The organism is Methylobacterium sp. 2A, from assembly GCF_009806555.1.
In the GTDB taxonomy this organism is placed as follows: Bacteria; Pseudomonadota; Alphaproteobacteria; order Rhizobiales; family Beijerinckiaceae; genus Methylobacterium.
Map to the genome: position 1 here is coordinate 54950 of NZ_VUOK01000009.1, position 53886 is coordinate 108835.

General features: G+C 71.6%; 56 protein-coding genes, 3 pseudogenes and 2 riboswitches (2 of these 61 only partly in view). Of the genes and pseudogenes, 32 read left to right on the top strand and 27 right to left on the bottom strand.

Annotated features, from left to right (window positions below):
• A protein-coding gene (locus tag FVE89_RS04650; RefSeq protein ID WP_160532967.1) for a hypothetical protein crosses the window boundary here: on the top strand, positions 1-19 show its 3' end. Its footprint begins 875 nt before the window's first position; only the last 19 of its 894 coding nucleotides appear in the window; the start codon falls outside the window, past its left edge; its stop codon occupies positions 17-19.
• Positions 20-300: 281 nt separating this feature from the next.
• On the opposite strand, the pseudogene FVE89_RS30915 reads toward FVE89_RS04650, so the two are convergent.
• The 8 genes and pseudogenes from FVE89_RS30915 to uvrA all read right to left on the bottom strand — a co-directional run.
• A pseudogene (locus FVE89_RS30915) lies at positions 301-651 on the bottom strand (IS630 family transposase); the annotation flags it as partial.
• Between the two features lie 146 nt (positions 652-797).
• Complete coding sequence (locus FVE89_RS04660; RefSeq protein ID WP_160532968.1) at positions 798-1997, bottom strand: Zn-dependent hydrolase; 1200 nt, start codon at positions 1995-1997, stop codon at positions 798-800.
• Between the two features lie 183 nt (positions 1998-2180).
• Entirely contained in the window at positions 2181-3602 is a 1422-nt protein-coding gene (trmFO, locus tag FVE89_RS04665) for a methylenetetrahydrofolate--tRNA-(uracil(54)-C(5))-methyltransferase (FADH(2)-oxidizing) TrmFO (RefSeq protein ID WP_160532969.1), read from the bottom strand.
• Positions 3603-3688: 86 nt separating this feature from the next.
• Positions 3689-3835, bottom strand: coding sequence for a DUF1127 domain-containing protein (locus tag FVE89_RS04670; RefSeq protein ID WP_091717789.1), 147 nt, complete (start codon positions 3833-3835; stop codon positions 3689-3691).
• Between the two features lie 269 nt (positions 3836-4104).
• Positions 4105-4371 (bottom strand): hypothetical protein, encoded by a 267-nt coding sequence (locus tag FVE89_RS04675; protein ID WP_160532970.1) that lies wholly within the window; start codon positions 4369-4371, stop codon positions 4105-4107.
• Between the two features lie 155 nt (positions 4372-4526).
• Positions 4527-5501, bottom strand: a complete 975-nt coding sequence (locus FVE89_RS04680) for a S1C family serine protease (protein ID WP_160532971.1) — start codon at positions 5499-5501, stop codon at positions 4527-4529.
• Between the two features lie 222 nt (positions 5502-5723).
• Complete coding sequence (locus FVE89_RS04685) at positions 5724-6704, bottom strand: transporter (protein WP_160532972.1); 981 nt, start codon at positions 6702-6704, stop codon at positions 5724-5726.
• A gap of 513 nt (positions 6705-7217) precedes the next feature.
• The gene (gene uvrA, locus FVE89_RS04690) at positions 7218-10361 is read right to left on the bottom strand and encodes an excinuclease ABC subunit UvrA (protein ID WP_160532973.1); all 3144 of its coding nucleotides are present in this window, start codon (positions 10359-10361) and stop codon (positions 7218-7220) included.
• Positions 10362-10693: 332 nt separating this feature from the next.
• Here uvrA and FVE89_RS30920 point away from each other — a divergent pair.
• The 3 genes and pseudogenes from FVE89_RS30920 to FVE89_RS04705 form a co-directional block, all read left to right on the top strand.
• A pseudogene (locus tag FVE89_RS30920) lies at positions 10694-10813 on the top strand (type II toxin-antitoxin system ParD family antitoxin); the annotation flags it as partial.
• Between the two features lie 107 nt (positions 10814-10920).
• The gene (locus FVE89_RS04700; RefSeq protein WP_160532974.1) at positions 10921-11322 is read left to right on the top strand and encodes a type II toxin-antitoxin system RelE/ParE family toxin; all 402 of its coding nucleotides are present in this window, start codon (positions 10921-10923) and stop codon (positions 11320-11322) included.
• Positions 11304-12479, top strand: coding sequence for an MFS transporter (locus FVE89_RS04705; protein WP_160532975.1), 1176 nt, complete (start codon positions 11304-11306; stop codon positions 12477-12479). Before FVE89_RS04700 ends, FVE89_RS04705 begins: the two co-directional genes overlap by 19 nt.
• 75 nt (positions 12480-12554) lie before the next feature.
• Here FVE89_RS04705 and FVE89_RS04710 read toward each other — a convergent pair whose 3' ends face one another.
• Positions 12555-12743, bottom strand: a complete 189-nt coding sequence (locus tag FVE89_RS04710; protein WP_160532976.1) for a hypothetical protein — start codon at positions 12741-12743, stop codon at positions 12555-12557.
• Positions 12744-12753: 10 nt separating this feature from the next.
• Entirely contained in the window at positions 12754-13773 is a 1020-nt protein-coding gene (locus FVE89_RS04715; protein ID WP_160532977.1) for a zinc-binding alcohol dehydrogenase family protein, read from the bottom strand.
• Between the two features lie 107 nt (positions 13774-13880).
• Here FVE89_RS04715 and FVE89_RS04720 point away from each other — a divergent pair, with 107 nt between their 5' ends.
• The 4 genes from FVE89_RS04720 to FVE89_RS04735 all read left to right on the top strand — a co-directional run bounded on the left by FVE89_RS04720 (position 13881) and on the right by FVE89_RS04735 (position 17563).
• On the top strand, positions 13881-14258 hold the full coding sequence (locus FVE89_RS04720; protein WP_160532978.1) for a helix-turn-helix domain-containing protein: 378 nt from the start codon (positions 13881-13883) through the stop codon (positions 14256-14258).
• 87 nt (positions 14259-14345) lie between these two features.
• Positions 14346-16394 carry a nitrate- and nitrite sensing domain-containing protein gene (locus FVE89_RS04725; RefSeq protein WP_160532979.1) on the top strand — a complete coding sequence of 683 codons (2049 nt, stop codon included), beginning with the start codon at positions 14346-14348 and terminating at the stop codon, positions 16392-16394.
• Between the two features lie 317 nt (positions 16395-16711).
• Positions 16712-16972 (top strand): hypothetical protein, encoded by a 261-nt coding sequence (locus FVE89_RS04730; RefSeq protein ID WP_160532980.1) that lies wholly within the window; start codon positions 16712-16714, stop codon positions 16970-16972.
• A gap of 123 nt (positions 16973-17095) precedes the next feature.
• Positions 17096-17563 carry a DoxX family membrane protein gene (locus FVE89_RS04735; protein ID WP_160532981.1) on the top strand — a complete coding sequence of 156 codons (468 nt, stop codon included), beginning with the start codon at positions 17096-17098 and terminating at the stop codon, positions 17561-17563.
• Positions 17564-17681: 118 nt separating this feature from the next.
• On the opposite strand, the gene FVE89_RS04740 is transcribed toward FVE89_RS04735, so the two are convergent.
• From FVE89_RS04740 to FVE89_RS04755, 4 genes are all read right to left on the bottom strand, one after another.
• Complete coding sequence (locus tag FVE89_RS04740; RefSeq protein ID WP_160532982.1) at positions 17682-18287, bottom strand: glutathione S-transferase; 606 nt, start codon at positions 18285-18287, stop codon at positions 17682-17684.
• 94 nt (positions 18288-18381) lie between these two features.
• Positions 18382-18633, bottom strand: a complete 252-nt coding sequence (locus tag FVE89_RS04745) for a hypothetical protein (protein WP_160532983.1) — start codon at positions 18631-18633, stop codon at positions 18382-18384.
• 213 nt (positions 18634-18846) lie between these two features.
• On the bottom strand, positions 18847-19377 hold the full coding sequence (locus FVE89_RS04750; RefSeq protein ID WP_160532984.1) for a DUF2721 domain-containing protein: 531 nt from the start codon (positions 19375-19377) through the stop codon (positions 18847-18849).
• Positions 19378-19466: 89 nt separating this feature from the next.
• The gene (locus FVE89_RS04755; RefSeq protein WP_160532985.1) at positions 19467-19823 is read right to left on the bottom strand and encodes a hypothetical protein; all 357 of its coding nucleotides are present in this window, start codon (positions 19821-19823) and stop codon (positions 19467-19469) included.
• A 156-nt stretch (positions 19824-19979) separates the two neighbouring features.
• Positions 19980-20083: riboswitch (glycine riboswitch) on the top strand.
• Positions 20084-20086: 3 nt separating this feature from the next.
• A riboswitch (glycine riboswitch) is annotated at positions 20087-20197 on the top strand.
• Between the two features lie 64 nt (positions 20198-20261).
• Between FVE89_RS04755 and FVE89_RS04760 the strand changes: the two genes are divergently transcribed.
• The 7 genes from FVE89_RS04760 to FVE89_RS04790 all read left to right on the top strand — a co-directional run bounded on the left by FVE89_RS04760 (position 20262) and on the right by FVE89_RS04790 (position 28964).
• Positions 20262-21530 carry a D-amino acid dehydrogenase gene (locus FVE89_RS04760; RefSeq protein ID WP_160532986.1) on the top strand — a complete coding sequence of 423 codons (1269 nt, stop codon included), beginning with the start codon at positions 20262-20264 and terminating at the stop codon, positions 21528-21530.
• 155 nt (positions 21531-21685) lie between these two features.
• Entirely contained in the window at positions 21686-22825 is a 1140-nt protein-coding gene (locus FVE89_RS04765; protein WP_160532987.1) for a pyridoxal-phosphate dependent enzyme, read from the top strand.
• 44 nt (positions 22826-22869) lie between these two features.
• Positions 22870-23991, top strand: coding sequence for a DSD1 family PLP-dependent enzyme (locus tag FVE89_RS04770; protein ID WP_160532988.1), 1122 nt, complete (start codon positions 22870-22872; stop codon positions 23989-23991).
• Between the two features lie 159 nt (positions 23992-24150).
• Positions 24151-25089: an ornithine cyclodeaminase family protein gene (locus FVE89_RS04775; protein ID WP_160532989.1), complete on the top strand. Its 939-nt coding sequence runs from the start codon at positions 24151-24153 to the stop codon at positions 25087-25089.
• A 41-nt stretch (positions 25090-25130) separates the two neighbouring features.
• Complete coding sequence (gene cobF, locus FVE89_RS04780; protein WP_160532990.1) at positions 25131-25919, top strand: precorrin-6A synthase (deacetylating); 789 nt, start codon at positions 25131-25133, stop codon at positions 25917-25919.
• 142 nt (positions 25920-26061) lie between these two features.
• Entirely contained in the window at positions 26062-27801 is a 1740-nt protein-coding gene (locus tag FVE89_RS04785) for a DEAD/DEAH box helicase (protein WP_160532991.1), read from the top strand.
• A gap of 803 nt (positions 27802-28604) precedes the next feature.
• The gene (locus FVE89_RS04790) at positions 28605-28964 is read left to right on the top strand and encodes a hypothetical protein (protein WP_160532992.1); all 360 of its coding nucleotides are present in this window, start codon (positions 28605-28607) and stop codon (positions 28962-28964) included.
• 21 nt (positions 28965-28985) lie between these two features.
• Here FVE89_RS04790 and FVE89_RS04795 read toward each other — a convergent pair whose 3' ends face one another.
• The 3 genes from FVE89_RS04795 to FVE89_RS04805 form a co-directional block, all read right to left on the bottom strand.
• On the bottom strand, positions 28986-29204 hold the full coding sequence (locus tag FVE89_RS04795) for a hypothetical protein (protein WP_160532993.1): 219 nt from the start codon (positions 29202-29204) through the stop codon (positions 28986-28988).
• A gap of 170 nt (positions 29205-29374) precedes the next feature.
• Complete coding sequence (locus FVE89_RS04800; protein ID WP_160532994.1) at positions 29375-30001, bottom strand: winged helix-turn-helix domain-containing protein; 627 nt, start codon at positions 29999-30001, stop codon at positions 29375-29377.
• A 118-nt stretch (positions 30002-30119) separates the two neighbouring features.
• Entirely contained in the window at positions 30120-31214 is a 1095-nt protein-coding gene (locus FVE89_RS04805; RefSeq protein WP_160532995.1) for a replication protein RepA, read from the bottom strand.
• Between the two features lie 749 nt (positions 31215-31963).
• Between FVE89_RS04805 and FVE89_RS04810 the strand changes: the two genes are divergently transcribed.
• Both FVE89_RS04810 and FVE89_RS04815 read left to right on the top strand, forming a co-directional pair.
• The gene (locus tag FVE89_RS04810; protein WP_160532996.1) at positions 31964-32818 is read left to right on the top strand and encodes an RNA methyltransferase; all 855 of its coding nucleotides are present in this window, start codon (positions 31964-31966) and stop codon (positions 32816-32818) included.
• Between the two features lie 244 nt (positions 32819-33062).
• The gene (locus FVE89_RS04815) at positions 33063-33317 is read left to right on the top strand and encodes a hypothetical protein (RefSeq protein WP_160532997.1); all 255 of its coding nucleotides are present in this window, start codon (positions 33063-33065) and stop codon (positions 33315-33317) included.
• A gap of 49 nt (positions 33318-33366) precedes the next feature.
• On the opposite strand, the gene FVE89_RS04820 is transcribed toward FVE89_RS04815, so the two are convergent.
• Together FVE89_RS04820 and argE are read right to left on the bottom strand one after the other, a co-directional pair.
• The gene (locus FVE89_RS04820; protein WP_160532998.1) at positions 33367-34263 is read right to left on the bottom strand and encodes a polysaccharide deacetylase family protein; all 897 of its coding nucleotides are present in this window, start codon (positions 34261-34263) and stop codon (positions 33367-33369) included.
• Positions 34264-34474: 211 nt separating this feature from the next.
• Positions 34475-35674 carry an acetylornithine deacetylase gene (gene argE, locus FVE89_RS04825; RefSeq protein WP_160532999.1) on the bottom strand — a complete coding sequence of 400 codons (1200 nt, stop codon included), beginning with the start codon at positions 35672-35674 and terminating at the stop codon, positions 34475-34477.
• A gap of 127 nt (positions 35675-35801) precedes the next feature.
• On the opposite strand from argE, the gene FVE89_RS04830 reads away from it, so the two are divergent.
• The 5 genes from FVE89_RS04830 (at position 35802) to FVE89_RS30935 (ending at position 38842) form a co-directional block, all read left to right on the top strand.
• The gene (locus tag FVE89_RS04830; protein ID WP_160533000.1) at positions 35802-36089 is read left to right on the top strand and encodes a hypothetical protein; all 288 of its coding nucleotides are present in this window, start codon (positions 35802-35804) and stop codon (positions 36087-36089) included.
• A gap of 67 nt (positions 36090-36156) precedes the next feature.
• On the top strand, positions 36157-37023 hold the full coding sequence (locus FVE89_RS04835) for an alpha/beta hydrolase (protein WP_160533001.1): 867 nt from the start codon (positions 36157-36159) through the stop codon (positions 37021-37023).
• A gap of 182 nt (positions 37024-37205) precedes the next feature.
• Positions 37206-37433, top strand: coding sequence for a hypothetical protein (locus FVE89_RS30925; RefSeq protein WP_246730500.1), 228 nt, complete (start codon positions 37206-37208; stop codon positions 37431-37433).
• A 348-nt stretch (positions 37434-37781) separates the two neighbouring features.
• Positions 37782-38531, top strand: coding sequence for an HWE histidine kinase domain-containing protein (locus tag FVE89_RS30930; RefSeq protein ID WP_348644666.1), 750 nt, complete (start codon positions 37782-37784; stop codon positions 38529-38531).
• Positions 38532-38662: 131 nt separating this feature from the next.
• On the top strand, positions 38663-38842 hold the full coding sequence (locus FVE89_RS30935; RefSeq protein WP_246730501.1) for a hypothetical protein: 180 nt from the start codon (positions 38663-38665) through the stop codon (positions 38840-38842).
• A gap of 42 nt (positions 38843-38884) precedes the next feature.
• Here FVE89_RS30935 and FVE89_RS04845 read toward each other — a convergent pair whose 3' ends face one another.
• Positions 38885-40252 (bottom strand): P1 family peptidase, encoded by a 1368-nt coding sequence (locus tag FVE89_RS04845; RefSeq protein ID WP_160533002.1) that lies wholly within the window; start codon positions 40250-40252, stop codon positions 38885-38887.
• Positions 40253-40743: 491 nt separating this feature from the next.
• On the opposite strand from FVE89_RS04845, the gene FVE89_RS04850 reads away from it, so the two are divergent.
• A complete protein-coding gene (locus tag FVE89_RS04850) occupies positions 40744-40908 on the top strand; it encodes a hypothetical protein (protein ID WP_160533003.1) in 165 nt (54 codons plus the stop codon).
• A 99-nt stretch (positions 40909-41007) separates the two neighbouring features.
• The gene (locus FVE89_RS04855) at positions 41008-41685 is read left to right on the top strand and encodes a carbonic anhydrase (protein ID WP_160533004.1); all 678 of its coding nucleotides are present in this window, start codon (positions 41008-41010) and stop codon (positions 41683-41685) included.
• Between the two features lie 81 nt (positions 41686-41766).
• Here the strand turns inward: FVE89_RS04855 and FVE89_RS04860 are convergent.
• From FVE89_RS04860 to FVE89_RS04875, 4 genes and pseudogenes are all read right to left on the bottom strand, one after another.
• Positions 41767-41973, bottom strand: a pseudogene (locus FVE89_RS04860) (hypothetical protein); the annotation flags it as partial.
• Between the two features lie 113 nt (positions 41974-42086).
• Complete coding sequence (locus FVE89_RS04865) at positions 42087-43250, bottom strand: hypothetical protein (RefSeq protein WP_160533005.1); 1164 nt, start codon at positions 43248-43250, stop codon at positions 42087-42089.
• Between the two features lie 119 nt (positions 43251-43369).
• Positions 43370-43768, bottom strand: coding sequence for a DUF1640 domain-containing protein (locus tag FVE89_RS04870; protein ID WP_160533006.1), 399 nt, complete (start codon positions 43766-43768; stop codon positions 43370-43372).
• 201 nt (positions 43769-43969) lie between these two features.
• The gene (locus FVE89_RS04875; protein WP_202130597.1) at positions 43970-45220 is read right to left on the bottom strand and encodes a histidine kinase dimerization/phosphoacceptor domain -containing protein; all 1251 of its coding nucleotides are present in this window, start codon (positions 45218-45220) and stop codon (positions 43970-43972) included.
• 148 nt (positions 45221-45368) lie between these two features.
• On the opposite strand from FVE89_RS04875, the gene FVE89_RS04880 reads away from it, so the two are divergent.
• Positions 45369-45632, top strand: coding sequence for a hypothetical protein (locus tag FVE89_RS04880; RefSeq protein WP_160533007.1), 264 nt, complete (start codon positions 45369-45371; stop codon positions 45630-45632).
• Here FVE89_RS04880 and FVE89_RS04885 read toward each other — a convergent pair.
• Positions 45538-46275 carry a DNA-3-methyladenine glycosylase 2 family protein gene (locus FVE89_RS04885; protein WP_246730502.1) on the bottom strand — a complete coding sequence of 246 codons (738 nt, stop codon included), beginning with the start codon at positions 46273-46275 and terminating at the stop codon, positions 45538-45540. The two genes, FVE89_RS04880 and FVE89_RS04885, sit on opposite strands and share 95 nt — an antisense overlap.
• Before the next feature lie 224 nt (positions 46276-46499).
• Between FVE89_RS04885 and FVE89_RS04890 the strand changes: the two genes are divergently transcribed.
• The 3 genes from FVE89_RS04890 to FVE89_RS04900 all read left to right on the top strand — a co-directional run bounded on the left by FVE89_RS04890 (position 46500) and on the right by FVE89_RS04900 (position 47802).
• Complete coding sequence (locus FVE89_RS04890; RefSeq protein WP_160533008.1) at positions 46500-47057, top strand: metallophosphoesterase; 558 nt, start codon at positions 46500-46502, stop codon at positions 47055-47057.
• Positions 47058-47093: 36 nt separating this feature from the next.
• Entirely contained in the window at positions 47094-47393 is a 300-nt protein-coding gene (locus FVE89_RS04895) for a hypothetical protein (protein ID WP_160533009.1), read from the top strand.
• Between the two features lie 160 nt (positions 47394-47553).
• Positions 47554-47802 (top strand): hypothetical protein, encoded by a 249-nt coding sequence (locus FVE89_RS04900; protein ID WP_160533010.1) that lies wholly within the window; start codon positions 47554-47556, stop codon positions 47800-47802.
• Between the two features lie 224 nt (positions 47803-48026).
• Here FVE89_RS04900 and FVE89_RS04905 read toward each other — a convergent pair whose 3' ends face one another.
• On the bottom strand, positions 48027-48812 hold the full coding sequence (locus tag FVE89_RS04905; protein ID WP_160533011.1) for a sigma-70 family RNA polymerase sigma factor: 786 nt from the start codon (positions 48810-48812) through the stop codon (positions 48027-48029).
• A gap of 127 nt (positions 48813-48939) precedes the next feature.
• Positions 48940-49920, bottom strand: coding sequence for an SDR family oxidoreductase (locus FVE89_RS04910; protein ID WP_160533012.1), 981 nt, complete (start codon positions 49918-49920; stop codon positions 48940-48942).
• A gap of 176 nt (positions 49921-50096) precedes the next feature.
• Here FVE89_RS04910 and FVE89_RS04915 point away from each other — a divergent pair, with 176 nt between their 5' ends.
• The 4 genes from FVE89_RS04915 to FVE89_RS04930 all read left to right on the top strand — a co-directional run.
• Entirely contained in the window at positions 50097-51266 is a 1170-nt protein-coding gene (locus FVE89_RS04915; protein ID WP_160533013.1) for a YihY/virulence factor BrkB family protein, read from the top strand.
• 381 nt (positions 51267-51647) lie between these two features.
• The gene (locus FVE89_RS04920; RefSeq protein WP_160533014.1) at positions 51648-52358 is read left to right on the top strand and encodes a Crp/Fnr family transcriptional regulator; all 711 of its coding nucleotides are present in this window, start codon (positions 51648-51650) and stop codon (positions 52356-52358) included.
• A gap of 121 nt (positions 52359-52479) precedes the next feature.
• On the top strand, positions 52480-53769 hold the full coding sequence (locus tag FVE89_RS04925) for a LarC family nickel insertion protein (protein WP_160533015.1): 1290 nt from the start codon (positions 52480-52482) through the stop codon (positions 53767-53769).
• On the top strand, positions 53766-53886 hold the 5' portion of the coding sequence (locus FVE89_RS04930) for an adenine nucleotide alpha hydrolase (RefSeq protein WP_160533016.1). Its footprint extends 806 nt past the window's final position; the window shows 121 of its 927 coding nt (coding positions 1-121); the start codon lies at positions 53766-53768; its stop codon lies off the right edge, out of view. The genes FVE89_RS04925 and FVE89_RS04930 overlap by 4 nt, the downstream gene beginning before the upstream one ends.

Consider the following 53886-nt stretch of genomic DNA (forward strand, 5'->3'; position numbering starts at 1 on the left):
TCAGAGATTGGAAGGTTGACGGGCGTTCCGGCCATTCCTGAGGGCAGGAAATTCGCACCAAGAAGTTGAAACTCAGGAGGCTACGGCGCTCTCGAGCCGTGCTTGTTCAGGCGGCAACGGCCACGTCGTCTTCGTATCCGGCTGCGGCGAGGGCGTTTCGGCACTCCTGCGGCGTGAAGTTGGCGCAGGCGCGCCGGATGGCTTCTCGGAGGTCGGGGACGGGGCGGGTGGTGGTCGTGCGCAACGGGCGCTTGAGCTTGGCGAAGGCCCGCCGGCCGCTGCTGTTCAACCGCGTGGACCGCCCCTTTCACGGGTGATCCGGTGGCGGGCGAACAAGCGTGACAGCCCGCTCCTGCTGGTCGCCACGCCTTGCGAGGCCAGAGCATCGCGCAAGGCGTGCAGGACGATCCCCGGTCGGGTCTTGTCGGTTGAAAGGATCAGGGCGGCGTTCGCTTCGATGACCTGCGAGCGCTGGTCGCTGCCACGTGCCCGCGGTGCGACCTGACCGTCCTGCCGCCCGCGCCCCGCCCAGCGGCTGGTGCTCGACACCTGGCCCCCGAAGTGGGCCGCCGCACCGTGGCAGGAGGCACCCTGCGCGATGGCGGTGACAACACGCTCGCGCAGGTCGATCCACAGGGATGAGGGCTTCAAAGGCTCCCCAGACCGTCGACGCACCGCCCCAGCCCGAGTTGCTATCCGAACGGGCGCAGCGCTAGCCGCGGTGCCCGGCTCCGGACGTCACGCATCGATGGCTTCCTCGTCCAAGAACGCCAGGTGACGTCAGACACAGCTCCCGCTTACCCCACCAGCATCCGCGCCGCCGCGCCGAGCGTCCGCACCCCGAGCACCAGATCGGCATCGCTGGTATCCTCCGCCCAATGGTGGCTGATGCCGCCGATTGAGGGGACGAACAGCATCGCGGCCGGCAGGATCCGGGCGACGTTCTGCGCGTCGTGGCCGGCCCCGGACGGCATCACCTGCCAGCCGCCCGGGCAGACCTGTTCGGCAGCCTCCGAGAGGGCACGCATCAGATCCGGGTCGCAGGGGGCGGGGATCGCCTTGGACAGGGCCGTCAGCGTGGCGGGGCAGCGCTCGCGCCGGTTCGATTCGCGCACCAGCGCCTCCAGGCAGGCCTCCATCCGCTCCAGCACCGGCATCGCCACGTCGCGGAACTGGAAGAACACCTCAGCCCGGCCCGGGATGATGCTGTAGCCGCCGGGATCGAGCGTAATCCGCCCCGTGGTCCAGGTGCTGCGCGGGCCGCAGACCGTCGGGAATGCCCGGTCGATCGCCGCGAGCAGCCGCACCGCCGAGAGGCCGGCATCCCGGCGCTCCGCCATGGTGGTGCCGCCCGCATGGTCCTGGTTGCCGGCAAAATCGATCCGGAACTGCCAGATCGCCACGATGCCGCTCACCACCCCGAGATGCAGCCCGGCCGATTCGAGCTGCGTGCCCTGCTCGATATGCATCTCCAGGAAGCCGCGGTAGCGCCCAGGATCGAGCTGCATCCGAGGCAAACCTGCGAGGCCCGCGGCCTGCAGGGCGTCGCGCAGGGGCGTGCCGTCGGTGCGGTTGCGGGCCTCGTCGATCTCGGCCTCGGTGAGGTCGCCGATCGCCGAGCGGCTGCCCAGGAAGCCGCCGGAGAAATGCCCCTCCTCATCCGCGAAGGCGACGACATCGACCGGCAGCCCGGCCCGGGCCAAAGCCACCCCGGCCACGACCCCCAGCGCCCCGTCGAGCCAGCCGGCCTCGTTCTGGGTCTCGATGTGGCTGCCGACCAGCAGGTGCGGGCCGGGGCCGCGATGGCGCCCCAGCACGTTGCCGATCCCGTCGATCGACGCCTCCAGCCCGCAGGCCTCCAGCTTGGCCATCAGCCAGCGGCGGGATTCCATGTCGTCGGCCGAGAAGGTCGGCCGGTGGACGCCGGTGCGGAACCGCCCGATCTCCCGCAGTTCATACAGGTCGGCCAGGAAGGCTTGGGTGTCGATCTCGGTCATACGGTCACCGGGGGCTGAGCACGCCGCCGTGCAAGGCCCGTGCGCAGATCCGGGTTTCCAAAGGGCTTGCAGCCCTTTGGCGGGGTGTCGGGGCGGAGCCCCGATGTCGGGCCTTGCCCGAACCCAGCGGGCTCCGCCCTGCACCCGCAAAAGGGCTCGCCCTTTTGGATCCGGGACTTGGCGCTACTCGGCTGCGACGGGCGTCCGGTCCGCCGGCTGCGCCATCCAGGCGGCGAGGTCGGCCCGGGCGCGGTCGGTCAGCGCGCGCTTCTTGAGGGCCGCCTTCTCGGGTCCGCGCAGGCGGCGGCCGGTCTCGTTGCGCGGCGCCTGCGCCAGGGGCGGAAACAGGCCGAAATTCACGTTCATCGGCTGGAACGAGCGCGGGGCGTTCGCCTCGCCATCCGCCTCGACATGGCCCCCCGTGATGTGGGCGATCAGCGCGCCGAGCGCGGTGGTCTGGGGCAGGGGGGCGAGCGGGTGCCCCACGGCCTCGGCCACCGCGAAACGGCCCGCCATCAGCCCGACCGCCGCGCTCTCCACATAGCCCTCGCAGCCGGTGATCTGGCCGGCGAAGCGGAGAGCGGGGCGGGCCTTCAGCCGCAGCGTGGCGTCGAGCAGGCGCGGGCTGTCGAGGTAGGTGTTCCGGTGCAGGCCGCCGAGGCGGGCGAACTCGGCCCGCTCCAGGCCGGGGATCGTGCGGAAGATCCGCACCTGCTCGGCATAGGTCAGCTTCGTCTGGAAGCCCACCATGTTGTAGAGCGTGCCGAGCGCGTTGTCCTGGCGCAGCTGCACGATCGCGCAGGGCTTGACCAGGGGATCGCGCGGGTTGGTGAGGCCCACGGGCTTCATCGGGCCGTGCCGCAGGGTCTCGGGCCCGCGCTCGGCCATCACCTCGATCGGCAGGCAGCCGTCGAAATAGGGCGTGCCCTCCCACTGCTTGAATCCGATCTTCTCGCCCGTCACCAGGGCGTCCACGAAGGCCTCGTACTGCTCCCGCGTCATCGGGCAGTTGAGGTAGTCGGCCCCGGTGCCGCCGGGGCCCGGCTTGTCGTAGCGGGACTGGAACCACGCCACGTCCATGTCGATCGAGTCGCGGTGGACGATCGGCGCGATCGCGTCGAAGAAGGCGAGGGACTCGGCCCCGGTGAGCCCGCGGATGCCCTCGGCCAGGGCCGGGGCGGTCAGCGGGCCTGTGGCGACGATGCAGGAGCCCCAATCCTCCGGCGGCAGACCCTCGACCTCGCCGCGGACGATGGTCACGTTGGGGTGCTGCTCCAGCGTCCGGGTCACCGCGGCGGAAAAACCCTCGCGGTCGACCGCCAGCGCCCCGCCGGCCGGCACTTGGTTGGCGTCGGCCGCCCGCATGATCAGCGAGCAAAGGCTGCGCATCTCCTGATGCAGCAGCCCGACGGCGTTGCCCTCGGGATCGTCCGACCGGAAGGAATTCGAGCAGACGAGTTCGGCCAAGCCGTCCGTCTGGTGGGCCTCGGTGCCGCGCACCGGGCGCATCTCGTGGATGACGGCGCGATGGCCGGCCTCGGCCACCTGCCACGCGGCCTCGGACCCGGCGAGGCCGCCGCCGACGATGTGGATGGTCTGTGTCATGCCCGAGAATAGCGAAGGACCGCCACCCGGATCAACGGGTGGCGGTCCTTCGCACGGATCTCGAAAAGCTCCGGCGCTGTCGGGGATCAGACGCGGGCGATGCCGCGGATCTCGCTGCGGTTGATGCCGAGATCGGCCAGATCGCGATCCGAGAGGCGGGAGAGCTGGGTGACCGTGTCGCGGTACCGGAGATAGGCGCGGACGCGGCTCAGGACGCTACGGGCGGCGGACATGATGTGCTTTGACCTCTGCTCGGGCAGCCGGTGGCGCTTCGCTGCGCATCGGTGCCTCTTGTTGATGCAATGCACATATAAGCCTGTTGCGGCGCAGCAGGAGTCGAAAGGCCAAGTGTCAGACCTGCAGTTATCGCATGACCCGATTAAGATCTCGGCAACCTTTCCGGATGGTCATACTTTAGGCGCATGCAGAGCCGGCCGCATATGCGAAGGGCGCCCCACCGGCCGGTGGGGCGCCCTGTGCGCCGGATCGATCGGCCCCCGCCTCAGTAGAACGGGCGGGGACCGTAATACCCGTAGGGGCGATAATAGGGTCGCGGCCGGACATAGCCGTAGCCGCCGTAATAGACCGGCCGGCGCCAGTAGCCGTAGGGGCGGGGTCCCCAGTTCGGGCGGCAGATGCCCCAGGGATTGGGATGGAAGCCGGGGCCGCAGCCCCCGGCCGCCTGGGCGGAACCGGCGAGCCCGAGGCCGCCGGCGATCGCGGCGGCCATAACGAGCGCCTTCGCGCGCGATGCGCTCAGAAGCGTCATGACTGGATCTCCTCTCGTCCTCCGGCGGATCGGCAGCCGGTCAAGGGAGATTGGGCTCCGCCGCCTGAACCGATGCTGAGCCAGAGGTTGTAATCGGTACAGGCTCGCGGCGGCATCCGGGCCACGCGGCGCGGACCGTCCCGGTTTCCAGACCGTCAATGCAGCGAAGGCGTGCGCAGGAACCGCTCCCGGTCGGCGGAGACCAGGGCGAGCTTCACGCCGCGCCCGTCGCGGCGGATGGTGAGCGGCACCCGCACCCCCGCCTCGCCCAGCGCCCAGACGCTGCGGAACAGGGCGGCGAGGTCCGCCACGGGCTCGCCCGCCACCGCCTCGATCACGTCGCCGGCCTGGAGGCCGCCGGTCTCGGCCGGGCCGCCATCGGCCAGCCCCATCACGACGATGCCCTCCTCGCTCTCGGTGGCGTAGAGGCCGAGCCAGGGGCGCGGTGGCCGGTTCGCGCGGCCGCGTGTCGCGAGATCGTCGAGGATCGGCGGCAGCAGGTCGATGGGCACCACCATGTTGATCGGGCGGGCGCCGCCCGCGCCGCCCTGCTGCAACTGCAGCGAGCCGATGCCGAGCAATTCGCCCTGCGGCCCGATCAGCGCCGTGCCGCCCCAGTGCGGGTGCGCGGGGGCGGTGAACAGGGCCTCGTCGAGGACGTATTCCCAGTAGCCGGCGAATTCCTGCCGGGCGACCACCTCGACGGCAACGCAGCGCTGGCGTCCGCCCGCCCCCGCCAGCACCGCCCGGTCGCCGGTCCGCAGCCCGGCCGAACGGCCGAGCGGCAGGGCCGGCACGCCGAGATCGCCGAGCGCCTGGACGAGGCCGAAGCCGGTGGCGGCGTCGAAGCCGAGGACGTGTCCGGGCACCGAGCGGCCGTCCCGGGTGGTGAGCCAGACGCTCTCGGCCTCGGTGACGAGGTAGCCGATGGTGAGCACGAGGCCATCCTCGCGGATCACCACGCCGTTTCCGGCGCGCTCGGTTCCCAGCGTCTCGGCCGTGAAGGCGCCTTCGGGCACCCGCGCCGACAGGGCGAGCACCGCAGAGAGCGCCCGATCGAGGTCGTAGCCGTAATCCGCGGGCCGCGGCTGGGCCTGCGCGGGGATCTTCCACTCGCCCTGCGTCGCCATGAGAGTCCTTCGCGAGTCCTTGCGCGCATCCGCATCCTGGCCGGAACCGGATGCCCGAAAGCGGACAAGATAGGCTGTTCGCGCGGCGTGCGACACCCATGAGGGGCCGCCCGCACACCATTGCCGCAGGGCCGGAAACGAAGAGGACCGCCCGGCCGGGGCCGGGCGGTCCATCGCAGGCGTCCGGTCCCCGCCGCTCGGCGGGAGACCGGATCGCGGGTTTCAGTACTTGCGGACCAGCGGCGCCGGGATCGGCGAGGCGGCGGGGGCCGGCGAGTAGAGCGGGACGACGAACCGGATCCAGCCGTCCGTGGAATAGTCGCTGCGGGTGCGGCCGAACGCGTTGGTGTACTGCGCGCCGGTCACGACATCGCGGGCGACGTAGGCCTGAACGGTGAAGATCTTGAAGTCGTAGCCGATCAGGCCGCCGATGGCGAACCGGCCGCGGTTGCCGGCCGCCGCGCTGTACTGGCTGATGTCGAAGTTGTACGTGCCGTAGGCGACGGGACCGATCTCGAAGTTGCCGAACTTCTTCGTGGCGGTGATGTCGAAGTTCAGGGCGTCGGACAGGTAGAACGGGCCGAGCGCCGCGCCGACCGGACCGCCGAAGCGGCCGGGCGAGTCGTAGATGTTGGCGGTCAGGTTGGCGGTGATGTTCCAGCCGTCACCGGTGTAGCTGCCGGCGATGCCGAAGCGGTAGGTGTTCGAGGAGAGCTGCGGCAGGACCGGGGTGGCCGTCGTGCCGTTCGCGGTGATGATCGAGCCGCGGTCGCCGTTGAGGTCGTTCAGGTACACGCCGCCGAGCAGGCTGACGCCGAAGTTGCTGCCGAGGTCGAAGGCCCAGATGCCGCCGACGAAGGTGCCGACGTTGATCGAGATGTCCTTGTTGCGCACGCCCGCCGGGTTGCGGGTGAAGGCGAACACGGTCGGGGGCGCCACGAGCAGCTCGACGCGGCCGCCGAACGGCACCAGCGGGGTCGACCACACCAGGACCGGGATGTTGACGGCCGTGTCGGGATCGTTCCGGCCGTCGGTGCGGCGGTAGGTGAACGTGTTGATGGCGTAGATGCCCTCCGGCAGCGGCGCGCCTACGGCGAGGCCGACCTGCTCGCCCGGCACCGTCGTGGTCTGCGCCTGCGCGATCGTCGAGGTCATGCCGACCGTGAGCGCGACCGTGCCGGCCGCGAGCCAGTGCTTCATCATTTTCTCATTCCTTCCCAAGGTCTCAAGGCGTCCGTCCCGCATTCGGCACTTCCCTGCCGGTCTGCTCGCCCCTTGCGGCTGCCGGCTTCGGATGTGTCGAGCGCCCCCACGGAGCCTGCCCGTCTCAACGTCTGCAACTATTCTACATAGACCCCCGGAAAGACAGTGAAATGCTCGCCGAATTGCCAAAACCAGATGAACCGTTGCCCAAAAGCCGCATTTTTGCGGCACCGCAACACTATCCACAAGACGGTCTTCTGACGGCGCCTCCGGCAAAATATCGTTGAACGGTCAAGCTGTTGTCGCCGCCGGTCGCGGGAGAATCCAGCAATCCCCGGCGGAGGATCGGGCAGGAGACCGGCCCCGCCCGAGCGATCCGGAACGCGTTCGGGGCGGCGTCCGGACGGGTCGGCGCCGGGGCGGCGTGCGGGGCGGCGCTCGAATCGCCGCCCGCGGGGACCGATTTCGGCCGGCACCCGGCAAAAACTGCCGCGTCGGACCGGTGCTTGCCGACTACTCGGCGGCGCTGCGGCGCCCGGCACCCTGGCCGGCCGGCCGCCGTTCCAGCACCTCGCGCAGGAACCGGCCGGTATGGCTGGCCTTGGCGCGGGCGATCTCCTCGGGCGTGCCCTGCGCCACCACCCGGCCGCCGCCGTCGCCGCCCTCGGGCCCCATGTCGATCACCCAGTCGGCGGTCTTGATCACTTCGAGATTGTGCTCGATCACCACCACGGTGTTGCCCTGGTCGACCAGCTCGTGCAGCACCTCCATGAGCTTGGCGACGTCGTGGAAATGCAGACCGGTGGTCGGCTCGTCGAGGATGTAGAGGGTGCGGCCGGTGGCGCGCTTCGACAGCTCCTTGGAGAGCTTCACCCTTTGAGCCTCGCCCCCCGACAGGGTGGTGGCCTGCTGGCCGACATGGACGTAGTGCAGGCCGACCCGCTTCAGGGTCTCGAGCTTGTCGCGGATCGCCGGCACCGCCTTGAACAGCTCGGCCGCCTCCTCGACGGTGGAATCGAGCACGTCGGCGATGGACTTGCCCCGGTACTTCACCTCCAGGGTCTCACGGTCGTAGCGCTTGCCCTTGCAGACGTCGCAGGTGACGTAGACGTCCGGCAGGAAGTGCATCTCGATCTTGATGACGCCGTCGCCCGAGCAGGCCTCGCAGCGCCCGCCCTTGACGTTGAACGAGAAGCGGCCGGGCTGGTAGCCCCGCGCCTTGGCCTCCGGCAGGCCCGCGAACCAGTCGCGGATCGGCGTGAAGGCGCCGATATAGGTGGCGGGGTTCGAGCGCGGCGTGCGCCCGATCGGCGACTGGTCGATGTCGATGACCTTGTCGAGGTGCTCCAGCCCCTCCAGCCGACCGTAGGGGGCGGGGTGCTCCAGGGCGCCGTTGAGCTTCTTGGCGACGGCCTTGTAGAGCGTGTCGATCACCAGGGTGGACTTGCCGCCCCCCGAGACGCCGGTGATGCAGGTGAAGGTGCCGAGCGGGATCTCGACATCGACGTCCTTCAGATTGTTGCCGCGCGCGCCGAACAGCCCGAGCTTGCCCTTCCGGCCTTTTCGACGCGCACTCGGCGTGCGCACCGACATTTCGCCGGTCAGATACTTGGCGGTGAGCGAGGCCGGATTGGCCAGGACCTCGGCCGGGGTGCCCTGCGCGATGATCTCGCCGCCGTGGATGCCGGCGCCCGGGCCGACATCGACCACGTAATCGGCCTGCAGGATCGCGTCCTCGTCGTGCTCGACCACGATCACCGAGTTGCCGAGGTCGCGCAGGCGCTTGAGCGTGCCGAGCAGCCGCTCGTTGTCGCGCTGGTGCAGACCGATCGAGGGCTCGTCCAGCACGTAGAGCACGCCGGTCAGCCCCGAGCCGATCTGCGAGGCCAGCCGGATGCGCTGGCTCTCGCCGCCCGAGAGCGAGCCGGAGCCGCGGGCGAGCGTCAGGTATTCGAGGCCGACATCCACCAGGAAGGTCAACCGGTCGCGGATCTCTTTTAAGATGCGGACCGCGATCTCGTTCTGCTTCGCCGTCAGCTTCTCGGGCAGGTCCGAGAACCAGCGGTGCGCCTCGGAGACCGAGAGGGCGGTCACGTCGGCGATGTCCGCCATGGCGACCTTCACGGCCAAAGCCTCGGGCTTCAGCCGCTTGCCGCCGCAGGCCGCGCAGGGCGTCTCGCTCATGAAGCGCCCGATCTCCTCCCGCACCGCGTCGGAATCGCTCTCCTTGTAGCGGCGCTCCAGATTCGGGATCACGCCCTCGAAGGGCTTGTTGACCGTGTATTTGCGCAAGCCGTCATCGTAGGCGAAGCGGATCGACTGTTTTCCCGAGCCATAGAGCACGACGGCGCGGGCCGTCTCCGACAGGCTCTGCCAGGGCACGCTGGTCTTGAAGCCGAAATGCTCGGCGAGCGCGTCGAGGGTCTGGCCGTAATAGGGCGAGGTCGATTTCGCCCAGGGGCCGACCGCACCGCGCTTCAGGCTGAGAGCAGGGTCCGAGATCACCAGCTCGGGGTCGATCCGCATCTCGTGGCCGATGCCGCTGCAGGTCGGGCAGGCGCCGAACGGATTGTTGAACGAGAACAGCCGCGGCTCGATCTCCGCGATGGTGAAGCCCGACACCGGGCAGGCGAAGCGCGACGAGAAGGTGATGGTCCGCGGCGTCTCGCCCTCGGGGGCGTCGGCGAAGACGATTTCCGCGATGCCGTCGGCGAGTTCCAGCGCGGTCTCGAAGGATTCCGCCAGCCGCGAGCCGATATCGGCCCGGACCACGATCCGGTCGACCACCACGTCGATGTCGTGCTTGAACTTCTTGTCGAGCTTGGGGACATCGTCGATGGCGTAATACTCGCCGTTGACGCGCAGTCGCTGAAAACCCTTTTTTTGATACTCCGCGATCTCTTTCCGATATTCACCCTTGCGGCCGCGGACCACCGGGGCGAGCAGGTAGAGCCGGGTCTTCTCCGGCAGCTCCAGCACCCGGTCGACCATCTGCTGGACGGTCTGGCTCTCGATCGGCAGGCCCGTGGCGGGCGAGTAGGGGATGCCGACCCGCGCCCAGAGCAGGCGCATGTAGTCGTAGATCTCGGTGACCGTCCCCACGGTGGAGCGGGGGTTCTTCGACGTGGTCTTCTGCTCGATCGAGATCGCCGGCGAGAGCCCGTCGATCTGGTCGACATCGGGCTTCGACATCATCTCCAGGAACTGGCGGGCATAGGCCGAGAGCGACTCGACGTAGCGGCGCTGCCCCTCGGCGTAGATCGTGTCGAAGGCCAGCGACGACTTGCCCGAACCCGAGAGCCCGGTGAACACCACGAGCTTGTCCCGTGGGATCGTCAGGTCGACGTTTTTGAGATTGTGCTCCCGGGCGCCGCGGACCGCGATGACGCGCCGGTCCTCAGGCGTCGGCGCGGCATCGAACAGGGCCTCCAGCCTGGCGTCGCGGGCCGCTTCGGCGGCCTCGGGGCGGGCCGGTCTTTCGGGCTTCGCCCGCGCGGGCTTGAGCTGCGGTGCCTTGGCCGATACGGAGGCCTTCGGAGCCGTCTTGACGGCAGCCTTGGGTGCGGCCTTCGGGGCGGCGACGGGATTGGCTTGCGCGGCGCCGGCGCGGCTTGCGGCACGACCTGGGGCACGACTTCCAGCTTGGGCTTTGGCCATGAGGGCGGCGGTCTTTCGAGGCGTCGACCGAGGCATCGACGAAGTCGGACGGATTCGCGCGCGGGCCAGCCGCCGCTCCGGCCCATGTCGAGCCCGAGGGGGCCCACGGCAAGATGCGGCCGGCGGGACGCAGGCCCGTCATGCGCCGCCCTTGCTAGAACGAAACGCGTACGGCGGCAACTGTTCGGTGCGGGATGGCGGGTCGGGCCCGATCTTCGGAAGCGCTAAGCGTTTTTGTGAGATTTGCTTATTCCTGCTCTGCCGACCCTCGCTTCTTCCGGGCCGAGGATGAGGTCTCCGTGGCGACCATGACCATCTCCCTGCCCGATCCGATGGAGGAGTGGATCGAGGCGCAGATCAGACAGGGCGATTATGCGAGCACGAGCGATTACGTCCGCGATCTCGTGCGCCGTGACCGTGAGCGGCGGACCCAGCCCGCGCTGACGATCGAGGATCTGCGCAGGATCGTCGATGAGTCCCGCACCAGCGGACCGAGGCGTCGCAGGATCCCTGATATCCTCGGCCGGGCCAAGACACGCGCAGGCCGATCAGCCGCTGGATGCGTGACTTCACCTTCACGGCGAGGGCTGAAGCGGATCTGTTCGACATCGCCGTCTCCGGCTACCGGCACTTCGGCGTCCGCCAAGCGGAAGCCCAAGCGGAAGCCCAAGCGGAAGCCCAAGCGGAAGCCTATGTCGGCGGGCTGGAACACGTCTTCCAGCGCCTGGCCGACAATTCCCATATGGGCCGGAAGGCCGACGCGATCCGGCCCGGCGTGCATCGGCATGAGCATGCCGCACACGTCATCCTTTACGAGCCGGTCGATGAAGGCGTCCTGATCCTGGCCCTCGTCCACGGCCGCGCGGTGCGGCACCTCGCCCTGTCGCGGAAGGGCATGCGCCACACCGCCTCGATCCTCAAATCCCCCACCGACAGGTGCCGATGCCAGCGCTCGACCTGACCGATCCAGCCACCGTCGCCCAAGCCGACGACCGGGGCGCCCAGCAGCGCCTGCCCACGCGGCTCCTGTTCCTGATCGTCGGCATCGCCAACGCCACCTGGGCGCCGCTGGTGCCGCTGGTGAAGGACCGCGCCGGCCTGGACGAGGCCGGGCTCGGCCTGCTGCTCCTCACCTTCGGCATCGGCTCGCTCCTGGCGATGCCGAGCGCCGGGGCGGCGGCAGCCCGACTCGGCTTCCGGCCGGTCCTGCTCGCCGGCACGCTCGCGCTCGGCCTCGCCCTGCCGGTGCTGGCCCTGGGCTCCGGGCTCGTCCCGCTCACCCTCGCGCTGCTGCTGTTCGGGGCCGGGATGGGGGCGGTGGATTGCGTCATGAACCTGCAGGCGGTGGCGGTCGAGCGCGCCGCCGGGCGGCCGATGATGTCGGGCTTCCACGGCCTCTACAGCCTCGGCTGCATCCTGGGGGCGCTGATCGCCAGCCTCCTGCTGGCCGCCGGGCTCGGCGCGGGCGGGAGCGTGCTGCTGCTGGTGGCGGGCATCGCGGCCCTGTTCGCGGCGGCCTGGCCCGGGATCCTGCGGGCGGAGCGGGGAGGGGGGAGCGGCGGCCCCGCTTTCGCGCTGCCCCGGGGCCCGGTGCTGGTGCTCGGCCTGCTCTGCTGCGTGGTGTTCCTCGCCGAGGGCTCGGCCCTCGACTGGAGCGCGGTGTTCCTGATCCAGTGGCGCGGGCTCGACCCGGCCTGGGCGGCGCTCGGCTACGCGGCCTTCTCGGTGACCATGACGGCCGGCCGGCTCGGTGGGGATGCGATCGTGGCCCGGCTCGGCCGGCGGCGCGTGGTGGTCCTCGGCGGCCTGCTGGCGGCCGCGGGTCTCGCGTTCTCCGTGGGGGTGCCGGCCTGGGAGGCGGCGCTCGTCGGCTACGCCCTGGTCGGAGCGGGCTGCGCCAACATCGTGCCGGTCCTGTTCACGGCGGCCGGCCGGCAAAGCGCGATGCCGGAGAGCGCGGCGGTGCCGGCGGTGACGACGCTGGGCTATGCCGGGGTTCTGGCGGGCCCGGCGCTGATCGGCTTCGTGGCGCAGGCGCTCGGCCTGCCGGCCGCCCTCCTGCTCGTGGCGGCCCTGCTCCTCGGCGTGGCGGCGACGGGGCGGTCCCTGCGGGTCTGAGCGCCTGATCCCACATCATGGTTTCGAAAGGTCCGGACCTTTGGGGACCCGGGATTCCCGGACAGGCCGTGAGCCTCACCCCTCCGCGTTGCGCGCCATGAAGGTGGCGGGCGTCCCGTCCTCCGGGTTCACCCGGAACACCCGGGCGCTCGCCGCCTCCCGGTCGGTCGGGTAGGTGTCGCACAGGAGGGTCTTCGCGCTGGCGGGCAGGGAAGCCGCCAGCGCCGCCACGTCGAAGAGGCCGGTCCCCGCTGCGTCCGGCATCACGTCCTCCTCAGGCCGAAAAACCTTCGAGCACGATCTTGCCCTTGGCGCGCCCGCTCTCGATCAGCGCGTGGGCGCGCTTCAGGTTCGCGGCGTCGATCCGCCCGTAATGCTCACCCAGGGTGGTGCGCAGGCGCCCGGAATCAACGAGGCGCGCGACCTCGTCGAGGAGCGCCCCCTGGGCGGCGATGTCGGCGGTGGCGAACATCGAGCGGGTGAACATGAACTCCCAGTGCAGCGACAGGCTCTTGCGCTTGAGGAACCCGACATCGAGCCGCTCGGGATCGTCGATCAGGGCGAGGCGGCCCTGCGGGGCGATCAGCTCCACGAGCTCCCCGAGATGGGCGTCGGTGTTGGTGGTGGAGAAGACGAGGCCCGGCGCGCCGAGGCCGAGGGACGCCATTTCGGCCGCCAGGGGCTTCGCATGGTCGATCACGTGGTGGGCGCCGAGATCCCGGCACCAGTGCGCGGTCTCGGGCCGCGACGCGGTGGCGATCACCGTGAGGTCGGTGAGCGCCCGGGCGAGCTGGATCGCCACGGAGCCGACGCCGCCCGCGCCGCCGACGATCAGGATCGCCGGGGCCGCGCCCGGCACCGGCTTGCCGGTGTCGAGCCGGTCGAACAGGGTCTCCCAGGCGGTGATCGCGGTGAGCGGCAGGGCGGCGGCCTGCGCCCAGTCGAGGGTCTGGGGCTTGTGCCCGACGATGCGGGCATCGACGCAGTGGTATTCGGCATTCGTGCCCGGCCGGGTCAGGTCGCCCGCGTAGAACACCGCGTCGCCCACGGAAAAGCCCTGAACCTCCGCGCCCGCGGCCACGACGGTCCCAGCCGCGTCCCAGCCCAGCACCTTGACGCCGCCCGCCTCCGGCTCGGCCCGGCGCCGGACCTTGGTGTCGACCGGGTTCACCGAGACCGCCTCGACCTTCACGAGAAGGTCGCGCGGGCCCGGCTCCGGCTGGGGCAGCGCGCAATCGACCAGGGCTTCGGGATCGGTGATCGGCAGGGACTTGCGGTATCCGACGGCGCGCATCGTGATCTCCTCCTACTGTCGCGCAGGAGATGCCGCCCGTGTTCCCGGGGCGCAAGTACGCACTTAAAACGCCGATAGTGCCGGAAATGATACCCTGGAGCGAACCCGTGCCCCGCACCTGTCACCATACCGGCGCCTGCAGTCCCGGCTGCGCCGTCGAGGCGACCCTCCGGCTCATCGACGGCAAGTGGAAGGGCGTGATCCTCTACCATCTGCTGGAGGGGACCCTGCGGTTCGGCGAGATCCGGCGGCGGCGCGCCAGCGTGCCGCAGCGCATGCTCACGACGCAGTTGCGCGAAATGGAGACGGAGGGCCTGATCACGCGGACGGTCTACGCCCAGGTACCTCCGAAGGTGGAATACAGCTTGACCGAGCGCGGGCACTCCCTGGAACCTGTCATCCGCGCCCTGAAGACCTGGGGCGATCTGCACGCTGAAGTGTCGAACAAGACACAGACTGCCGCCGAAATGGGCAGGCGATCGTAGAATACCGCCCGGCCCCGTGAACGCGCCGTTTACCCAACTCGGTGACACCGGAGGAGGTCTGAACGGTTACGATCGCCGAGCTATCCGATGCTGCTCCTGTCCTCGCTCCGCGCCCGCATCCTGGCGGTTGCGCTCGCCCCCTGCCTCGCCTTCGCGGGGGCGGCGGGTCTGGCCGTCTCCGACCAGTGGGCGCGCCGCGCCGAGATGGACCGGGTGGAGAATCTCGTCGGCCTCGCCTCGCGGATCAGCGCCTTCGTGCACGAGGCCCAGCGTGAGCGCGGCGCCTCCAGCCTGTTCCTGGGGGCGAAGGGCGCGCAGTTCGGGCCGGAGCTCGCCGCCCAGCGCCGACGCACCGATGCGGCGCTCGCGGGGCTGCCGGAGGCCATGACGGCCGCCACGGGCTTCGGCCCGGCTTTCGCGGCGCGCGGGGCGGGTTTCACGCAGGCGCTCGCGGGTCTTTCGGCGCAGCGCCGGGCGGTGGACGCCCTGACGCCGGGCATCCCCGAGGCGACGCGCTTCTACACCGGCCTGATCGGCGAGGGGTTGGGGCTCGTGCGGGCGATGGGCGGGGTGATCGGCGAGGCCGACCTCGCCGCCCGGGCGAACGCCTACGCGGCCTTCCTGGCGCTCAAGGAGGCCGCCGGCCAGGAGCGGGCGGCCGTCTCGGCGGCCTTCGCGTCGGGCAGCCTGGACCTTCCGGCCACGCGCCGGCTCGTCACGCTCTCGGCCGAACAGGCGACCTATGCCGGGCTGTTCCGGGCCGGTGCCGAGGGAGCCCAGGCCGCCCTGCTCGACGCCGCGGAGGCGACGGAACCGGCCCGGGAGGTCGCGCGCCTGCGCCAGACCGCCCAGGAGACGATGCCGGGCACAGCCCTGGCGTTCCGCGACGCGCCGGCCTGGTTCCGCCTCGCCACGCAGCGGATCGACGCCCTGAAGGGCGTGGAGGACCGGCTGACCGCCGATCTCGTGGCGTCCGCCGGCGCGGTGCGCGCCCGGGCCGACCGGATGCTGACCCTGTGGGGCGCGGGGGGATTGGCCCTGTTCGCCATCTCGGCCGGCCTCGCCTTCTGGCTGGGCACGGCGATCGCCCGGCCGCTCAGCCGGATGGCCGCATTGCTGGCGGCGATCGGCCGGGATGAGGCGACGGACGACCACGCGATCCCGTCCGGCGGCCCGCGCGAGGTCCGGGCGATCGCCGCGGCCGCCGGGGCGTTCCGCGACAGCGTTGCCGAGCGCCGCGCGGCGCGGGCCGCGCAGGCACGGCTCGCCGCCGAGAACGCCGAGGCCCAGCGCGCGGTGGCCCTCGGCCTCGCCGACAGCTTCGAGCGCCAGGTCGGCGGCATCGTCGAGGCGGTCTCGGCGGCGGCCGCCCAGCTGGAGGCCTCCGCGCACGGCATGGCCCGGGCCGCCCGGGACACGACCGACCTCGGCCGGGCGGTGGCGGCCTCCGCCGACTCGGCCGCGCGCTCGGCCGACACGGTGGCGGCGGCGACGGAGGAACTCACCGCCTCGGTGCGGGAGATCGGCGTGCAGGTCGGGTCCTCGGCCGATCTCGCGGCCTCCGCGACCCGGGATGCGGACGGCATGGCCGGGGAGATCCGGCGTCTCGCGCAGGCCGCCGGCAATATCGGGGAGATCGTCGCGATGATCTCGCAGATCGCCGGCCAGACCAACCTCCTGGCGCTCAACGCCACGATCGAGGCGGCGCGGGCCGGCGAGGCGGGCCGAGGCTTCGCCGTGGTGGCCGCGGAGGTCAAGGCGCTGGCCGATCAGACCGCCCGGGCCACCGGGGAGATCGGCACCAAGGTCGCGGAGATCACCGGCTCGACGGAGGCCTCGGTCCGGTCGATCGGCGGCATCACCGGGGTGATCCACAACCTCGCCCGGATCGGCGCCGAGATCGCCGCGATGGTCGAGGAGCAGGGCGCGGCCACCGCCGAGATCGCCCGGAGCACCGCGCAGACCGCGCAGGACACCCGCGGGGTTTCCGGGCACATGGCGGGCGTGGGCGAGGCGGCCGGCACGGCGAGCCAGGGCTCGGCCCAGGTGCTGCAGGCGGCCGGCGACCTCTCCCGGCAGGCGGGCGCCCTGCGCGAGGCTGTGGCGGGTTTTCTGGAGCGGATTCGGGCCGCCTGAGGGGGGCTTGATGCCGACGCGGGCCCGATCCCGAGGTGACGGCGCCAACCCGTCGCCTTCAATCCGGCTGTCCCACGGCGGACCCGTGAGCGGTCGTCCCGCCCTGAAATGCGACCGAGGCGATCCGTGCGTTCCCACGACCGGAACCTCTTCGAGCACCCTTCGTTGGGACGTCGTTTCCCGCATGATGGCGACAGCCGCGCAGGCCGGTCGTGCGTGGCCGTGAAGAGTCTCCGGAACCGAGGATCATCTCCGTGTCGAAGCGACATCCGCGTCATCTCCGATCCGGCCTCCGTGCCGCCGGTGCCGCCGGCCTGATGGCTCTGGCCCTGTCGGGTGCGGCACGCGCGCAATCGGTCAACAGCGCGATCGATCAACCGACGCCGGGGACCCTGCCCGCCGGGGCTCACCATGCCGGCAGTCCGGTCGCTCCGGCCAACCAGGCCACGGGGCGGGTCGCACCGCCGAGCGCCATCCGTTCGTCGACCGACGTCATGACGGGAGGCCCCGTCCAGGGCAACGGCAGCAGCGGCACGGTCAATCCGACCGAGCATCTGCCCAAGGACATGAAGCGCTGACCACGCGGCGCGATGGGCCGCGTTCAACCCGAACGCGCCCGGACGCCGACGGACCGGATTCCCCTTTCGCGATCACGCCCTAGGTGACCCCGCGGGGGCGCGATCGGACATCGTCTCACAATCATGGCCAGCTTCAGCGTCGCGGTCGCGTTCGGCGTCCGCCTGCTCCTCGTACTGCTGTTCCTGCCGTTCAGCGCCCTCGACAAGATCCTGAACTTCAAGGGCGCGGTCGGGCAGGCGCGCGAGGCCGTACACGCCACCGCGCCCGCCACAATCCTGATCCTCATCGGCCTGACCGTCGAGATCGGGATGTCGCTGTGCATCCTGACCGGCACCGCCGACCGGGCCGCCGCCTTCGTGATGGCCGGCTATTGCGGGGTCACGGCGCTCCTGTGGAAACAGTTCTGGAAGCCGGGCGATTTCTGGTCCGGCGGCAAGGGCCGCGAATTGTTCTGGGATTTTTTGAAGAACTTCGCTCTCGCGGGCGGCTTCCTGCTCATCACCTTCGGCACCGGCGCCGGGACGGTCCAGGATGTCCTCGCCGATCCGCTCGGCTCGACCCATCCCTATACGGCACCGTCCCGGCCGTAACACGGTCTGGCTCCGGAGCCGCTTGGCCCAGGATCCGGGTTTCCAAAGGGCGTTGCCCTTTGGTGGGGTGTCAGGGCAAAGCCCGACACCGGACGAAGTCCGGCACCAGGACGGGCCCTCAGCCCTTCGGCACGGTGGCGGCCATCGCGGGCCGGCGCTCCACCACGGCGAACCACGCCGCCAGGGCAGGACGCCCCTCGCGCCACGCGAGGTCGGCGAAGCGCAGGTCGAGGTAGCCCAGGGCGCAGGCCATCGCGACCGTGCCGATGTCGAGCGCCGGCAGATCGGGCGCCAGGGTCTCGAACCGGTCCAGCGCCGCCCCGATCTTGCCGATCTGGCCGGCCTCCCAGGCCTCCCAGCGCTGCGCCTCCGGGCGCAGGACGCGCTCGTAGCGGGTGAGCAGCGCCGCATCGAGCAGGCCGTCGGCCAGCGCCTGCCGGGTCAGGGCATCCCAGCGGGCCTCCCCCTCCGGGAACAGGTGCGGGCCGGTGGAGCGGCCGTCGAGATACTCGCAGATCACCCGGCTGTCGTAGAGCGCGGTCCCGTCCTCCAGCACCAGCGCGGGGATCTTGCCGAGCGGGTTGTGGGCGGCGACCTCCGCGGCGGATCCGGTCGGGGAGGCCGCGGCGGCCGTCACGGTGATCCGGTCGATCAGCCCGGTCTCGTGGGCGAGGACCAGCACCTTGCGGGCATACGGGGAGGCGGGGGAGTAGAGGAGCTTCATCGGACCGTCCCGGTTGGTCGTGGCGCCGCAGCGGCGGCGCCGGACCTTGCACCGATGGGCCGGGGAATCCAGTCCCCGGCGCGCCGCCTGCCGGTCAGGCCTTCCGGGCCATCCCGGAGCCGGCATGCACCACCCGGGTCCGCCGCGGCTGCTTGGATGGCAGCTTGGCACGCGCGCGCCAGACGAGGATGGCGGTCGCCACCCGGTCGAGGAAGAGCATGAACAGGCTGCCGACGATCGCCAGCACGCAGGCGCCCCCGATCAGCACGCCCCAGATCCCGGGAGCCGGGATGAGCATCAGGCACAGGAGACCGAAGACGGCCGCGCCGGGTATCCACTTCGCCATCGCGCCATCCGCCTGTATCCGAACCAGAACCGGCCAGATGAAACTGCACCGGGAGTGTCAATACTTATAACCCAACCTCCAGATCGTCACAGATATTTGTATAAAAACCAACATATCCCGCCCATGTTGGTTTATGGCTCGTTAACACCCTTCGAGGGCGGCGATCTTCGGGCGTGATGCGGCCCCTGGTCCGACGCGCGTCGCGGGTGCGCCCTACCGCCGGACCGGCACGCGCTCCTGTCCGCGCCGGTGCGGATCGTCGATGGCGCCCGCATCCTGGTCGATGCCGTGCGCCAGGTCCGGGATGTCCAGCAACTCGCTGTGGATCTGCCGGCGGATGATCCGCCCCTCCATGACGACGATGACCGCGCCGACGATGACGAGGAGCAGGCCCAGCAGGGCCGTGCCCATGCTGGCGAGCTTCAGGAGAACGATGTCCTGGAAGACGATCGACAGGCCGCCGAAGATCATCGTCGAGATCAGCAGCATGGCGGAGACGAGGCCGCAGCCGGTCGCCCGGTTCATCAGCTCGCAGCGGCGCTTGTAGTTGAGGATCTCGTCCCGCATGTTGGCCTTCCGGCTTCCCGACAGGTCCGAGGTCCTGAACTTCTCGATCAGGTCGCGGTAGCGTTCGACCGCAGCGTCGTAGCGGGTCTGCAGGAAGCCCACGAAGATCCAGGCGGCGAAGATGATCGAGGCCGCGGGCCCGACCGTCGTGAGCACCTTCGCGAGGTCCAGGGTCATCGGGGTTCGGGGCTCTCGGCGCGGGGTGGCGATCGGCGACCGACCCTCCGGCAAACCGGCGCCCGTCCGGGGTGTTCCCGGGTCCGGCCTCAGGCCCCCCGGGTTGGACCCGGTCCGGCCGGCGGCAGGGTCCGGGCTTCGCTGACGAGATGGTAGAACCGGCCCTCGAACAGCGTCATCACCGCCTCGGTGGCGGCGTGCGATTCCGGGCGGATCGGCGAGGCGAGGCAGGCGTCGAGCGCCGCCTGATCGGGAAAATCCATCTCCAGGATCATGGCGATCGGCCGCGCATCCGCATCCTTGGAGACGAGGCGCTGGACCCGGACCGCCGTGACGCCGGGGAAGCGCCGCCAGAACGGCTCCAGCTCGTCCCGCACGCGGCGGAAGAACTCGTCCTCCCGGCCGTCGCGCACAAGGCCCTCGTAGATTGCGGTCCTGGTCAGCATCGGGGCGTCTCCGCATTCGGATCTCCTCTCAACCGATCCGGGGCGGGATGGCTCCGCCCGTGACACTGCGCACGCGCTGTCCGCGAAACGGGCAGGGTGCCGGGAATCCGGGCTTCTCCGGGGCCGGCGAATCGCGGTATCGAGGGGTCAGCCCATCGCGACGATGCGGGAGAGACCGGGATCCACCCATAAGAGGGGGACCCGGCGCCGACGGAGCAACCGCCCCGGAAACTCTCAGGCACCGGAACCGTGTCGTCAGGGCGATCTGGAGAGCGGTGCAGCGGGGCAGCCCGTGGGCACCCGCCGAAGGGGACGTTCGCGAAAGGCCTCGCCAGGGCCCATCGCGGATCAAGCTCTCAGGCACCGGGACAGATGGGGCGCGCAACCGGCCGACCGCTCAAGGCGGCCTTCCCGCGTCCTCGTTCCGGAGTCCCACCCATGACCCACATCGCCGTGATCGGCGCCGGCATCACCGGCGTGACGACCGCCTACGCGCTCGCCCAGCGCGGCTACCGCGTCACCGTGCTCGACCGGCAGCGCTACGCCGCCATGGAGACCTCCTTCGCCAATGGCGGCCAGCTCTCGGCCTGCAACGCCGAGGTCTGGAACAAGCTCTCCACGGTGCTCCACGGCGTGCAGTGGATGATGCGCCGCGACGCGCCGCTGCTGATGAACCCCACCCCCTCCTGGCACAAGCTGTCCTGGATGGCGGAGTTCATGCGCGAGATCGCCCATTACCGCCGGAACACCGTCGAGACCGTGCGGCTGGCGCTGAAGGCCCGGACAGCTTTGTTCGCCATGGCGGAGGCCGAGGGGATCGACTTCGACCTGAAGACCCGCGGCATCCTGCACTTCTACCGGGACCGGGCGAGCTTCGAGCAAGCCGCCTCCGTCAACGCCCTGCTGCGGGAGGGGGGCCTGGAGCGCTACGCCGTGACCCCGGAGGAGATCCGCGCCATCGAGCCGACGCTCGCCGGCAGCTATCACGGCGGCTATTTCACGCCCTCGGACGCCACCGGCGACATCCACAAGTTCACCCGGGGCCTGGCGGCGGCCTGCGCGCGCAAGGGCGTCGGCTTCATCCAGGACGCCGAGGTCGCGACGATCGCGCCGGGGGCAGGGGGCTACGCCGTCGGCTGGCGGCGCGCGGGGGGTCGCCCGACGGAGGCGGCGCAGGTCCTGCAGGCCGACGCGGTGGTGATCTGCGCGGGCTGCGCCAGCCGGCACTTCGCGGCGATGCTCGGCGACCGGGTCAACGTCTATCCGGTGAAGGGCTACTCGATCACCGTGAACCTGCTGAGCCCGGAGGCGCAGAAGGCGGCGCCCGAGGTCAGCATCCTCGACGAGGCGGCCAAGATCGTCACGAGCCGGCTCGGCGACGAGCGCCTGCGGGTCGCCGGCACGGCCGAGTTCAACGGCTTCAACCGCGACATCCGCCACGACCGGATCCAGCCGCTGATCGACTGGACCCGGGAGCAGTTCCCGCTGGTCGACACCGACCGGGTGGTGGCCTGGAGCGGCCTGCGCCCGATGCTGCCCAACATGCTGCCGAAGGTCGGCCGCGGCCGCCGGCCCGGCGTGTTCTACAATACCGGCCACGGCCATCTCGGCTGGACCCTCTCGGGGGCCACCGCCGAGCTCGTCGCCGAGGCGATCGCGGCCGAGCACGCGCCCGAGCGGAGTGTTGTTCTGCCACTGGCGGCCTGACCGGGGTTTCCAAAGGGCCTGCGGCCCTTTGGCGGGGTGTCGGGGCGGCGCCCTGACGTGCATCGCGGCGCGCCGTCCCATCCCGAAGAAGGGAGGCGCGCCGTCGCAGATTATTTTGTATTCTCTTTCCGAACCGCCCCGGAACCGGAGCCGCGATGCCCCCGTCCGCCGCCTATCTCGACCCCGCCACCGGGGCGACCTACCCGATCGCGGTGCCGCGCTGGCGCTCCGAGACGGGCGGTCCGCTGATGATCACGGATCTTCCCGGGATCGATCGGGACGCGATCGACACGGCCAAGCGCTCCCTCTGGCGCTACGCCGCCGCCCTGCCGGTGGCGGTGTCCGATCCGGTGACCCTCGGGGAGGGCTGCACGCCGCTGGTGCGCCGGCCCTGGCGGGGCGGGCACGCGCATTTCAAGCTCGAATGGTTCGCCCCCTCGGGCAGCTTCAAGGACCGCGGCGCCTCCGTGATGCTGTCGATCCTGCGCCAGCAGGGGGTCGACGCGGTGCTGGAGGATTCCTCCGGCAATGGCGGGGCCGCGGTGGCGACCTACGCGGCCGCCGCCGGCATGCGGGCCAAGATCCTGGTCCCGGCCTCGACCTCGCCGGCCAAGACCGTGCAGATGCGCGCCACCGGCGCCGAGGTCGAGCTGATCCCCGGCACCCGCCAGGACACCGCCGACGCGGCGGTCGCCCAGGCGGATTCGATCTTCTATGCCAGCCACAACTGGCAGGCGCATTTCCTCCAGGGCACCAAGACGCTGGCCTACGAGCTGTGGGAGGATCTGGGTTTTTCCGCGCCCGACGCCGTGATCATCCCGTGCGGGGCGGGCAGCAACATCCTCGGCTGCGATATCGGCTTCTCGGAGCTGCTGCGCCGGGGAGCGATCACCCGGCTCCCCCGCCTCTACGCGGTGCAGCCGGCCCATTGCGCGCCCCTGCATGCCGGCTTCGAGGCGGGCGCCGCGGATTTCGTGCCGGTGACGCCGCGCCCGACGCTGGCCGAGGGCGCCTCGATCGCGCAGCCGGTCCGGGGCCGCGAAGTGCTGGCGGCGCTCCGCCGGTCCGGTGGCGGCACCGTGGCGGTCTCCGAGCCAGCCATCGAGGCGGCGCTGATGGAGCTCGCCCGCTCCGGTCTCTACGTCGAGCCGACCTGCGCCATGGCGGCCGCGGCGCTCACCGACCTGACCGCGCGCGGTGCGATCCGGCCCGACGAGACGACCGTGGTGGTGCTCACCGGCACCGGCATCAAGGCGACGCCGCGCATCGCCGAGCTTCTGGGCCTCGCCCCCTGACGGGCCCCCACCGACCCGACAATATCGATCCGGAGGAGACACCCATGCGCAACAACATCCCCGCCACCGTCGGGATGCCGGTCGAGGAGGTCGACACCCCCTGCCTGCTGGTCGATCTCGACGCCCTCGAGCGCAACATCGACAAGCTCGGCCGCTTCATGAAGGAGCACGGCCTGCGCCACCGGGCGCACGCCAAGACGCACAAGTCGTCCGACATCGCCGTGATGCAGATCGAGCGGGGCGGGGCCTGCGGCGTCTGCTGCCAGAAGGTCAGCGAGGCCGAGGCGCTGGTGAGCGCCGGCATCCGCGACGTACTGGTCTCCAATCAGGTGACTGCGCCGAAGAAGATCGAGCGCCTCGCGGCTTTGGCCACGCGGGCGCGGGTGCTGGTCTGCGTCGACGATCTCGGCAACGTCGACGACCTCTCGGCGGCGGCGGTGAAGTACGGCGTCACCCTCGAATGCCTCGTGGAGATCGATGTCGGGGCCGGCCGCTGCGGCGTCGCGCCGGGCGAGCCCGCTGTGGCGATCGCCAAAAGAATTGCGGCGGCGCCGAACTTGAGCTTTGCGGGCCTGCAGGCCTACCAGGGCAAGGCCCAGCACGTGCGCGATTTCGGCGCGCGCAAGGCTCTGATCCAGACGGCGATCGACGAGACGAAGCGCACCGTCGACCTGCTCAAGGCCGAGGGGCTCGATTGTGCCATCGTGGCGGGGGCCGGCACCGGCAGCTTCGCGATGGAAGGCGGCAGCGGCGTCTACAACGAGCTGCAATGCGGCTCCTACGTCTTCATGGACGTGGACTACCAGCGGGTAAAGGACGCCGAGGGACGCCCGATCACGGATTTCGAGAACAGCCTGTTCATCTACACGGCGATCATGAGCAAGGCGAAGGCGGATGTCGCGATCTGCGACGCCGGGCTGAAGGCCCAGAGCGTCGACAGCGGCCTGCCCCTGGTGTTCGGGCGGACCGACATCGAATACATCAAGTGCTCGGACGAGCACGGCGTTCTCAACGATCCCGGCAACGTGCTGCGGCTCAACGAGCGCCTGAAGCTGATCCCCGGCCATTGCGACCCGACGGTCAACGTCTACGACTGGTACGTGGGCGTGCGGAACGGTCGGGTCGAGGCGATCTGGCCGGTCACTGCCCGCGGCATGACGCTGTAACGGGTTTCCAAAGGGCCAAGGCCCTTTGGCGGGGTGTCGGGGCGGAGCCATGACATCGGGCGAAGCCCAGCAGCAGGGCTCTGCCCTGCACCCGCGAAAGGTCTCGGACCTTTCGAAACCATGACTTGTTGAACCAAGACTTGGGAGGTCCGTGAACCCATGCGCTTCATCTCGGAGGAGGAATCGGCCGCCCTGGTCGATCACGCCATGGCGTTCGACGCGGCCCGCGAGGCGCTGATCGCGGCGGTCGCGCCGGGCACCACCCTGTTCCCGGCGGTGCTCGGGCACGGCTCGGAGCCGGCCAACCGGTTCTCGATCAAGTCGGGCGCGACCGCCGATTATGCCGGCCTGAAGGTCGGCTCGTTCTGGCCCGGCAACCCGGACCGGGGCCTGCCGCGGCACAATTCGGTGATCCTGCTGTTCGACCAGGATGTCGGCCGGATCGACACGGTGATCGAGGCGGGCCGCGTCAACGCCTACCGCACCGCCGCCGCCGACGCGGTGGCGGCGAGCGTGCTGGCCCGGCCGGATTCCACGGTGCTCGCTGTGTTCGGGGCCGGCAACCAAGCGGAGTTCGAGGCCGCGGCTTTGGCCCGGGTGCTGCCGATCCGGACGGTGCTGGTCGTCGCCCGGGATGCCGCCAAGGTCGCGGGCTTTGCCGAGCGCCTGGCGGGGCAGGGGACCTCCAGGCTCGACGTGCGGGCGGCCTCGCCCCGGGAAGCCTGCCAGGCCGCCGACGTGATCGTCACGGCGACGCCCGCCCGCGCGCCGCTGTTCGAAGCCGATTGGGTCCGCCCCGGCACGCATGTCGCCGCCATGGGGGCGGACGCGAAGGGCAAACAGGAACTACCCCCCGCCCTGCTGGAGCGGGCGGCCCTGTTCTGCGACCTGCCTGAGCAGTCGCGCACGATCGGCGAGTTCCAGCACGCCTCCGCGCCGGCTCAGGCGAGTCTCACGGCGATCGGCGACGTGCTGCGGAGCGGGGAGGGGGGCCGGACGGATCCGGATGCGATCACCGTGTTCGATTCCTCCGGCATCGCCCTGCAGGACCTGACCATCGCCCGGGCGATCCTCGCCAAAGCCGACGCGCGCCTGTAGGGCAAGCCGGCGCCGGCCCTCCCCTGTCGGCGGAGGACGGCATGCAGGACAGGCAGATCCGGGTCATCGGCATCGGCACGGGCGACCCCGAGCACCTGACCCTCCAGGCGGTGCGGGCGCTCGCCGACGTCGACGTGGTATTCATCCTCGACAAGCGCGCCGAGACCGCCGATCTCGTGGAGATTCGCCGGCGGATCTGCGCGGCCCATATCGGAAAACCCCACCGCGTCGTCACCGTGGAGGATCCGCCCCGGGAGCGCCGCCCGGCCGATTACGGCGGCACCGTCGCGGCGTGGCACGCGGCCAGGGCCGAGCGGCTGGAGGCGGCCTTCGCGGAGCATCTGGCACCGGGGGAGGTGGGGGCGATCCTGGCCTGGGGCGACCCCGCCCTCTACGACAGCGTGCTGCGCATCCTCGACCGGATCGCCGGGCGCGGCCAGGTGGCGTTCACCCGCACGGTGATCCCCGGCCTGTCGAGCGTGCAGGTGCTCGCCGCCCGCCACGCGGTGCCGCTGAACGGCATCGGCGGGTCGGTGCTGATCACCACGGGCCGGCGCCTCGCGGCGGGCTGGCCTGCGGATGCGGACAGCGTCGTGGTGATGCTCGACGGGGACCCGGCCTTCGGCCATCTCGATCCGGACCTGACGATCTTCTGGGGCGCCTATCTCGGCGGCCCGGACGAGATCCTGATCGCCGGCCGGCTGGGCGCGGTCGGCGACACGATCCGCCGGGTCCGCGCCGAGGCCCGGGACCGGCACGGCTGGATCATGGACATCTACCTGCTGCGCCGTGGCCAAGCCGCCACGGACGGGGACGACGGACCCGGCTAGAATCCGGGTTTCGAAAGGGCGTGCCCTTTCGCGGGTATCGGGCAGAGCCCGATGTCATGGCGCCGCCCCGACACCCCGCCAAAGGGCCTCGGCCCTTTGGGATCCCGGGATCGCGGTTGATCGGGCTGGGGTGAAGACGGGTATGCCACGACCTGAGCAGGGCTTGCGCCTGCGGGATTACCAGCGCGCCAGCCTCGACGCGCTGGCGGTCGCCTGGGGGCGGGGCGAGGTGGACGCGGCGGCGCCCGGCCACCTGATCGTGCTGCCCACCGGCGCCGGCAAGTCGCTCGTGATCGCGGCGCTGGCCCGGGAGACCTTGGACGAAAACCCCCTCGCCCGGGTCGTGATCGTCACCCACAGCCGCGAACTCGTCGCCCAGAATTTTTCCGAACTCACCCGCGCCTGGCCGGAGGCGCCGGCCGGGATCTTTTCCGCCGGACTCGGGCGGCGGGAGGCCGGCGCGCAGGTGCTGGTCTGCGGCATCCAGTCGGTGGCCGACCGGCTCGACGCGGTGGGGCCGCGCGACCTCGTGATCGTCGACGAGGCCCACCTGATCCCCCGCGCCGCCGAGACCCGCTACGGCCGGTTCCTGGCGGGCCTGCGGGCGCGTCGGCCCGGAATGCGGGTGGCGGGCTTCACCGCGACCCCCTACCGGCTCGATTCGGGCCGGCTCGACGAGGGCCCCCACCGGCTGTTCTCCGGCATCGCCTACGAGGCCGACACCTTCACGCTGATCCGCCAGGGTTTCCTGGCGCCGCTCGTCTCCAAGGCGACGCTGACCCAGCTCGACGTCTCGGGCGTCGGCCGGCGCGCGGGCGATTACATCCCGGGCGAGTTGGAGGCGGCGGTCAACCGCGACGCGATCACCCGGGCCGCGGTGGCCGAACTCGCGGAATTTGGACGCCAGCGCCGGGCGTGGCTCGCCTTCTGCGCCGGGCTCGCCCATGCCGAGGCCGTGCGCGACGCGGTGCGGGCGGAGGGCTATTCCTGCGAGACCGTCTCGGGCGAGACGCCTCGGCGGGAGCGCGACCGGATCGTCGCCGCCTTCCGGGCCGGGACGATCCGCTGCCTGACCTCGGTCGGCGTCCTCGGCACCGGCTTCAACGTGCCCGAGGTCGATCTCGTGGCGCTGCTGCGCCCGACCCGCAGCACCGGCCTCTACGTCCAGCAGGTCGGCCGGGCCTTGCGCTGCGCGCCGGGCAAGCGTGATGCGCTGATCCTCGATTATGCCGGGCTGGTGCGGATGCACGGGCCGGTGGACGCGGTGACCGCCCGGAGCGCCGGAGAGATCCAGAGCCAGCTGCTCGGCGGGGCAGGGGCCTCGCGCGCCAAGCCTTGTCCCGGCTGCGGCGCCCTGATTCCCCTCAACGCCTCGACCTGCGAGCCTTGCTGGACCGAGCCGGAGATGGACGCGGAGGCGGATGCCCCGCACGCGGCCGCGGCCGACGACGAATGGCCGATTCTTTCCGCCGATCCGAGCGCGCACGGCCTCGAACTGCCCGGCCCTGCCCCCACGTCCGATGATGCGCGGGACGACGCCCCCTGGCATCCTGTCACGGCGCTGAGCCTGGAGCCTGCACCGGACGGGCTCGATCTCGTGCTCGGCTGGCGCGACGGCGCCGCACAGGCCACGTGGTCCGTGCGCCTGCGCCCCGAGCGCAGCGGCTATGAGCGCGAGAAGGCGGTGTCCTGGTGGCGCGGCCTCGGCGGCGGTCGGGATGCGCCCATGAGTACCACCGGGTTCCTGGACCGCGCCGACCGCCTGACCCGCCCCGCGGCGATCCGGATCCGGCCGGGCCGGCTGACGGAGCAGATCGAGTGCCGGGCGGAGGACGGGCGGATCCTCGGCGATTCCCGGCGGCGGTCCGGACGCGCCGCGTGATGCCGGCGCGGGGAGGGGGCCGGGACCGCCCTCGCCCGGAGCGCTCCACCTCCGTCCGGGGTCGGCACGAAGCGGCACCGATCCGTTGACCGGGCCAGTCGGGAGACGCGCGCGCGTCGTCCGTACATCCGCCGCCAAACCGTCCCGAACACCTGCTCGGACGTGCCCAACTGGCATACCAGGCCCCCTCGCCCACTCGGCAGGCCGATTTAGTTCCATAATATATCTTATGCGAACGCAGGATGACCGGCCCGGGGTCGAGGGGACGCCGTTGGGTCGGCATATGGGTCGGCGTCTGGACCGGGGCCATGATCACGGGTGGCGGGACGCTCGGCGGCCGCCCGGAGATGCTCGGTCCGGAGATACTCGGCTGAAGCTCCCACCGGAGACCCTTTCAGCGCGACAGGACCGGGGCGCTCCAACGGGGAGGGCCGTTCAAGCGCCCTCCCCGCGCCCACACGTTGCGATGGGAAGCCGCGGATGATCTCAGGGCGGCAGCGCAGCCGCGATGTCTGCCGGGCGTCTCCAGGCAGGAGGCTCGCCCGCACCGCCAGATCCCGCGGCCCTCGCGCAATCCTGTCGGCCCGATCCGGCAGTGGCGCAATGCGCCGTCATGCTCTCGCCTTGGGCCGGATGCCGATGAAGATCAGTCGATACAATCCGTAATCCCGCGAAGAACGACAAAGATTTGTTAATCCTAAATCTTCGCCTGCCTTTAACGGGCCGCCCCCTAGAGTCGCGCGCCGATCGGTCTCGTCCTGCGAAGTCGAGCGGCGGGATCGTTCGCATCAGGAGCTTCGTCGATGCTCAGGTTCCTCACGGCTCCGGCCGCCTGTCTGATCCTGTGCGGCGCCGCCGCTGCGCAGGACATGCCCGGGCTCGCCACGCTGGGCCCGCCCGATCTGGCGCAGCCGAGCGACCGGATCCCCGAGCTGAAGGTCGAGACCGGCCCCGTCGAGACCCGCCCCCCCGAGGGCGACCCATCCGTGTCGCGCGTGCTCACGACCAGCGAGAGGCCCCCCGCCGACCGCGCCCCGCGCGGTGCCGAAGCGGGCGCGAGCCAGGCCGTCGCCGATCTGAAGACGGCGCCCAGCCCCGCCAGACCCTGGTGTGCGCAGGAGCGCCGGATCGGAACCGGGCTCGGCTTCTGCATGATCAACTGAGCCGCCCGGCGGGCGCTTCCTTCATGAGGCCGCGTAGACCGAGACCTCGTCGAAGGTCTCGTCCGCCCCGGGCGCGTAGGTGAGGGAGGCGGCGAGCAGCAGCAGCACGCTCGCCCCGATGATCGCGGTGACGAGCAGGCGCGTGAGAAACGCCGCGTGGGCCCGGGCGGCATGGATCACCGCGCAGCCGAGCACGAAGGCACAGGCCTGCGCGGCCGGATTCGTGAGCGCCACCGTCATCGAGCATGACCCGACGCATGCTTGAGAGTCCGATCTCCGTCGTGTCCGTCCATGACACCCCTCCCCGGCCCGAGGAGCCAGTCCGATCCGATTTCCCGGTGCCGCACGACCCCAATATGAGGGATGCAGGCCCGGGGCGGGCCGGCCGTCGCGCATTCGTGACCGGTCGATCAGCCCGACACATCGTCCGCCGCCAGGGCGTAGGTGGCCTCGCCGACCCGCCGGAGGGGGCCGCCCGGACCGGACCGCTTCCACAACCGGGTGTTGAGGGCCGCCACGGGGTCGCGGCCCGGCAGGGTGAAGCCCTGCGCCGAGAGGATGTCCAGGATCTCCGCCGCGTGCAGCGGCCGGCCCGCCCGCGCGAGGGCCGTGCAGGCGGCTTCCACCAGGGCCCGGCCGTAGCGGCGGGCCCCCGCGACATCCTCCGTGAAGGCGATGGCCGGCGGGATCGCCTCGGGTGTCGCCCGGGCCTCGGAAAGCCCCGATGCGGGCCATCCGGTGGGCGCGATCCCCTGGCCGGATGTGCGCGTCGCGACCGGCGCGGGATCGGCCGGAACCGCCCGGGCCGGGGCGGGGTGTGGGGCCGGACGCGTGTCCCGCGCGCGGGTTTGATCGGATATCGGCGCCGAGCCGGGTTCGGCGTCCGGGCCGTGGGTATCGGCCCCGGCCCTCACGGCTCCCAGGCGGCGGCCGAGTTCCTGATAGAGGACGAGATCCGCGATCTCCCGGTCGAGCGCCTCGCGCTGGCGCCGCAGAGCCGCGAGCCGCATCTCGATCTCAGCATCCGACAGGCCCATCGGTCATTCCTTCGCTTTGGAAGGAATATAGCACCTGTTCCGAGCTTCGGGAACATGCTGCAGAAGGAATACGCGGTCCTGAAGGGAATGAAACTTCGTTCCTTCGACCGCCGCGGTTTTATTCCTTTCCGCGCGCTCGCAGTCCCTTCGATGCCGGCCGGGGCGGCACCAGCAGGGTGCTGGGATCGGCCGGGTGCAGGGTCAGGCCGTTATCGTCGAGCACGACGGGCAGGCGCGGAAACACCTCCCGCAGATGGGCCAGATCCGCCTTGAAGGCCTGCCGGAAGCTGCGGATCGAGGCGTTCTCGGCCCCGAACTGCGCGTGGAGGTTGGTCCAGGTCAGCCGCAGCGGGCGCTGGAGGGACCGCAGCCGGTAGCCGGTCCAGAACAGCAGGTCGAGCTTGCGCGCCGAGCCCGAGAAGGCGCGGGCGGCCCGGATATCGACCGGCAGGGCGTGCCGGATCAGGGTCTCGTAGAATTCCGGATCGAAGCGCACGGTGCGCTCCGCGGTCTCGTCCCCCTCCCCGGCCCGGGGGCGCCACAGCTCCAGGCTGCGGAAGGGCGGGACGTTGAGGGTGGTGGCGCTGTCGCGCCCGTCCCAGAGACCGATCTGCATGGAGCAGGCGGCCAGCCGGTTCAGCTGTTCCTTGAACTGCCGGATGGTCCCACGCTCGCCGCCGGTCACCGCAAAACCCATCTCGCGCATGAAGCCCGACAGGGTCTCGGCGACCTTCACGGTGGGGCTGCGCTGGCGCACGGCCTCGGTGCAGAGGTGGAGGAGCATCAGCCGGGCCTTGGGCCCGTAGGGCAGGCCCTGGGGCTCGAAGGCGCCGGTCTCCGGGTCCTTGATCCGCCCGGCGATCAGGCTCAGCGAATTGCGCCCGTAGGTGCGGGAGAATTCACGCACCGGCCCGGGGTCGCGGTAGGGCAGGCCGCAGAGGGCCAGCACCGAGTGGATGTGCTGCAGGCTCGACGGCAAAGCCGGCTCGCTCTCGATCACCAGCCGCACGGCGTCGCGGCGGCGCTGGTCGCGGGAGAGGCTCGACCGGCGCCGCTCCTCCTCGCCGAGGAGGGCGGCCTGCGCGTCGCGCTCGCGCTGGCGGTGCAGGACGTGCTCGACGATCTGCGCGAACAGGAAGCCGCCGCGCGCCGCCTCGACCTCGGCCCGCAGGTCCGGATCGTGGATCCCGGCGATCTTCTCCTCGATGGTCATCGCCCCTCGGCCCGCGTCGCATGGGCGCCCCTCCCCTATGCGCGGGATGGCGGCCCGAACCTGCCATGCCACGATTCGGACGCCGGGGCGCGAGGCCGGTCCGGCTTGTCCCGGCAATCCCCGCTTCCCCGCGGGCCTGCCCGTGGGTTTCCCGCCGGGTCGGAGATCGGCTTGCGCAGAGTCGCATACGGCCCGCGCCGGCCGGTTCATCCCACGCAGAGTTCGATACGCCCCGGTCCGGACATTCCGTCCCCGTTATTCACCGCGCCCGGCGGGATTTGGCGCCGAATCCGATACGCCGATGCGCAGACTCCGATACGGCGACCCGCAGATCCGGCGCAGACTCCGATACGCCGGTGCGCAGAGTTCGATGCAACCCCGCGCAGAGTCGAATGCGCGAAAGGCCGCCAAAGCCCTGGTGAGCCTCAACAATTTCCGACCCCATATAACCTGCTGAACTGACTCTCTGAAAGATTCCTCCAGATAATCTTCCTACTGCGCGCGGCATCGTTCGGTTGAGCGAACGCACCGCCAGCAGAAGGAATTTACACAGGGATCAAAGGGAATATGACCCGCTTGTCCACATTCCGAAGCGATCCGCGCTCTGACAGGCGCTCCGGCGGCCCAGGTCGGAGGCCGGCTTGACGTGGACGATCACGCCCGGTTTCTCGGGACCATCTGAAGAGGGCCCCCAGAAAGGCCATGCCGATGTTCCGCTCACCCGTCGCGTCCCCAGCCCTCGCAACCCCATGACGGACCGCCGCAACGACGACCGCCCGCCCAAAGGCCGGTCACCCGGCGGCCGGCCACCCGGCTCCTGGAGACCGGGCGCCCGACCCGGCTATCGTCCCCCCCAGGGCGGCCCCCGGCGAGAGTCCGGGGCCGACGGAGCCACCGTGCTGTATGGCTGGCATCCGGTGGTCCAGGCGCTGGGGAACACGGCGCGCGGCCTGCACCGGCTGCTCGCCACCGAGAATGCCGCCGCGCGCCTGGAGGCCGAATTCGGAGGCGCCCTGCGGATCACCCCCGAGCTGGTGCGCCCGAGCGAGATCGGCCGTCTGCTCGGCCCGGACGCCGTCCACCAGGGCCTGTATCTCGAAGCGGAGCCCCTGCCCGCCCCGGGGCTCGACGACCTGCCGGCCGATGCCCTGCTGCTGGCGCTCGATCAGATCACCGACCCGCACAATGTCGGGGCGATCGTGCGCACCGCCGCGGCCTTCGGGGTGGCGGGGATCGTCACCACGGCGCGCCACGCGCCGGGCGCCACCGGGGTCCTGGCGAAATCCGCCTCCGGCGGGCTGGAGCACGTGCCGTTCGTGACCGTGCGCAACCTCGCCGAGGCGCTGATCGCCTTGGGGGAGCGGGGCTTCACGCGGGTCGGGCTCGATTCCGACGCGCCCGAGAGCCTCGATGCCCTGACCATCGCCCGGCCCCTGGTGATCGTGCTGGGCGCCGAGGGCAAGGGCCTGCGCGAGCGCACCCGGAGCTGCTGCGACGTGCTGGCCCGGATCCCGTTCTCGGGCGCGATCCGCAGCCTCAACGTCTCGAACGCCGCCGCCATCACGCTCTACGCCCTCGGCCGGCCCGGCACAGGCGCGCAGTGACGTGGACCCAGTGATGTGAGCGCAGGCCCGATACGCCCGGAACCACGGGACGGCACCCGCGCATGGCGGGTTCGTCTGCAGCGCTCTGCGCCGAAGTGGAATCCGGTTCGGCGCAAGAGAGCGCGTTGCGACAAAGACTTAGAGCCGGGCTCGATTGCAACGCGATCGGGCGCGGCTCTAGGCAGCGGCGGCAGGCTCCCGTAGAATGCGCGGCGAGGGGGGCGTAGCCTCAAGGCAGCGCCGGATGCTGGACGATGCGTTTACCTACGGGGGGTGGGCCTGCAGCCTGGTCGCTGTCGGCGTGTGGCTGTGGCTCGCGCGGCGGGCCTTCCCGAGCTTCGACACCTTCGTGAAGGGGTTCGAGGACGAATTGCAGCTGGGCGCGAGCTGTGAGGAGCGCGCGCGCAATGCCCGCTGGCATCAGGTCCGGCAGGCGGCCGTGGCCCTGACCGCCGTGGCGGCCCTGTGCCTGTCGATCGGTTTCGCGATTCCGGATTGATCGGGCGAAGCCCGAAGTCGGGGCTCTGCCCCGACACCCCGCCAAAGGGTTACAGCCCTTCGGGATCCCGTGACGCTTCAGTATAGACCTGCGCGGCGATTGCGCCTGCCGTCGTGAGCCAGATCCGGTCCCGGTGGGAGGCGATGTGGGCGAGCGCCGCCCGCAGGGGCCGCAGCCGGTGAGGCTGCCCGACGATGTAGGGGTGGAGCGCGATCCCCATCACCAGGGGCGCCGCCGCGGATTGCTCCAGCATCTCGTCGAAGGCGTCGACGATCGCGTCGGCGAACTGGCGGCCCGTCTCCTTGCGGGCGACGATCGCCGGGATGTCGTTCAACTCCTGGGGGTAGGGGACGGCGAGGATCCGCCCGCCGCCACGGGTCGCCATCCAGGTCGGCTGGTCGTCGTGGCACCAGTCGAGCAGGTAACGGTAGCCGGCCTCGGCCAGCAGGTCGGGCGTGACCCGGGACTGGGAGATCCACGGGCCGAGCCAGCCCGCGGGCGCCCGCCCCTCCTCCCGGGTGAGGATCGCGGTGGCCTCGGCGATCAGGGCGCGCTCCTCCGCCTCCGGCAGCGTGCCCTGCCGCTCGGCATTGGTGCGGCCGTGGCCGACAATCTCGTCGCCGCGGGCCCGGAAGGCCTCGATCAGGCCGGGGCAGTCCCGGTAGAGCCGGCTGTTCACCAGGACGCTCGCCGGCAGGCCGAGGGCCTCGAACGTGTCGCGCAGCCGCCATGCCCCGACCCGGTTGCCCCAATCCCGCCAGGCGTAGTTCAGGACGTCGGGCTGCGGCCCGCCGGGAGCCAGTTCGGCCCCGAGTCCCGTGCCGAAATCGAAGGTCTCGAGGTTGAGCCCGACATAGACGGCGAGCCGCCGCCCGCCGGGCCAGGCGTAGACCGGGCGGTCGGGCAGGGCGCTGTAGCCGTAGCGGCCGTGTCGGGCATCATCCATCGCGGGATCCGAGGTTCGTGAGGATCCCCGCGAGATAGGGCGGCGCACCGGCGAACGTCACGGGATTCCAAAGGACGAGTCCTTTGGCGGGTGCAGGGCAGAGCCCTGCTCTACGGACCTTGGACCCCCGTTCGGGGCCCAAGGTCCGTAGAGCAGGGGTTTGACCCCGACACCCCACCAAAGGGCTGAAGCCCTTTGGGATCCCATGACCTCAGCCGCGGCACACCGCGATCAGGCGGCGCACGAAGCCCGCGCAGGCGTCGAGCTCGGCCCGGGTCACGTACTCGTCGGCCCGGTGGGCGCGGGCGATCGAGCCGGGGCCGATCACCACGGCGGGCACGCCGCCGAGCCGGTCGAACAGCCCGCCCTCCGTGCCGTACGAGACCTTGGAATGGCCGTTGCGGCCGGCGAGCCGCTTGGCCAGGGTCACGACCGGCGCCTCCGGGTCGGTGTCGAGGCCCGGATAGTCGATCAGCGGCTCGACCGCGACGCCGCAGGCCGGGTCCACGGCCCGCATCAGCGGTGCCAGCGTGTCGGTGGCGTAGGCGATGGCTGACGCGGCCAGCGCCCCGGCATCGTCGGCGCCGATCGCCCGGTACTCGAAGCTGACGCTGCAGGTATCGGGCACGATGTTGAGCGCCGCGCCACCCTGGACCACGCTCGACAGGCCGGTGGTATGGGGCACGTCGTAGAGCGCGTCGCGGGCGCCGTCCCGGGCGAGGGCCTCCGCGGACAGGCGGACATGCTCGATGAACCGGGCGGCGTATTCCACCGCGTTGACGCCCTGGGGCGCGAGCGCCGAATGGCTGGCCCGGCCCCGGAAGGTGAGGCGGGCGGCGGACTTGCCCTTGTGGCCGGCCACCACCTCCATGCCCGTCGGCTCGCCCACGAAACAGCCGAGCGGCCGGGGCACACGCTCCAGCATCCGGGCGATCAGCGGGCGCACCCCGAGGCAGCCGACCTCCTCGTCGTACGAGATCGCGAGGTGGAGCGGGATGGCGAGATCGGCCGCCGCCATCTCGGGCAGGAGCGCGAGGCAGACCGCCAAAAACCCCTTCATGTCGGAGGTGCCCCGCCCGTAGAGCCGGCCGCCCTCCTCCCGCAGGGTGAACGGGTCCGACGACCAGGGCTGGCCCTCCACCGGCACCACGTCGCTGTGGCCGGAGAGCACGTAGCCGGGGCGGGTCTCGTACGGGCCGACGCTCACCAGCAGCGCCGCCTTCCGGCCGGTCTCGTCCGGTACCCGCTCGACCGCGGCGCCGTGGCGGAGGCAGGTGGCTTCCACCCAGTCGATCAGCGGCAGGTTCGAGCGGTCGCTCACCGTGTCGAAGCCGACGAGGGTCGCCAGCAAAGCCGCCGGATCGGGGGCGTCGGCGGTCTGCGGGGCGGCGTACGGATCGGATTCTGGCATGAACAGCGCGACTCGTTCCGGGAAGATCGCCTTGTACGAGGTTTTCGGGCCGCCGGGGATCCCGGAACCGGAGCGGCCCGTGCCGCGTCACTGCCGGTGAAGGCCCCTCCCCCGCCGAGCCCGCGCCATGTCCCCTGCGACCCGGGCGATCTCCGCCCTTCTGATCCTCGCGGCGCTGCTGCCGGCCACGGCCGAGGCCCGCCCGCACCGGCGCCCGCCGGGCCACGCGACGGATACGGATCGCACGATCGCCCGGATGGCCGCCCGGGACCGGTTGCGGGACTGGCGCGCCTGGCAGGAGACCCGGCCGCTCGCCCGGATCTTCGCCCCGGCCACGCGGGAGCGGGTGGCGGCCCCGCCCTTCACCGGCTGGGGCTACGGCGGCACGATCCCCGGGGCCTCCCCCGGCTTCTGAACCCACCTCGACCCGGACCCGGCACCCTGCCATGGTGCGCGAGCAGGGAGGCCGGAGACAATCCAAGATGGACCACGCGTTCCGCCTCGACGATCCGACCCCGGCCGATCCGCGCCGCCGCTGGGCCTCCCTCGATCCCGACGCCCGGGATGCCTGCTACGACAACACCCGCGCGGTGGCCGACAGCGCGCGGCAGGTCGCCGCTCGGGATGCCGCCTCGGCGGCCTACCGGGCCGCCCATCCGGGGGGCCTCGACCGGCCCTACGGCCCGGGTGCCCGCAACGCCATCGATCTCTATCCGGCCCGGGATGCTGCCGCGCCCTGCCTCGTCTTCCTCCACGGGGGCTATTGGCAGCGGGGCGCCCGGGAGCTGTTCGCCTGCTTCGCGGAAGGACCGAACGCCGCCGGGTGGTCGGTGGCGATGGTCGGCTACACCCTCGCCCCGGAGGCGAGCCTGTCTCAGATCGCGACCGAGATCGGCGCGGCCCTCGACTGGCTGGCCGCGCAGGGGCCGGGGCACGGGATCCGCGGCCCCCTGGTCCTGTCGGGCTGGTCGGCGGGCGGGCTGCTCACCGCGCTGCATCTCGGCCACCCGGCCGTGGCGGCGGGGCTCGCCATCTCGGGCGTCTACGATCTGGCGCCGATCCGCGAGACGTATCTCGACGCCAAGCTCGGCCTGACCGATGCGGAGATCGAGACCCTCTCGCCCCTGCGCCTGCCGGTCTGCGCCAAGCCCCTGTGCGTCGCCTACGGCACGGCCGAGCTGCCGGCGCTGATCCACGACGCCCGCAACCTGCACGCCCTGCGGGCGGCGTCCCATGCCCCCGGCCCCCTGCTGCCGGTGCCCGGCGCCGAGCATTTCTCCGTGCTCGACGCCCTGCGCCGGCCGGACGGGATCCTGGTGCGGGCGGCCCATGCCCTGCTCGGGGGCTGACGGCGACGCTGTCGGGTCACATGTGCAACGGGGGATAGAGATTCCGGATCGCAGGGCGTCGATCCCGGCTTGCTGAACGCCCTGTGCCGTGGTGAGACAGGCGTCGCGACAACGGGGCGCCGAACAGGCTCGGCGGGCGCGATCTCCGGCGGCGGGTCAGGCCGGATCCGAAGGGGGATCGGATGCGGGCTCACGCGCGATCGGACGCCCCCGCCGCCCAGATGGCCCGCAGCCTCGACCGCGGCATGTTCGAGCGCCGGCGCGACATCCAGATCGCCGCATCCTCCGACAGCCTGCGCGGTCCGCGGGCCGACACGGCCACCAAGCGCGCCCTGATGGAGCGGATGCAGGCGACCACCCGGCCTACGCGATCATCGGCCTGCTCGACGCGGACGGACATGTCGCGGTGACCAGCACCGGCGCCCTGGAGGGGGCGGACGTCTCCGGCCGCGACTATTTTCGCGCGGGCCGCGAGAAGCCCTTCGTGGGGGATGTCCATCCGGCCAAGCTCCTGCAGAGCCCGACCGCGCGGGAGCCGCTGCGCCTCCTCGACCGCGCCGCCCCGGTGCGGGCTCCGGACGGGCAGCTCGTCGGAGTGCTCGCCGCCCATCTCGACTGGACCTGGGCGCGCGACATGGCGCGCCTGCTCGAAGGATCGTTCCGGGGCCACCACGCCGGGGCCGAGATCCTGATCCTGTCGCGCGACGGCAGCGTGCTCCTCGGACCCCCGCCCTGCAGGGTTCCCCCTGCCCCGGGACGTGCTGACCGGCGGCCGGCCCCTCGATCCGCAGGGTGCGAGCCGGGTCGGCCCGTGGCCCGGCTCGACCGCATCCTATCTCAGCACCCGCGCCGCCACGGCCGGGCACCGGGACTATCCCGGGCTCGGCTGGCAGGTCGTGGTGCGTCAGGCCGCCGACCGGGCCCTGGCGCCCGCCGCCCTGCGTCGGAGCATCCTGATGGCGGGCAGCACCGTGGCGCTCGCGGCGGCGCTGCTGGCGTGGCTGCTCGCCGGCCTGATCGCCCGGCCCCTGCGGGAGCTGGCCCTTGCCGCGGGGGTCCTGGGGGGCGACCGGCCGTTGCCGCCCCTGCCCCGCTCCCTGGTGCGCGAGGGCGCGCTGATCGCCGACGCCCTCGGCATGGCGGCGGACGAACTCGCCCGCCGCGGGGAGGCCCACCGGCTGCTGATCGATGAACTCAACCACAGGGTGAAAAACACCCTGGCGACCGTGCAATCGATGGCGGCGCGGAGCCTCAAAGATCTCGGCGACAGCGCCGTGGCCGGACGCGACGCCTTCGAGGGCCGCCTGCTCGCCCTGTCGCGCGCCCACGACATCCTGACCCGGGAGAGCTGGGCGAGCGCGGAGCTGCGCGGGATGGCCGACCAGGCCGTGCACCCGTTCCTGGGCGAATCCGGCCCCAGCCCGGCGCCGCGCGTCACCCTGGACGGGCCGGACCTGCGGCTGCCGCCCGAGGGGGCGCTGGTGCTCACGATGATGCTGCACGAATAGTGCACCAACGCGGTCAAGCACGGCGCCCTCTCGGTCCCGGGCGGCCGCGTGGCCCTGGCCTGGACGCTGGAGAGCGCTTCGGAGGGCCGGACCCTGCGCCTGACTTGGCGCGAGCGCGGCGGTCCCCGGTCGTGCCCCCGTCGCGGACGGGGTTCGGCACGCGCCTCCTGGAGCAGGGTTTTGCGGGGCGGAGCACCGCGAGTCTGACCTACGCGGCCGAGGGTCTCGTCTACGTGGCGGCGAGTCCCCTGCCCGCTGAGGGCGCGGAGACCGGGCCGGTGCCGCGGCACCTCCGGGCCGGGCGTGCCTGAGCCGGTCCCTGCAACCCGGACAGCCGGAGTCCTGGTGGGGGATCAATCCGACTTCGACAGGCTTGTCTGCGCCCAGGGGCCGGCGTTCAGGATCGCAGCTGAGACCCGGCCGTCGGATCCCGGCACGAAGCTGAGGCGGGTGTGATAGCGTCCCGCGACATAGAACGCGGTGTCGGAGATGGCCTGCACCACCGCCGGCGTCCCCGGTCGAAACTCGAATACGGGGCTCTCAAGCGCGAGGACCTTCAACTGGCCCGCGTCTTCCATCACCTTCAGCTTCGCCTCCGGACCGAATGCGTAGGTCCCGCTCAAGCCGCGCAGCCGTTCGGGCGAAACGCTAACGGGAGGCGGCGGGTTGAAGGGGGGCTCCTGCGGGACGCTCGCCAGGATCGCATCCCACATGACCTCACCCGCGATCGTGTCGAGCGTGTTGCCCATCATGCTTTCGCCCGGCACCTCGTTCGTGCTCGCCGCGAAGAGCGTGTCGCCGTCGTCGAAGGTCGAGAACGGCTGGATGGCGCGCGCCATGGACGTGTGGACTTGAACGGCCAGACGGCTCAACTGCGCATAAGTGAGCTTCTTGTTCGTCACGATCAGGCTGATCGTTGTATTCCGGTGTGTGGGTGTGTCGACAGATGGCCCCGGCTCCTGTGGAGTCTCCCGATTGGCGGAACGGCTGGCGGAAACGTTCGACATCAGCGCCGCGATCCCCGGCTGACCATGCCAGTTCGGGGCGGGATGGCAGGATAGGACCTTGCCCTGGCGATCGACAACGGAGCCCAGCGCGTTGACGACCACGAAGGCGGCGACCTTGATGCCGTCGATCTCCCGGAAGGCCGCGCCCTGGCCGGAATGGGCGTTGCAGCCGAAGAAGCTGCCCTGGATCGCCATGCGGCCTGCGCCTTGTGCACCAAGCGGGAAGCTCCCCGGGTGCAGGGCGTGCAGCGCAGCCTGGGCAAGCCGTTTGTCGGGATAGATCTCGTTCAGGCGGCGGCTGCCGAAATCGTAGATGATGGCCCCCGTCACGAAGGCGATGGTGCCCTTTTTCCCACTCCTCAATCCGTCGTCCTTGAGGCCCGTCGTCACGGCCGTGATCGCCTCCTCGCCGTAGGCGGAGCCGCCCGCGAAGACGACGGCATCCCAGCGCGGCTGATCGTATCCGAGATGGAGGGCATCCGTGTTGACGGTCCCGGGGGCTCCTCCGCGCGTATCGACGACCAGGCTGGCGCGATGCGGGAAGCGGATGACGGTCACGCCCGTCGGTCCGGCTTCGTAGCTGCCGACACCGACTTGGATCGCCGGCCAATCGAACCGCAGGATCGGTTCATGGGGCTCCACGGTGGCCGCGAGACCGTCCTGTCCGGCCGCGGCCCCGTCGCAGGCGATGAGGCACGCGCCGAAGAGGAGCACAAGGAGAGTTCTTGCCCGCACAGCCATCATCTCACCGCGTGTCGCCTCAGACCTTGGATTTGAGCGCTCCGGCCTTGTCAAATGACATCAAACGACCGCGCCTCTGCATCCAGGACCCTGCACAGCGCATCTGCTCGTGACGGCAAGATGACCCGTGCCGATCGCTCACGCCCGCGCGAAGCGAACGCGCACCTGAGCAACCGCGTGACCGCGCGCGATGAGGTTTGAAGCCATTCTGCGCACACGAGAGGACGCGAAGCCCGACTCGCACAGCGCACGCCGCTCACGGTGCACCGTAATCCCGGCGCCGGAAGCCGAAAACACTTCGGCGTGCGCCGACGCACACAGTAAATCCCGGGGCCAGGACTGAAGTTTTCATGGTTCTACCGTGCAGGGACGCACATCGGGCCCGTCTGATCATGGCTATGGTCACGGCATCGGCAAGGACACGGTGTCTTTCGCAGAGCCAGACCAGACGAGGAGACACGACGATGCGCGCACGCCCCCTCTCGATCCTCCGCCCGGCCCTCGACCGCGCCGTCCCGACCGCTGCCCTCGCGGCGTCCGTCCTGATGCCCCTGGCTGCCCTGGTCCGCCCTTCGGTCGAGCCCCATCGGGCGTCCGGGGCCGCCGAGCGCCGCCGGCCGGCGCGCTGAAATCACGCCGCGATCGACCCACCGCCCGGCTCCGGCCCGGCCGGCCTTCTCCACCACCTTCCCCCTCCCCCGCTTCCACCCCGTATCGGGAATCCGTTCATGAACAACCTCATCCAGGGCATCGCCGCCTTCCAGGGCCACGTCTTCCCCGGCCAGCGCGCGATGTACCAGCAGCTTGGGCGCGACGGTCAGCACCCGAGCGCGCTGATCATCGCCTGCGCGGATTCCCGGGTCTCGCCGGAGCACATTACCCAGGCGGGGCCGGGCGAATTGTTCGTCTGCCGCAACGCCGGCAACATCGTCCCCCCGGCCTCCGACGTGGTCGGCGGCGTCTCCTCGGCGATCGAGTACGCCGTGGTGGCGCTCAAGGTGCGCGACATCGTGGTCTGCGGCCATTCCGATTGCGGTGCGATGCACGGGCTGATGCACCGGGACGCGCTGGCACGGATGCCGAGCGTCGCCGCGTGGCTGCGCCACGCCGAGGCCGCCGAGCGGATCGTCTGCGAGGCCTATCCGGAGGACCTGGACGGGAAGGCCCGTCACCACGCCCTCGCCCTGGAGAACGTGGTGGTGCAGCTCGCCAACCTGCGCACGCATCCGAGCGTCGCGGCCGCCCTCGCCAAGGGGACGCTGCGCCTGCACGGCTGGTTCTTCGAGATCGAGACCGGCGCCCTGCTGGCCTATGACGGCGCGGATGGCCGCTTCCGGCCGATCGCGGAGGCCGACATGCCGGTGGCCCAGGATTCCTTCGCCGGCAGCCGCCGGCGGGCGGCCTGAGCGGAGCGCCACGCTCTCCCTCCCCCGCCCCCGCAGAGGGGGAGAGGCGGGGCCGTTTATGGCCCTCCCTGCTGCCCGATCTCAGGCCGCCATGGGCGCGTAGCGCTTGTCGCCCCTCACGTCGTAGCGGCCGAGCATCATGACCTTGTCCCAGACCCGGACGAAGTCCCTGACGAACCGCGCCGCGCCGTCGCTTCCCGCATAGGCGTCCGCGATGGTGCGCAGCTGCGCGTTCGACCCGAACACGAGGTCGCTGCGCGTGGCCTGATACTTCGGCTGCCCCGTCGCCCCGCCCGTCGTCGAAGGCCGTCATCACGCCGCCAGGGCCTCGGCCACCGGGGCGGCCCGACGGTTGACCGCCCAGTCCTTCCGGGGCGCCAGCGCCAGCCGCTTGCCCGACCTCAAGGAAACCGCGGTCGCAGCCGGGCGAGGAGGTCCTGCCCCGGAAATCGGGCCGGCGGCCGCGCAAGGGCGGGCTCGGGCGCGTCGCCCGGGATCGGGCCCGCGGCGAAGCGCGCACCGATCGACCAGAAACCGTCCCGGCGGGTTCCGATCATCCCGAGGCCGATCGGCTCACCCGCCACCTCGGGGCGCAGCCGTCCCGCGGCCCAGATGCGCTGCCAGCAGCCGCGCCGCGACAGGTCGGCGTCGCGCCAGCCGAGCCGGGCGTAACCGGCCGCCGCGAAGACGCGCGTCCCGGAAAAATCCTCCGGGATCCAAACCCAGCTCGAGAAGACGTGGATCGCGTCCCGGTCGAACCGGGCCGGATCGACCGTCCGGGTGAAGGCGCTGATCGCCGGCTCCCGGTGCCGGCCGACATGCCGGCGCAGCCGGCCCGACAGCGCCAGCGCCTCCGGGAAGGCGTCAGCCTCCAGGCGGCTTGGCGCCGCGCCGTGAACCAGCGCGGCGGCGCTGTCCACGAGGTGCATCCAGGGCTCCAGATCCACCTCCCAGGCCTGTTCCGCCGGCGCGAACCGGCGGACCCGCCCCGCGATCAGGTGATCGGCGACGCGCCGGACGGGCTCCGGCGTCCAGGCCGGCCCGGCCTCGGTGACGCGCAGCAGCGTCGAAGGCCCGTGCGCCCGGACCGCCTCGGCGAGCCGCGCGAAGCCGGAATCCGGCTCGTCGCGGCCGACCTTCCGCACCAGGATCTTCGAGCCCTCGGCGAGCTCGTCCAGGAACTTGCGCTTGAGATGGGCGAGCCGGCCGTATTCCCGCTCCAGCAGCGTCTCCGGCGCGATCGAGCCGGCGGGGTGTCCGGTATTGGCCCAGATGTTGTACGCGCGGCTGTGGCAGTAATAGGTGCCGCCCGCGCTCACCGACAGGCGCAGGTCCCCCGGCACGCCGAAATCCGCGAAGCCGCAGCGCAGGCCGCGGATCAGGTCCTCCAGCGGCGTGTAGGAGAAGCGCAGCAGGCCGGAGGGCTCGACCCCGCCGTAGCGCTGCACGAACCCGAACTCGCAATTGTCGCCGAGGCTCCGGAAGGCGTGGAGCCGCCGGGCGAGCGTCGCGGCCGCCCCCTCCCCGATCCCGGTCTTCGCCCCTGTTCCGTTGCGTCGCGCCATCGCGCCAGATCGCGGCGGCGCGGAGTATTTGTCCAGCCCTGCAGGCCATCCCGGATGCCGGGCGCCGCCTTTCGTGATGATCCGCGCGCCTGAGCCAAGACCCGGCGGGCGCGTGGTGTTCAGTGCAGGCCGCGCGTGAGGGCCACGACCGCGCCGACGATCACGAGCGCCTGAAATCCGATCGAGCCGATCATCCACTTGATGATCTCGGTCTTGGTGGACTCGATCCTGGCCTCCAGGCGCAGCTCCGCCTCGCGCAGGTCGGCCTTCGTGGAGAGCCGCAGGGCCTCGATGTCGGCCTTCGTGGAGAGCCGCAAAGCCTCGATGTCGGTCTTCGTGGAAAGGCGCAGCGCCTCGATGTCCGTCCGGACCATGGCGATGTCGGTCTTCGTCGCCAGATCGTTCTGGATCGCCTCCGCGACGGCATCGGCCAGTCCCTCCGCCTGCTCCGGCGACATCTTCGCCTTCTCGCGGAGCGTGCGGACGAAGCGGAGCGTGTCGAAGGCGACGGCGGTCATGCGCCGATCCCCGGCCCCGGCTCGTGACCGCGGGAACCGGGCGGTGGATCCATCGCCTGCGGCTCGGAGGCGGTCATGTGGAGGCGGTCATCGTGATCGGCCCGCGCGGAGGCCCGGATTCGGATGCGATGACCGAGATCCTATCGATGCCTGCAGGCCGTGCAAGCGGGGGCCGCTCCAGGCCCGGGATGCCCGCGCGGCTCAGGGCGTCAGCGGTACTTCCAGCCGGAAGCAGGTGCCCCGCGGCGTCTCCGGTATCGTGAGCTGGCCGCCGAGCTGGCGGGTCAGGCTGCCGACGACCCGCATGCCGAGGCTCTTCGAGGCGCGCCCGATCTCGAAGCCCGGCGGCAGCCCGACCCCGTCATCGGCCACCGCGACCACGAGGCCGTCGGGCCCGGGCTCGGCCCGGACCCGGATCTCGCCACCCTCCGGATGCGTCTCCGGCGGGTAGGCGTATTTGAGCGCGTTGGTGACGAGTTCGTTGACCAGGAGCCCGATCGGGATCGCCCGGTCGGCCGAGATCCGGAGCGGCGCGGCCGTGCAGGCGATCCGCTGGTCGGGCCGGCCGCCGGCGAGGTTCGCCACGAGCTTCTCCAGGAACGGCGCGAGGTCGAGCTCGCCCGGAACCCCCTCCCCGTCTCCGGCCACCTTGTCACCCTGCCGCCAGAGCTGGTCGTGGACGCCCGCGATCGCCTCGACGCGGCTGCGCGCATCCGTCAGGGCGGCCTGCACGGCGGGCTCGGCCTCGGCGGCGCGGGCCTGGAGGGCGAGCAGGCTCGCCACGATGGCGAGGCTGTTCTTGACCCGGTGGCTCATCTCCCGGGCCAGCAGATCCTGGCGGGCGAGCGCCGCCCGCAGCAGGCTCTCGGTGCGCTGGCGCTCGATGGCGCCGCCGAGCAGGTTGGCGAAGCCCTGCATGAAGGCGATGTCGGCCTCCTCGAACATGCCCTCGCGGGTGTCGTCCACCTCCAGCACCCCGAAGGCGCCCTCCCGGTTCTCGATCAGCACGTTGATCGCCCGGCGGATGCCGTGCTCGGCCATGAGCTGGGGCGTGCGGAAGCGGGTCTCGGCGGCGAGGTGGTTCGAGATCACCGGCCGGCCGGTCTTCAGCGCGAAGCCCGCCGGTGAGGCCAGATCGGCACCGACCCGGGCCTTGCCGATCACGTCGGCGCCCCAGCCGACGCCCGCCCGCACCAGCAGCGTATCGGCGCCGGGCCGGTATTCGAGCGCCTTGCAGAACTCGGCGCCCATGCCCTCCGCGCACAGCTCCGCGGCCCGCTGCAGCAGGTGGTCGACATCGGTGCCCCGCAGGGCCTCGACGCCGAACTCCGACAGGATGATCTGCTGGCGCAGGCGGTAATCCAGGTCGGGGTGTTTTGGATCGGTGCGTGCGGGCTCGAGGGCCGCGCCTGGGCTGGGTTCCACTGCGGTCAGGTCGGGTTTCGCGGTCATGGATCCCGGCAGAGTAGCAGGAAGGGCGTCCCGGCGCGACGCGCGCGTGACGGCGCGGCCGCACCCGTCGTCGCACCCCCGCCGGGGGCCGGAGCCCTCGGGGTCCTGCGGCGTTCGTCCGTCGAACCCGATGCGAGGAGCGCACAGCATGGCCGACGACCTGAACGGACTCTCCGACGAGGCGCTCTCGATCTTCGCCTTCGCGGCCTACCACCGGCTCGTCAGCGGCGAGCGGGTCACCTCGGTGATCCGCAAGGACGGCGCCGGCCACGAGGCCGATCCGCACGGCGTCGAGGAACTGGCGGCGCGCGGCCTCGTCACCGCGGGCGAGACCGAGATCGAGCTCGGGGAGACGGCGCAGCAGGCGGTCGAGGCGATGGTGGCGGCCCTGCGCCGGGAGGTCGGGCGCTGAGGCCTTCTGCCCGTCCGGCGGGCGGCGCGTCCGCCACGCCGCCCGAATCCTTGATGCGCCAGAGATAGCGGGCCAGGATCGAGCGGTACGGCGCGAAGGCCGCCGCGACGGCGCGCGTGTCGGCCTGGCCGGTCAGCCGGCGCAGGCATCCGACCGCCGCCACGTCGCCCTCCGGCCAGATGTCGGGATCGTGGAAATGGAAGATGCCGACCATGTCGGCGGTCCAGGGGCCGACGCCGCGGATGCCGCACAGGATCGCGGCGCGTTCGGGATGCGCCAGCCCGGCGAGTTCCGGGCCGAGCAGGCCCGCCGCCTCGGCCGCGACGATCGCCTGCAGGGCCCGGACCTTGTTGCCCGAGAGGCCGCAGGCCCGCAGGCGATCCGGGTCGCCGGCCGCGAACAACCCGCGCGGATCGCAGGCGGCCGCGACCGCAGCGGCCTCGATCCGCGCCCAGATCGCCCCGGCGGCCCGGGTGGAGAGCTGCTGGTTGACCACCTCGACGAACAGGCGCTCGGCGACGCAACCATGCGCCGCCGGCTCGATCCGGATCGGCCCGGTCCGCTCCAGGGCGTCCCGCAGGGCCGGGTACGCGCCGGCCGCCGTCAGGAGATGCGCGTAGATGGCCGGATCGAGGGATTCCAAAGGTCTACGCCCTTTGGTGGGTTGCCAGGGCGAAGCCTTGGCGCATCAAGCGAAGCTCGACGGCCGAAGTCCGCCCGATCGCAGGGCGCTGCCCTGCACCCGCAAAAGGTCGAAGACCTTTTGAAACCAGGATGTTCGAGATGAGCGCCACCGCGAGGAACGATGATGGTGTGCCGGTTCGATAAACGGCTCTCGGCCCTGGGGCAATCGACCTGGCGCGCGTCATGACGATCTACTTCACCGCGGACACGCATTTCGGTGATCCGCACATCCTCCGGCAGCGCCGGGCCCGGTTCGACACGGTCGAGGCCCATGACGAGACCCTGATCGCCCGATGGAACGCCGTGGTCGGCCCCGGGGACAGCGTCTGGCACCTCGGCGACTTCGCCGCCCATGCGAGCCGCGACCATTGCGCGGCGGTCTTCGCCCGGCTCAACGGGACGAAGCGCCTCGTCCGCGGCAATCACGATTCGAACCGCGTGCTGGACCTGCCCTGGGCCGAGCCGCCCGTGGACAGCGCCCGCCTGTCGATCCCGGATGCCGAGGGCCTGGAGCACCGGCTGTTCCTGTCGCACTACGCGCACCGGGCCTGGCCGGGCCTGTGGCGGGAGACGCGCCACCTCTACGGCCACAGCCATGGCTGGCTCGCCGACACGACCCGGTCCTGCGACGTCGGCGTCGACGCCTGGGACGATCGTCCGGTCACCCTCGACGCGATCCTGGCGCGTCAGGCGGCGGCTACGCTCGTGCCGGAGGAACTCGCCGCCCGCGGTCTGCGCTGAGTCGCAGACCGGATTCCCACAGGAGGCCGCACCGCCATGACCGACACGCCTTCACCCCCCGGCTGGGCCGAAGCCGCCCTCCAGGCCGGGACCGAACTCGGTCTCGGGAGCGCCTTCGCCGAGATGGACCCGGCGGACCGGGACCGGATCAGCCGCCGCGCCGGGCAGATCCTCGCCGGCCAGGGGCAGGCCCTGCCGCCCGGCTGGGAGGGCGCGATGACGCGGCTGCTCGGCGGCGCCGATTCGGGTCCTCCGGCCGACGCGCTCGCGCGCGACACGGCCGACACCGTCCTGGCCGAGAGGGGCGAGGTGTTCGCGCCCGAGGACGACGCCTGAGGGCCTGCTCGGCCTGGGATCCGGGGTTTCCAAAGGGCTTGAAGCCCTTTGGTGGGTTGTCAGGGCAGAGCCCTGACATGCCGGTGCACAGCCGGACCTCCGGAAAACTCCGTGGCCTGAACGGTTGCCGTCGCCCGGGCCGGGGCCGATGTAAGGCGGCATGCCCCAATCCGACCCTCAGCGCGCCGACCCGAGATCCGCCCCACGGACAGGTCCGGGCGGAACCCAGCCCGCCCTGCGGGTAGTCCCGATCCCGAGCCGTCCGCTCCTCGATGCGCAGACGCGCCTGCGCCTCGGCCACGAGCTGCGGGCGCTGTACGATCCGGTGATCGATGAGGCTCTGGATCCGCGGCTGGCGGAGCTGCTGCAGCAGCTCGACGCGGACCGGGCGGGGGGCGCTTCGGGCTGAGAGCGCAGCTTGCGGGAGCCGAAGGGGGCTCCCATCGGTGGATCGGGGGGATGTCGCACCGATGGGAGCCGAGCCGAGCCGACGGATCGACCCAACCCGCTTCATATCGCCCAGGTCTGCGCCCGGGCGCTTTCACCTAAGTCAAATTTCCCGCCGAATACATCTGGATAAGCGCTGAATTTGCGTATTCGGTGTTGAGAACCTGGCCCGGCGAGGGCGGCCCGTCAGGCCGTGGTGCCGGTCACCGACAGCATCACGCCGTCATTGCCGATCTCGGCCCCGCTGTAGCCGAGCATCCGGGCGAGCTGCTCCCGGGCGCGCCAGACCCGGCTCTTCACGGTGCCGATCCGGCAGTTCATCACGGCGGCGGCCTCCTCGTAGCTCAGGTTCTCGATCGCCACGAGGACGAGCGCCTCGCGCATCATCGGCGCCAGGCGGTCGAGGGCGGCGCGCACGTCCTGCAGGTCGAGATGCCCCCCCTGCTCGGGGATGCTGGTCAGCCGCTCGGCATGGTTGCCGTCGGAATCCGCGACCTCCCGGCCCTGCTTGCGGTGCTGGCTGTAGAAGACGTTGCGCAGGATCGTGAACAGCCACGCCTCCAGATTGGTGCCGGGGGTGAAGCCGCCGCGGCCGCGCCAGCCGCGCAGCAGCGTGTCCTGCACGAGGTCGTCGGCCGCCGCCGGGTCGCGGGTCAGCGAGACGGCGAAGCGGTGCAGCGCCGGCACCACCTCCAGCAGCCCGGCGCGGAACGTCGCCTCCCGCTCGCCCTCGGCCTGGGCGAGGGCGGCCTCGAGGCGGGCCAGGAGCTCGGCGAAGCGATCCGAGGCGGCCCCCGGCGCCGGGCCGATCCGGTCGTAGGCGTGGCCGAGCAGGGTGCCCAGATGGGCGCGCACCGCCTCCGGCAGGCCGTGCCGGGTGTCCTCGACGGTCTCGTCGGCGACATCCTCGACAGGGTCCTCAAGGGAATCCGCGACGGGATCGAGGAGGGATGAGCCTTCGGGTTCGGGCATTCAGGTCCGGTCGTCGGCGATCGGGCCGGCCGGGCCCGCGGACCGGTTGTGGCGCGCCGGGGCCGCCCATGCCGCAACATGGGTTAGCGGTTTGCCCGAACGCCAATCGGCCGCGGGGATCCGGTGATCAGTCCCGCCGCGTCGCCGCGACCCCCAGCGCCAGGGCCGCGCAGGCCGCGGCGGCGGCGAGGCCGACGCTCAGCGTCCCGGCGGAGGGCACGCCCTTGGCGGCGCGCAGGCCCCCGTCCGCGGAGGTCCCCTGCGGCACCGGCTCGCGCAGGGCGCCCTGCTTGCGCGGACCCGGATCGGCCCGGTCGAGGGCGCGGCGGAAGCCGAGGCCCATCAGGTGCTCGGTCGGGTACGGGGCGAGCGCGTAGCCGACCTGCGCGAGGCGGGCCGGCCAGCCGACCGCGACCTCGTCGCGGGGGTGGCGCACGAGGCGGATGAAGGTCTCGGCCACCGCCTCGGGGGCGTAGAACAGGTGGCCGGGATTGAGCCGCTTGCCCGTGACGTTGGCCCCGTGCTCGAGGCCCGGCGTGTCGACGATGGCCGGAAAGACCCCGCAGACATGGATGTGCCGGTGCCGGGCGAGTTCCTGGCGCAGGCTCGCCGAGAAGCCGCGCAGGCCGAACTTGCTCGCCGTGTAGGCGGCCGCGAAGGGCGTCGGCGCCCAGCCGCCCATCGAGACCGTGTTGATCAGCGTGCCCCGGCCGCGGTCGAGGAAGTGCGGCAGCACCGCGTAGGCCCCGTGGATCGCGCCGAGCAGGTTCACCGCGATGGTCTGCCGGTGCAGGTCCAGCGGCGCGTCGAGCAGGGGGCCGAACACGCCGGTGCCCGCGTTGTTGATCCAGACGTCGATGCCGCCGAAGCGGCGCAGGGCTGCCCCGGCCAGGGCCGCCACCGCCTCCGGGTCGGTGACGTCGGTGGGGACCGCCAGAGCCTCGGCCCCTTCCGCGCGCAGGTCCCGGACGAGGCGGTCGAGCACCTCGGCCCGGCGGGCGGCCAGCACCACCCGGGCGCCCCGGGCCGCGAAGGCCCCGGCCGCGGCCCGGCCGATGCCGCTCGAAGCCCCCGTGATGACGACGGTGCGGCCGTTCAGAGGCGCCATGCCGGTTCTCCACGCGCTGTCGCGATGGGCGATGCTGCAACTGGAAGGCGAACCGTTATGCGCGATGCGGCGTTCCCCTTCGCGGCTGCGGCCATTCGAACACGCCCTCGGGCGTCACGGAGCCCGCGCGCCGCTCGTTGCTCAGACGTTGCTCAGAACCTGTCCGGGATCCGCCGATGCCAGCCCCCGAACCCGCCCGCCCCGAGGCCGCCGGTCCGCCGGGACAGGCGTCAACGGTCTGGACGCTGGCGCTGGCCACGGCGCTGATCGGCCTCGTGGCCCTCCCGCGCCGGTCGGGGCCGCCCCGGGGCCGGGTTTCGGATCCCGCCTCCGACCAGGACGGGGCGCGCCGGCCCTCCCCCTCGCACGAAGGCGGCGCGGCCCATGCCGTCGCCCGGAGCCAGGCCGATCGCGGGCGCAACGCCGCGACGCCCACCGAGATTCCCGCCAAGGGCTGGAAGGACATCGCGCTGCGCACCTATCGCGACATCGGCGAGAACCGCCTGTCGCTGATCGCGGCGGGCGTCACCTTCTTCACCCTGCTGGCGATCTTCCCCGCGGTGGCGGCCCTGGTCTCGTGCTACGGCCTCGTGGCCGATGCCTCGACCATCAACGACCAGCTCGCCAGCCTCCAGGGCATCCTGCCCCAGGGCGCGCTGGAGATCATCGGCGATCAGGTCAAGCGCCTGAACGAGCAGGGCAACACGACGCTGGGGTTCAGCCTGCTGTTCAGCATCGTCCTGTCGGTCTGGAGCGCGAATGGCGGGGTGAAGCACGTCTTCGACGCGCTCAACCTCGTCTACAACGAGCGCGAGAAGCGCAACCTCGTCGTCCTCAACCTGATCTCGCTGGGCTTCACGGCCGGCGCGCTGCTGTTCCTCATCCTGGCGCTGTCGGCCATCGTGGTTCTGCCGGTGGTGCTCGCCTATATCGGGCTCGGCACGGATGCGTGGTGGCTGACGTGGCTGCGCTGGCCGCTGCTGCTCGTGGCGGTGCTGCTCGGCCTCGCCCTGCTCTACCGCTACGGCCCCAGCCGGGACGCGCCGCGCTGGCGCTGGGTCACGCCGGGGGGCGCGCTCGCGGCCGTGCTCTGGCTCGCCGCCTCGCTGCTGTTCTCCTGGTACGTCGCCCATTTCGGCAGCTACAACAAGACTTACGGCTCGCTCGGCGCGGCCATCGGCTTCATGACCTGGATCTGGCTCTCGACCATGATCGTGCTGGCCGGCGCCCAGCTGAACGCCGAGATGGAGCATCAGACCGCCGAGGACACCACGGTCGGCGCGCCGCAGCCGCTCGGGACCCGCCGGGCGCGCATGGCCGATACGGTGGGAGCCGCCGCGGAATAGCGCGGCCGGTACGGAGCAGGTCACGCACCAGCACAACTGCGACAGCCGCAAGCAATGGCGGGTCTGGCTCCCGGACCGGGCGAGGATTCGCACCGTCTCGAACCCGGCGTGAAGGTCCCGCTTGGCAAACTAACACAGGTTGGCGCGCGTTTCCCCGGTCCGGGCACAAGCGAGGCAAGAACATCCGGGCTTCGCTCTCCGGAAAACCGTTGACCTTCTGCCGATTGAAATATCCGTGCCTGACAACTTGATCGATATCTTCGACAGCACCGTCGCCTGCACCGGCCCGGCCGCGATGCCGTGGATGGCCTCCAGGCCAGCGGCATGAGGCCGGTTCGCGCCCGCCCCGCAGGCATCGCCGCGATCTGACCGGAGGCGGGCGTGGAGAATCCCTTCGTCCGGAAGATGGAGCGGCATGTCCGCCTCGCGCCCGAGGACCGCGCGATCCTGGACGGCCTCGCGCGCCAGCACATCCGCCACGTCGCGGGCCGCCAGGACATCGAGGGGCCGCACACCGAACCGTATCACACGCATCTCATCCTCGACGGCTGGGCCTGCCGCTACAAGCAGTTCCCGGACGGACGGCGGGCGATCGTCGCCCTGCTCCTGCCGGGCGACCTGTGCGACCCCTTCGCGTTCCGCCGCGGGCGCATGGATCACGCCATCGGGGCGCTGACCCCCGTCACGGTCGCGCGGATCACCCCCGATCAGATCGGCGACGCGGTCCGCGGCCGGCCCGCCATCGAGGAGGGCCTGTGTCGGGAGATGCTCGCCACCACGGCGATCCACCGCGAATGGATCGCCAGCGTCGGGCGCCGCTCGGCGATCGAGCGGCTGGCGCACCTGTTCTGCGAGCTGCACCTGCGCCTCACCTGGGCGGGCCTGGCGGACGGGACCACGCTGCCGATGCCGGTGACGCAGCCGGACCTCGCCGACGCCCTCGGCCAGACGAGCGTGCACATCAACCGCACCCTCAAGGAGCTGCGCAGCAGCGGCCTCGTCATCCTCCGCAGCCGGCGCCTGACGATCCGCGACCTCGACGGCCTGCGGGAGCGGGGGCTGTTCGACCCGGCCTACCTGCAGCCCGCGTGAGCGGACGGGCGATACGCCGCGGCACGGGTCGTCCCTGAATCCCCCGGCGAACCTTGCCTTGGGGCCGATGCGGCCGATCTGAGCGGGATCGCGTGATCCGCGGCGGGCCGACCGGCAGACGATGCATATCCACCTCGACGCCCTCGGCGGCGTAGCCGGCGACATGTTCGCCGCCGCGCTGCTGGACGCCTTTCCCGAGCATCGTGAGGGCGTGGGCGCCAGCATCCGGGCGGTCGATGCCCGCCTCGCCTGCGCGCTGCAGCCGCACAATGACGGCATCCTGCGCGGGGCGCGTTTTGTCGTTTCCGGACCCGGGGACGAGCCCGAACACCGGGCGGGTCACCGGCACGATCACCATCACCACCATCATGACCACGATCATGACCATGCGCACGACCACATGCAGGCCCACGGGCCCGGCCACGGCCACCGGCCCTGGTCGGAGATCCGCGCCGCGCTGACGCAAGCGGATCTCGCGCCGGCGGTCCGGGCGCACGCGCTCGGCATTTTCGGGCACCTCGCTGATGCCGAGGCCCGGGTCCACGGCCTCTTGGTCGAGGCGGTGGCGTTCCACGAGGTCGGGGCCTTCGACTCGATCGCCGACATCGTGGCGGCCGCCCACCTGATCGCCGCGCTGGAGGCGCGGAGCTGGAGCGTCTCGGCCCTGCCGCTCGGCTCCGGCCGGGTGCGGACCCAGCACGGCCCCCTCCCCGTCCCGGCCCCCGCCACGACGCTGCTGCTCGACGGTTTCGCCACCCTCGACGACGGGATCCCCGGCGAGCGCGTCACCCCCACGGGAGCCGCGATCCTGCGCCATCTCTGCGGCGGCGATCCCGGGCGGGGCCGGCCCCGGGGCATCCTCGGGCGCACCGGCATCGGCTTCGGCACGAAGGCGCTGCCGGGCCTGAGCAACTGCCTGCGCGCCCTGGTGCTGGAGGAGGGCGCCGCGTCCCGCCTGGGCCGGCGGGAACTCGCGGTGATCGCCTTCGAGATCGACGACCAGTCCGGCGAGGATCTCGCCCTGGGCCTCGACCGGCTGCGCGCCGAGTCCGGGATCCTCGACGTCGTGCAGGCGCCGGTCCTCGGCAAGAAGGGCCGGATGATGGCCCATATCCAGGTCCTGGTGCGGCCGGACAGCCTGGAGGCGGCGATCGCGGCCTGCTTCCGGGAGACCACCACGATCGGCCTGCGTTACCACCGTGTGGCGGGCGCGGTGCTCGACCGCGAATCCCGCACGGTGGAGCAGGCCGGCCGGAACGTCCGGGTGAAGGTGGTCGACCGGCCGGGCGGGCGCACCGCCAAGGCCGAGGCCGACGACGCCCGCGACCATGCAGGCCACGCCGCGCGGGCCGCCCTGCGCCGCGAGGCCGAGCGGCGCGCGCTGGACCAGCAGCCGGAGGAGGAGCGGTGACGCGCCAAAAAAATCTCGAAACGGTCCTCGCCGGGCTCGGGCCCGTCGCGGTGGCGGTGAGCGGCGGGGTCGACAGCCTGACGCTCGCCACCCTCGCCCACCGGCTGGCGCCGGGGG

Coding starts and splice junctions, on each gene's coding strand:
- FVE89_RS04890 (WP_160533008.1), top strand. CDS start 46,500: ATGACGATCTACTTCACCGCGGACACGCATTTCGGTGATCCGCACATC.
- FVE89_RS04850 (WP_160533003.1), top strand. CDS start 40,744: ATGCGCGCACGCCCCCTCTCGATCCTCCGCCCGGCCCTCGACCGCGCC.
- FVE89_RS04700 (WP_160532974.1), top strand. CDS start 10,921: ATGCGTGACTTCACCTTCACGGCGAGGGCTGAAGCGGATCTGTTCGAC.
- FVE89_RS04895 (WP_160533009.1), top strand. CDS start 47,094: ATGACCGACACGCCTTCACCCCCCGGCTGGGCCGAAGCCGCCCTCCAG.
- FVE89_RS04880 (WP_160533007.1), top strand. CDS start 45,369: ATGGCCGACGACCTGAACGGACTCTCCGACGAGGCGCTCTCGATCTTC.
- FVE89_RS04740 (WP_160532982.1), bottom strand. CDS start 18,287: ATGAAGCTCCTCTACTCCCCCGCCTCCCCGTATGCCCGCAAGGTGCTG.
- FVE89_RS30925 (WP_246730500.1), top strand. CDS start 37,206: ATGCGGGCTCACGCGCGATCGGACGCCCCCGCCGCCCAGATGGCCCGC.
- FVE89_RS04835 (WP_160533001.1), top strand. CDS start 36,157: ATGGACCACGCGTTCCGCCTCGACGATCCGACCCCGGCCGATCCGCGC.
- FVE89_RS04735 (WP_160532981.1), top strand. CDS start 17,096: ATGGCCAGCTTCAGCGTCGCGGTCGCGTTCGGCGTCCGCCTGCTCCTC.
- FVE89_RS04775 (WP_160532989.1), top strand. CDS start 24,151: ATGCGCTTCATCTCGGAGGAGGAATCGGCCGCCCTGGTCGATCACGCC.
- FVE89_RS04875 (WP_202130597.1), bottom strand. CDS start 45,220: ATGACCGCGAAACCCGACCTGACCGCAGTGGAACCCAGCCCAGGCGCG.
- FVE89_RS04925 (WP_160533015.1), top strand. CDS start 52,480: ATGCATATCCACCTCGACGCCCTCGGCGGCGTAGCCGGCGACATGTTC.
- FVE89_RS04785 (WP_160532991.1), top strand. CDS start 26,062: ATGCCACGACCTGAGCAGGGCTTGCGCCTGCGGGATTACCAGCGCGCC.
- FVE89_RS04795 (WP_160532993.1), bottom strand. CDS start 29,204: ATGACGGTGGCGCTCACGAATCCGGCCGCGCAGGCCTGTGCCTTCGTG.
- FVE89_RS04815 (WP_160532997.1), top strand. CDS start 33,063: ATGCTGGACGATGCGTTTACCTACGGGGGGTGGGCCTGCAGCCTGGTC.
- FVE89_RS04750 (WP_160532984.1), bottom strand. CDS start 19,377: ATGACCCTGGACCTCGCGAAGGTGCTCACGACGGTCGGGCCCGCGGCC.
- FVE89_RS04705 (WP_160532975.1), top strand. CDS start 11,304: ATGCCAGCGCTCGACCTGACCGATCCAGCCACCGTCGCCCAAGCCGAC.
- FVE89_RS04725 (WP_160532979.1), top strand. CDS start 14,346: ATGCTGCTCCTGTCCTCGCTCCGCGCCCGCATCCTGGCGGTTGCGCTC.
- FVE89_RS04755 (WP_160532985.1), bottom strand. CDS start 19,823: ATGCTGACCAGGACCGCAATCTACGAGGGCCTTGTGCGCGACGGCCGG.
- FVE89_RS04905 (WP_160533011.1), bottom strand. CDS start 48,812: ATGCCCGAACCCGAAGGCTCATCCCTCCTCGATCCCGTCGCGGATTCC.
- FVE89_RS04770 (WP_160532988.1), top strand. CDS start 22,870: ATGCGCAACAACATCCCCGCCACCGTCGGGATGCCGGTCGAGGAGGTC.
- FVE89_RS04805 (WP_160532995.1), bottom strand. CDS start 31,214: ATGACCATCGAGGAGAAGATCGCCGGGATCCACGATCCGGACCTGCGG.
- FVE89_RS04765 (WP_160532987.1), top strand. CDS start 21,686: ATGCCCCCGTCCGCCGCCTATCTCGACCCCGCCACCGGGGCGACCTAC.
- FVE89_RS04685 (WP_160532972.1), bottom strand. CDS start 6,704: ATGATGAAGCACTGGCTCGCGGCCGGCACGGTCGCGCTCACGGTCGGC.
- cobF (WP_160532990.1), top strand. CDS start 25,131: ATGCAGGACAGGCAGATCCGGGTCATCGGCATCGGCACGGGCGACCCC.
- FVE89_RS04730 (WP_160532980.1), top strand. CDS start 16,712: ATGGCTCTGGCCCTGTCGGGTGCGGCACGCGCGCAATCGGTCAACAGC.
- FVE89_RS04800 (WP_160532994.1), bottom strand. CDS start 30,001: ATGGGCCTGTCGGATGCTGAGATCGAGATGCGGCTCGCGGCTCTGCGG.
- FVE89_RS04710 (WP_160532976.1), bottom strand. CDS start 12,743: ATGCCGGACGCAGCGGGGACCGGCCTCTTCGACGTGGCGGCGCTGGCG.
- FVE89_RS04820 (WP_160532998.1), bottom strand. CDS start 34,263: ATGGATGATGCCCGACACGGCCGCTACGGCTACAGCGCCCTGCCCGAC.
- FVE89_RS04810 (WP_160532996.1), top strand. CDS start 31,964: ATGACGGACCGCCGCAACGACGACCGCCCGCCCAAAGGCCGGTCACCC.
- FVE89_RS04910 (WP_160533012.1), bottom strand. CDS start 49,920: ATGGCGCCTCTGAACGGCCGCACCGTCGTCATCACGGGGGCTTCGAGC.
- trmFO (WP_160532969.1), bottom strand. CDS start 3,602: ATGACACAGACCATCCACATCGTCGGCGGCGGCCTCGCCGGGTCCGAG.
- FVE89_RS04760 (WP_160532986.1), top strand. CDS start 20,262: ATGACCCACATCGCCGTGATCGGCGCCGGCATCACCGGCGTGACGACC.
- FVE89_RS04745 (WP_160532983.1), bottom strand. CDS start 18,633: ATGGCGAAGTGGATACCCGGCGCGGCCGTCTTCGGTCTCCTGTGCCTG.
- FVE89_RS04715 (WP_160532977.1), bottom strand. CDS start 13,773: ATGCGCGCCGTCGGATACCGCAAGTCCCTGCCGATCACCGATCCCGAA.
- FVE89_RS04675 (WP_160532970.1), bottom strand. CDS start 4,371: ATGACGCTTCTGAGCGCATCGCGCGCGAAGGCGCTCGTTATGGCCGCC.
- uvrA (WP_160532973.1), bottom strand. CDS start 10,361: ATGGCCAAAGCCCAAGCTGGAAGTCGTGCCCCAGGTCGTGCCGCAAGC.
- FVE89_RS04855 (WP_160533004.1), top strand. CDS start 41,008: ATGAACAACCTCATCCAGGGCATCGCCGCCTTCCAGGGCCACGTCTTC.
- argE (WP_160532999.1), bottom strand. CDS start 35,674: ATGCCAGAATCCGATCCGTACGCCGCCCCGCAGACCGCCGACGCCCCC.
- FVE89_RS04660 (WP_160532968.1), bottom strand. CDS start 1,997: ATGACCGAGATCGACACCCAAGCCTTCCTGGCCGACCTGTATGAACTG.
- FVE89_RS04900 (WP_160533010.1), top strand. CDS start 47,554: ATGCCCCAATCCGACCCTCAGCGCGCCGACCCGAGATCCGCCCCACGG.
- FVE89_RS04680 (WP_160532971.1), bottom strand. CDS start 5,501: ATGGCGACGCAGGGCGAGTGGAAGATCCCCGCGCAGGCCCAGCCGCGG.
- FVE89_RS04790 (WP_160532992.1), top strand. CDS start 28,605: ATGCTCAGGTTCCTCACGGCTCCGGCCGCCTGTCTGATCCTGTGCGGC.
- FVE89_RS04830 (WP_160533000.1), top strand. CDS start 35,802: ATGTCCCCTGCGACCCGGGCGATCTCCGCCCTTCTGATCCTCGCGGCG.
- FVE89_RS04670 (WP_091717789.1), bottom strand. CDS start 3,835: ATGTCCGCCGCCCGTAGCGTCCTGAGCCGCGTCCGCGCCTATCTCCGG.
- FVE89_RS04870 (WP_160533006.1), bottom strand. CDS start 43,768: ATGACCGCCGTCGCCTTCGACACGCTCCGCTTCGTCCGCACGCTCCGC.
- FVE89_RS04915 (WP_160533013.1), top strand. CDS start 50,097: ATGCCAGCCCCCGAACCCGCCCGCCCCGAGGCCGCCGGTCCGCCGGGA.
- FVE89_RS04865 (WP_160533005.1), bottom strand. CDS start 43,250: ATGGCGCGACGCAACGGAACAGGGGCGAAGACCGGGATCGGGGAGGGG.